This window comes from Nocardioides sp. Z21_20 (genome assembly GCF_059766585.1).
Genome location: NZ_JCBAJX010000018.1, coordinates 1 through 54,823 on the forward strand (window position 1 = coordinate 1; position 54,823 = coordinate 54,823).

The 54,823-nt window shown below is 71.6% G+C and carries 55 protein-coding genes and 4 tRNA genes (1 of these 59 cut by a window edge); 35 read left to right on the plus strand and 24 right to left on the minus strand.

What is annotated here, in order from left to right:
* Positions 1-104 precede the first annotated feature (104 nt).
* The gene (locus AC6EH9_RS18700; protein WP_498425190.1) at positions 105-839 is read right to left on the minus strand and encodes a DUF305 domain-containing protein; all 735 of its coding nucleotides are present in this window, start codon (positions 837-839) and stop codon (positions 105-107) included.
* Between the two features lie 312 nt (positions 840-1,151).
* Between AC6EH9_RS18700 and AC6EH9_RS18705 the strand changes: the two genes are divergently transcribed.
* Positions 1,152-2,531: an LVIVD repeat-containing protein gene (locus AC6EH9_RS18705; protein ID WP_498425191.1), complete on the plus strand. Its 1,380-nt coding sequence runs from the start codon at positions 1,152-1,154 to the stop codon at positions 2,529-2,531.
* 191 nt (positions 2,532-2,722) lie between these two features.
* On the opposite strand, the gene AC6EH9_RS18710 is transcribed toward AC6EH9_RS18705, so the two are convergent.
* A tRNA-Phe gene (locus AC6EH9_RS18710) sits at positions 2,723-2,796 on the minus strand.
* Between the two features lie 120 nt (positions 2,797-2,916).
* Between AC6EH9_RS18710 and AC6EH9_RS18715 the strand changes: the two genes are divergently transcribed.
* The 3 genes from AC6EH9_RS18715 to AC6EH9_RS18725 all read left to right on the plus strand — a co-directional run bounded on the left by AC6EH9_RS18715 (position 2,917) and on the right by AC6EH9_RS18725 (position 3,647).
* A tRNA-Glu gene (locus AC6EH9_RS18715) sits at positions 2,917-2,989 on the plus strand.
* Between the two features lie 106 nt (positions 2,990-3,095).
* Positions 3,096-3,169, plus strand: a tRNA-Asp gene (locus tag AC6EH9_RS18720).
* A gap of 127 nt (positions 3,170-3,296) precedes the next feature.
* On the plus strand, positions 3,297-3,647 hold the full coding sequence (locus AC6EH9_RS18725) for a metallopeptidase family protein (protein ID WP_498425192.1): 351 nt from the start codon (positions 3,297-3,299) through the stop codon (positions 3,645-3,647).
* A 19-nt stretch (positions 3,648-3,666) separates the two neighbouring features.
* Here the strand turns inward: AC6EH9_RS18725 and AC6EH9_RS18730 are convergent, their stop codons facing one another.
* Positions 3,667-4,596, minus strand: a complete 930-nt coding sequence (locus AC6EH9_RS18730) for an ATP-binding protein (protein ID WP_498425193.1) — start codon at positions 4,594-4,596, stop codon at positions 3,667-3,669.
* A 191-nt stretch (positions 4,597-4,787) separates the two neighbouring features.
* Here AC6EH9_RS18730 and AC6EH9_RS18735 point away from each other — a divergent pair, with 191 nt between their 5' ends.
* Positions 4,788-6,287, plus strand: a complete 1,500-nt coding sequence (locus AC6EH9_RS18735; RefSeq protein ID WP_498425194.1) for an NAD(P)/FAD-dependent oxidoreductase — start codon at positions 4,788-4,790, stop codon at positions 6,285-6,287.
* Between the two features lie 9 nt (positions 6,288-6,296).
* On the opposite strand, the gene AC6EH9_RS18740 is transcribed toward AC6EH9_RS18735, so the two are convergent.
* A complete protein-coding gene (locus tag AC6EH9_RS18740; protein ID WP_498425195.1) occupies positions 6,297-6,962 on the minus strand; it encodes a PaaI family thioesterase in 666 nt (221 codons plus the stop codon).
* 150 nt (positions 6,963-7,112) lie between these two features.
* Between AC6EH9_RS18740 and AC6EH9_RS18745 the strand changes: the two genes are divergently transcribed.
* The 6 genes from AC6EH9_RS18745 to AC6EH9_RS18770 all read left to right on the plus strand — a co-directional run bounded on the left by AC6EH9_RS18745 (position 7,113) and on the right by AC6EH9_RS18770 (position 12,994).
* Complete coding sequence (locus tag AC6EH9_RS18745; RefSeq protein ID WP_498425196.1) at positions 7,113-8,489, plus strand: hypothetical protein; 1,377 nt, start codon at positions 7,113-7,115, stop codon at positions 8,487-8,489.
* On the plus strand, positions 8,489-9,076 hold the full coding sequence (locus AC6EH9_RS18750) for a hypothetical protein (RefSeq protein WP_498425197.1): 588 nt from the start codon (positions 8,489-8,491) through the stop codon (positions 9,074-9,076). Before AC6EH9_RS18745 ends, AC6EH9_RS18750 begins: the two co-directional genes overlap by 1 nt.
* Before the next feature lie 228 nt (positions 9,077-9,304).
* Positions 9,305-10,555, plus strand: coding sequence for a quaternary amine ABC transporter ATP-binding protein (locus tag AC6EH9_RS18755; protein WP_498425198.1), 1,251 nt, complete (start codon positions 9,305-9,307; stop codon positions 10,553-10,555).
* On the plus strand, positions 10,555-11,601 hold the full coding sequence (locus AC6EH9_RS18760) for an ABC transporter permease (RefSeq protein ID WP_498425199.1): 1,047 nt from the start codon (positions 10,555-10,557) through the stop codon (positions 11,599-11,601). The genes AC6EH9_RS18755 and AC6EH9_RS18760 overlap by 1 nt, the downstream gene beginning before the upstream one ends.
* Positions 11,602-11,670: 69 nt before the next feature.
* Entirely contained in the window at positions 11,671-12,549 is an 879-nt protein-coding gene (locus AC6EH9_RS18765; protein ID WP_498425200.1) for a glycine betaine ABC transporter substrate-binding protein, read from the plus strand.
* A gap of 112 nt (positions 12,550-12,661) precedes the next feature.
* Entirely contained in the window at positions 12,662-12,994 is a 333-nt protein-coding gene (locus AC6EH9_RS18770) for an STAS domain-containing protein (RefSeq protein ID WP_498425201.1), read from the plus strand.
* Between the two features lie 24 nt (positions 12,995-13,018).
* On the opposite strand, the gene AC6EH9_RS18775 is transcribed toward AC6EH9_RS18770, so the two are convergent.
* Positions 13,019-14,710: a long-chain-fatty-acid--CoA ligase gene (locus tag AC6EH9_RS18775; RefSeq protein ID WP_498425202.1), complete on the minus strand. Its 1,692-nt coding sequence runs from the start codon at positions 14,708-14,710 to the stop codon at positions 13,019-13,021.
* A gap of 277 nt (positions 14,711-14,987) precedes the next feature.
* On the opposite strand from AC6EH9_RS18775, the gene AC6EH9_RS18780 reads away from it, so the two are divergent.
* Both AC6EH9_RS18780 and AC6EH9_RS18785 read left to right on the plus strand, forming a co-directional pair.
* Positions 14,988-15,143: a hypothetical protein gene (locus AC6EH9_RS18780; RefSeq protein WP_498425203.1), complete on the plus strand. Its 156-nt coding sequence runs from the start codon at positions 14,988-14,990 to the stop codon at positions 15,141-15,143.
* Positions 15,144-15,282: 139 nt separating this feature from the next.
* Positions 15,283-15,885 carry a hypothetical protein gene (locus tag AC6EH9_RS18785; protein ID WP_498425204.1) on the plus strand — a complete coding sequence of 201 codons (603 nt, stop codon included), beginning with the start codon at positions 15,283-15,285 and terminating at the stop codon, positions 15,883-15,885.
* A gap of 36 nt (positions 15,886-15,921) precedes the next feature.
* On the opposite strand, the gene AC6EH9_RS18790 is transcribed toward AC6EH9_RS18785, so the two are convergent.
* Positions 15,922-15,997 (minus strand) — tRNA-Lys (locus tag AC6EH9_RS18790).
* Between the two features lie 308 nt (positions 15,998-16,305).
* Here AC6EH9_RS18790 and AC6EH9_RS18795 point away from each other — a divergent pair.
* Both AC6EH9_RS18795 and AC6EH9_RS18800 read left to right on the plus strand, forming a co-directional pair.
* Entirely contained in the window at positions 16,306-16,968 is a 663-nt protein-coding gene (locus AC6EH9_RS18795; protein WP_498425205.1) for a DUF6629 family protein, read from the plus strand.
* 395 nt (positions 16,969-17,363) lie between these two features.
* A complete protein-coding gene (locus AC6EH9_RS18800; protein WP_498425206.1) occupies positions 17,364-19,541 on the plus strand; it encodes an acyltransferase family protein in 2,178 nt (725 codons plus the stop codon).
* A gap of 27 nt (positions 19,542-19,568) precedes the next feature.
* On the opposite strand, the gene AC6EH9_RS18805 is transcribed toward AC6EH9_RS18800, so the two are convergent.
* On the minus strand, positions 19,569-20,069 hold the full coding sequence (locus tag AC6EH9_RS18805; RefSeq protein ID WP_498425207.1) for an FBP domain-containing protein: 501 nt from the start codon (positions 20,067-20,069) through the stop codon (positions 19,569-19,571).
* 52 nt (positions 20,070-20,121) lie between these two features.
* Positions 20,122-20,817, minus strand: a complete 696-nt coding sequence (locus AC6EH9_RS18810) for a hypothetical protein (protein WP_498425208.1) — start codon at positions 20,815-20,817, stop codon at positions 20,122-20,124.
* A gap of 388 nt (positions 20,818-21,205) precedes the next feature.
* On the opposite strand from AC6EH9_RS18810, the gene cspE reads away from it, so the two are divergent.
* The 6 genes from cspE to AC6EH9_RS18840 all read left to right on the plus strand — a co-directional run bounded on the left by cspE (position 21,206) and on the right by AC6EH9_RS18840 (position 24,937).
* Positions 21,206-21,409 carry a transcription antiterminator/RNA stability regulator CspE gene (gene cspE / locus AC6EH9_RS18815; RefSeq protein WP_028636594.1) on the plus strand — a complete coding sequence of 68 codons (204 nt, stop codon included), beginning with the start codon at positions 21,206-21,208 and terminating at the stop codon, positions 21,407-21,409.
* Between the two features lie 204 nt (positions 21,410-21,613).
* Positions 21,614-21,778 carry a hypothetical protein gene (locus AC6EH9_RS18820; protein WP_498425209.1) on the plus strand — a complete coding sequence of 55 codons (165 nt, stop codon included), beginning with the start codon at positions 21,614-21,616 and terminating at the stop codon, positions 21,776-21,778.
* Positions 21,779-21,901: 123 nt separating this feature from the next.
* Complete coding sequence (locus AC6EH9_RS18825; RefSeq protein ID WP_498425210.1) at positions 21,902-22,195, plus strand: metal-sensitive transcriptional regulator; 294 nt, start codon at positions 21,902-21,904, stop codon at positions 22,193-22,195.
* 31 nt (positions 22,196-22,226) lie between these two features.
* Positions 22,227-22,433: a heavy-metal-associated domain-containing protein gene (locus tag AC6EH9_RS18830; protein WP_498425211.1), complete on the plus strand. Its 207-nt coding sequence runs from the start codon at positions 22,227-22,229 to the stop codon at positions 22,431-22,433.
* Between the two features lie 22 nt (positions 22,434-22,455).
* Positions 22,456-22,662: a DUF2613 family protein gene (locus tag AC6EH9_RS18835; protein WP_498425212.1), complete on the plus strand. Its 207-nt coding sequence runs from the start codon at positions 22,456-22,458 to the stop codon at positions 22,660-22,662.
* The gene (locus AC6EH9_RS18840; RefSeq protein ID WP_498425213.1) at positions 22,655-24,937 is read left to right on the plus strand and encodes a heavy metal translocating P-type ATPase; all 2,283 of its coding nucleotides are present in this window, start codon (positions 22,655-22,657) and stop codon (positions 24,935-24,937) included. The genes AC6EH9_RS18835 and AC6EH9_RS18840 overlap by 8 nt, the downstream gene beginning before the upstream one ends.
* A 108-nt stretch (positions 24,938-25,045) precedes the next feature.
* Here AC6EH9_RS18840 and AC6EH9_RS18845 read toward each other — a convergent pair whose 3' ends face one another.
* Complete coding sequence (locus AC6EH9_RS18845) at positions 25,046-26,137, minus strand: hypothetical protein (RefSeq protein WP_498425214.1); 1,092 nt, start codon at positions 26,135-26,137, stop codon at positions 25,046-25,048.
* A gap of 42 nt (positions 26,138-26,179) precedes the next feature.
* Between AC6EH9_RS18845 and AC6EH9_RS18850 the strand changes: the two genes are divergently transcribed.
* The 5 genes from AC6EH9_RS18850 to pstB all read left to right on the plus strand — a co-directional run bounded on the left by AC6EH9_RS18850 (position 26,180) and on the right by pstB (position 31,064).
* Positions 26,180-27,034: an NUDIX hydrolase gene (locus AC6EH9_RS18850; RefSeq protein WP_498425215.1), complete on the plus strand. Its 855-nt coding sequence runs from the start codon at positions 26,180-26,182 to the stop codon at positions 27,032-27,034.
* Between the two features lie 111 nt (positions 27,035-27,145).
* On the plus strand, positions 27,146-28,246 hold the full coding sequence (pstS, locus tag AC6EH9_RS18855; protein WP_498425216.1) for a phosphate ABC transporter substrate-binding protein PstS: 1,101 nt from the start codon (positions 27,146-27,148) through the stop codon (positions 28,244-28,246).
* Positions 28,243-29,175: a phosphate ABC transporter permease subunit PstC gene (gene pstC, locus AC6EH9_RS18860; RefSeq protein ID WP_498425217.1), complete on the plus strand. Its 933-nt coding sequence runs from the start codon at positions 28,243-28,245 to the stop codon at positions 29,173-29,175. The genes pstS and pstC overlap by 4 nt, the downstream gene beginning before the upstream one ends.
* 1 nt (position 29,176) lies before the next feature.
* Positions 29,177-30,253, plus strand: a complete 1,077-nt coding sequence (gene pstA, locus AC6EH9_RS18865) for a phosphate ABC transporter permease PstA (protein WP_498425218.1) — start codon at positions 29,177-29,179, stop codon at positions 30,251-30,253.
* A 31-nt stretch (positions 30,254-30,284) separates the two neighbouring features.
* On the plus strand, positions 30,285-31,064 hold the full coding sequence (gene pstB / locus AC6EH9_RS18870; protein ID WP_498425219.1) for a phosphate ABC transporter ATP-binding protein PstB: 780 nt from the start codon (positions 30,285-30,287) through the stop codon (positions 31,062-31,064).
* A gap of 54 nt (positions 31,065-31,118) precedes the next feature.
* Here pstB and AC6EH9_RS18875 read toward each other — a convergent pair whose 3' ends face one another.
* Entirely contained in the window at positions 31,119-31,586 is a 468-nt protein-coding gene (locus AC6EH9_RS18875; RefSeq protein WP_498425220.1) for a hypothetical protein, read from the minus strand.
* An 82-nt stretch (positions 31,587-31,668) separates the two neighbouring features.
* Here AC6EH9_RS18875 and AC6EH9_RS18880 point away from each other — a divergent pair, with 82 nt between their 5' ends.
* The gene (locus AC6EH9_RS18880) at positions 31,669-32,478 is read left to right on the plus strand and encodes a response regulator (protein WP_498425221.1); all 810 of its coding nucleotides are present in this window, start codon (positions 31,669-31,671) and stop codon (positions 32,476-32,478) included.
* A 65-nt stretch (positions 32,479-32,543) separates the two neighbouring features.
* On the opposite strand, the gene AC6EH9_RS18885 is transcribed toward AC6EH9_RS18880, so the two are convergent.
* From AC6EH9_RS18885 to AC6EH9_RS18925, 9 genes are all read right to left on the minus strand, one after another.
* Positions 32,544-33,194, minus strand: coding sequence for a TasA family protein (locus AC6EH9_RS18885; RefSeq protein ID WP_498425222.1), 651 nt, complete (start codon positions 33,192-33,194; stop codon positions 32,544-32,546).
* Positions 33,195-33,431: 237 nt separating this feature from the next.
* Entirely contained in the window at positions 33,432-34,448 is a 1,017-nt protein-coding gene (locus AC6EH9_RS18890; RefSeq protein WP_498425223.1) for a signal peptidase I, read from the minus strand.
* A gap of 104 nt (positions 34,449-34,552) precedes the next feature.
* The gene (locus AC6EH9_RS18895) at positions 34,553-35,161 is read right to left on the minus strand and encodes a TasA family protein (RefSeq protein WP_498425224.1); all 609 of its coding nucleotides are present in this window, start codon (positions 35,159-35,161) and stop codon (positions 34,553-34,555) included.
* Between the two features lie 314 nt (positions 35,162-35,475).
* A complete protein-coding gene (locus AC6EH9_RS18900) occupies positions 35,476-36,477 on the minus strand; it encodes an inorganic phosphate transporter (protein WP_498425225.1) in 1,002 nt (333 codons plus the stop codon).
* A gap of 3 nt (positions 36,478-36,480) precedes the next feature.
* Positions 36,481-37,098 carry a DUF47 domain-containing protein gene (locus tag AC6EH9_RS18905; RefSeq protein ID WP_498425226.1) on the minus strand — a complete coding sequence of 206 codons (618 nt, stop codon included), beginning with the start codon at positions 37,096-37,098 and terminating at the stop codon, positions 36,481-36,483.
* An 85-nt stretch (positions 37,099-37,183) separates the two neighbouring features.
* Positions 37,184-39,370 (minus strand): RNA degradosome polyphosphate kinase, encoded by a 2,187-nt coding sequence (locus tag AC6EH9_RS18910; protein WP_498425227.1) that lies wholly within the window; start codon positions 39,368-39,370, stop codon positions 37,184-37,186.
* A gap of 125 nt (positions 39,371-39,495) precedes the next feature.
* The gene (locus tag AC6EH9_RS18915; RefSeq protein ID WP_498425228.1) at positions 39,496-40,239 is read right to left on the minus strand and encodes a hypothetical protein; all 744 of its coding nucleotides are present in this window, start codon (positions 40,237-40,239) and stop codon (positions 39,496-39,498) included.
* Between the two features lie 55 nt (positions 40,240-40,294).
* Positions 40,295-42,187: a glycoside hydrolase family 2 protein gene (locus AC6EH9_RS18920; protein ID WP_498425229.1), complete on the minus strand. Its 1,893-nt coding sequence runs from the start codon at positions 42,185-42,187 to the stop codon at positions 40,295-40,297.
* The gene (locus tag AC6EH9_RS18925; protein ID WP_498425230.1) at positions 42,184-43,470 is read right to left on the minus strand and encodes an MFS transporter; all 1,287 of its coding nucleotides are present in this window, start codon (positions 43,468-43,470) and stop codon (positions 42,184-42,186) included. The genes AC6EH9_RS18920 and AC6EH9_RS18925 overlap by 4 nt, the downstream gene beginning before the upstream one ends.
* A gap of 37 nt (positions 43,471-43,507) precedes the next feature.
* Here AC6EH9_RS18925 and AC6EH9_RS18930 point away from each other — a divergent pair, with 37 nt between their 5' ends.
* From AC6EH9_RS18930 to AC6EH9_RS18940, 3 genes are all read left to right on the plus strand, one after another.
* The gene (locus AC6EH9_RS18930) at positions 43,508-44,605 is read left to right on the plus strand and encodes an alpha/beta hydrolase (RefSeq protein ID WP_498425231.1); all 1,098 of its coding nucleotides are present in this window, start codon (positions 43,508-43,510) and stop codon (positions 44,603-44,605) included.
* 47 nt (positions 44,606-44,652) lie between these two features.
* Positions 44,653-45,339, plus strand: a complete 687-nt coding sequence (locus AC6EH9_RS18935; protein WP_498425232.1) for an SGNH/GDSL hydrolase family protein — start codon at positions 44,653-44,655, stop codon at positions 45,337-45,339.
* 349 nt (positions 45,340-45,688) lie between these two features.
* Positions 45,689-47,851 (plus strand): acyltransferase family protein, encoded by a 2,163-nt coding sequence (locus AC6EH9_RS18940; protein WP_498425233.1) that lies wholly within the window; start codon positions 45,689-45,691, stop codon positions 47,849-47,851.
* A gap of 25 nt (positions 47,852-47,876) precedes the next feature.
* Here AC6EH9_RS18940 and mshD read toward each other — a convergent pair whose 3' ends face one another.
* Positions 47,877-48,734, minus strand: coding sequence for a mycothiol synthase (mshD, locus tag AC6EH9_RS18945; protein WP_498425234.1), 858 nt, complete (start codon positions 48,732-48,734; stop codon positions 47,877-47,879).
* Between the two features lie 130 nt (positions 48,735-48,864).
* Here mshD and ygfZ point away from each other — a divergent pair, with 130 nt between their 5' ends.
* Positions 48,865-49,833 (plus strand): CAF17-like 4Fe-4S cluster assembly/insertion protein YgfZ, encoded by a 969-nt coding sequence (ygfZ, locus tag AC6EH9_RS18950; RefSeq protein ID WP_498425254.1) that lies wholly within the window; start codon positions 48,865-48,867, stop codon positions 49,831-49,833.
* A 4-nt stretch (positions 49,834-49,837) separates the two neighbouring features.
* On the opposite strand, the gene AC6EH9_RS18955 is transcribed toward ygfZ, so the two are convergent.
* A complete protein-coding gene (locus tag AC6EH9_RS18955; RefSeq protein WP_498425235.1) occupies positions 49,838-50,257 on the minus strand; it encodes a VanZ family protein in 420 nt (139 codons plus the stop codon).
* A gap of 4 nt (positions 50,258-50,261) precedes the next feature.
* Entirely contained in the window at positions 50,262-51,029 is a 768-nt protein-coding gene (locus AC6EH9_RS18960) for a response regulator transcription factor (RefSeq protein ID WP_498425236.1), read from the minus strand.
* A gap of 77 nt (positions 51,030-51,106) precedes the next feature.
* Between AC6EH9_RS18960 and AC6EH9_RS18965 the strand changes: the two genes are divergently transcribed.
* Positions 51,107-51,409 (plus strand): MoaD/ThiS family protein, encoded by a 303-nt coding sequence (locus AC6EH9_RS18965; protein WP_498425237.1) that lies wholly within the window; start codon positions 51,107-51,109, stop codon positions 51,407-51,409.
* A gap of 80 nt (positions 51,410-51,489) precedes the next feature.
* Here the strand turns inward: AC6EH9_RS18965 and AC6EH9_RS18970 are convergent, their stop codons facing one another.
* A complete protein-coding gene (locus AC6EH9_RS18970) occupies positions 51,490-51,951 on the minus strand; it encodes an Hsp20/alpha crystallin family protein (protein ID WP_498425238.1) in 462 nt (153 codons plus the stop codon).
* 131 nt (positions 51,952-52,082) lie between these two features.
* Here AC6EH9_RS18970 and AC6EH9_RS18975 point away from each other — a divergent pair, with 131 nt between their 5' ends.
* Positions 52,083-52,352, plus strand: a complete 270-nt coding sequence (locus AC6EH9_RS18975) for a MerR family transcriptional regulator (RefSeq protein ID WP_498425239.1) — start codon at positions 52,083-52,085, stop codon at positions 52,350-52,352.
* Between the two features lie 4 nt (positions 52,353-52,356).
* Here the strand turns inward: AC6EH9_RS18975 and AC6EH9_RS18980 are convergent, their stop codons facing one another.
* Positions 52,357-52,992: a collagen-like triple helix repeat-containing protein gene (locus AC6EH9_RS18980; protein WP_498425240.1), complete on the minus strand. Its 636-nt coding sequence runs from the start codon at positions 52,990-52,992 to the stop codon at positions 52,357-52,359.
* Between the two features lie 232 nt (positions 52,993-53,224).
* On the opposite strand from AC6EH9_RS18980, the gene AC6EH9_RS18985 reads away from it, so the two are divergent.
* Positions 53,225-53,716, plus strand: a complete 492-nt coding sequence (locus AC6EH9_RS18985) for a thioredoxin family protein (RefSeq protein ID WP_498425241.1) — start codon at positions 53,225-53,227, stop codon at positions 53,714-53,716.
* A gap of 90 nt (positions 53,717-53,806) precedes the next feature.
* On the plus strand, positions 53,807-54,823 hold the 5' portion of the coding sequence (gene hutU / locus AC6EH9_RS18990; protein WP_498425242.1) for a urocanate hydratase. Its footprint extends 636 nt past the window's final position; 1,017 of the gene's 1,653 nt are visible here — the first part of the coding sequence; the start codon lies at positions 53,807-53,809; its stop codon lies beyond the right edge, outside the window.

A 54,823-nucleotide genomic window follows, 5' to 3' on the forward strand; every position in this document is an offset into this window, starting at 1 on the left:
ATACTGGGCAGACCGTACGAAACCCCGGTGTTGCACTAGGACCTGGAGACCGCCCGAGTTAACTCGTGAAAGCCACACGCCGTGACGCCCCGGAAGCCGCCCCCTCACAACGCCCGCAGCAGCGCCTGCATCCGGTTGATCTCGGCGAGCTGGCCGGCGGAGATGTCGGTGGCGATCTCGCTGATGCGCAGATCGGTGCCGCCGACCGCGACGTCGTCGGTCATCGTCACCGCCCCGCGGTGGTGGGCGATCATCCCGGTGAGGAACAGCCGGTCGAAGCGCTCGCCCTCGGCGTTGCGCAGCGCCCGCAGCTGGGCCTCGGTGAGCATCCCGGGCATGCCCTGGTGCCCGTGCTCGCTGTGGTCGTAGGCCGACCAGTCGTCGGCGGCGCGGGGCACGTTGAGGTTGCGCTCGGTCAGCCACTGCGCCATCACCTGGATCTCGGGCGCCTGGGACGCGCGGATCCGGGCCGCCATCTTCCGGACCCCCTCGCTCGCCGCCCGGGTCTTGGCCAGCCGCGACATCACCAGGGCCTGGGCGTGGTGCGGGATCATCATCTGGGTGAACGCGACGTCGTCGTGGTTCCACTCGCTGGTGCCGGTGGCCTGCACCTCGTCGGGGTCGACGGTGCTGGCCGGCTCACCGGGGCGGCCCGGCTGGAGCACGGTGGCGCTCTCGGTCTGGGTGGCCTTCGGCTGCGCGTCGGCCGGGTCGGAGGCGCTGCACCCCGACCCGACGAGTACGGCGAGCAGAGCGAGGCCGGTGCCGGCCGCTCGCCCCCGCGACCGCGCACCGGCGGAGGCGCGCTGGCGCCCGGGGAATGAGGGAAGTGGGCGCACGGCGTCCTCCTGGGCCGGGGCGACAACCCGAGACGAGTCGCCGACAGCTCTTTACTTTCGATCGTGGGCCACGGTACGACATATTCGGACAACGGCCACCCCTCGCGCCGTGCCTACGAAAGGTCTCGGGACATGTTGGAATTACGCAGGCGATCATCCAGATGGCGAGCATCCACGGCGGCGGCGGCGCTGGCCGGCGCCGTCGCACTCGGGCTCGCGGTCGCGGGCCCGGTCGGCGCCCACGAGGACGGCGCCCACTCGGGTCCCTCGGCCCAGACCGCCTCCCGGGCGGTCGAGAACTGCCCACCGGCCATGAAGCGCAGCCTCAAGCGCGCCGATGACAACTTCGCGCGCGGCTGTCTGCCGGGCGAGGACTTCGGGCGCCTCGACGACAGCGACGCCCAGCTCGACGTCGGGGAGACGGCCGGCAGCCGCAACCTGAAGCTGATCGCCAACCTGCCCAAGACCGGAGCGTTCGCCAGCGAGACGGCGTACAACAGCGACCTGGCGTTCAAGGGGCGCTACGCCTTCGCCGGCAACTACGAGGGCTTCACCGTCTACGACATCTCCAAGCCGCACTCGCCGCGCCAGGTCGTCCAGGTGCACTGCCCGGGCTCGCAGAACGACATCTCGGTGTGGAAGGACCTGCTGGTCCTCAGCGTCGACTCCAGCCGCAACGACGACTCCTGCGCGAGTACGGCGCAGCCGGCGACGCAGAAGGAGTCGTGGGAGGGCGTGCGGGTCTTCGACATCTCCGACCCGGCCGCGCCGGAGTACGTCGCGGCCGTGGAGACCCCGTGCGGCTCGCACACCCACACCCTGGCGCCGAGCAAGAGCGGACGCGACCTCTTCGTCTACGTCTCCTCCTACTCGCCCAACGCGGCGTTCCCCGACTGCCAGCCGCCGCACGACCGGATCGGTGTGGTGAAGGTGCCGGTGAAGTCGCCGGAGCGGGCCTCGCTGGTGGGCACCCCGGTGCTCTTCCCCGACGGCGGCCAGCCGGGCGGCGGCTACTCGAGCCAGACCACGGGTTGCCACGACATCACCGCCTACCCCAGCAAGAACATCGCCGCCGGCGCCTGCATGGGCGACGGCATCCTGCTCGACATCTCCGACCGGGCCAACCCGGTGGTCACCGAGCGGGTCCAGGACACCGAGAACTTCGCGTTCTGGCACTCCGCGACCTTCAACAACCGCGGCAACAAGGTCGTCTTCACCGACGAGCTCGGCGGCGGTGGCGCGGCGACCTGCAACCCGACGGTGGGCAGTGAGCGCGGCGCGAACGGGATCTACGACATCGTCCGCGGCAAGCTCGCCTTCCGCAGCTACTACAAGATGCCGCGCACCCAGTCCAACACCGAGAACTGCGTGGCCCACAACGGCTCGCTGATCCCGGTCAAGGGCCGGGACTACATGGTGCAGGCCTGGTACCAGGGCGGCATCTCGGTCTTCGACTTCACCAACTCCCGGCGCCCGCGGGAGCTGGCCTGGTTCGACCGCGGACCGCTCTCCGACGAGAAGCTGACGCTGGGCGGCTCGTGGTCGGCGTACTGGTACAACGGCCACATCTTCTCCAACGACATCCAGAAGGGCTTCGACGTCCTGGAGCTCAAGGACCGGCGCGTCAAGTCCGCGCGCAGGGTCCGGATGGACGTGTTCAACCCGCAGTCGCAGCCGTCGTACAACGGCTGACGCGACGGCCGGGCGCACGCTGGCCCGGCCGGCGTACTGACCACACGAAACCCCCGCTTCCCACGTGTTCCTTCATGTGGGAAGCGGGGGTTTCCCAAGTTAACTCGGGAAAGCCGAGGCGCGCGGGACCACTGAGACCACGCACAGAACGCCCCCGACCGGAGACCCGGCGGGGGCGTTCTGTGTGCTTGTGGGCAGGGGCGGGGTCGAACCGCCGACCTTCCACTTTTCAGGCGGACGCTCGTACCAACTGAGCTACCTGCCCAAGCGGGGGAAACCTTACATGAGCACCCGGCCCGCGCGGAAACCGCCGCGGTTTGGGGCGTCACTCGGCGTGGCCCTATGCTGAAGCCGCGCTCTGAACGGCTTGCCGGACAGGGTGCAGGCCCCCATCGTCTAGCGGCCTAGGACGTCGCCCTTTCACGGCGGTAGCACGGGTTCGAATCCCGTTGGGGGTGCGCTTGCACAGGGAGTCGGACCTCGATTGGGAGTCCGGCGCGGCGATGGGTTAGAGTTTCGCTCGCTTCGCCAGTGCAAGTCGCTGAGGAGCAAAGCAGCACATATGGCCCCGTAGCGCAGTTGGTTAGCGCGCCGCCCTGTCACGGCGGAGGTCGCGGGTTCGAGTCCCGTCGGGGTCGCAGGGAAGCCGAGAGCGGCTCAGGTTCGCCTGAGCCGCTCTCGCCATTTCCTCCCGCCGCCATTTTCTGGCCGCCGGCACTTCCGACCTCCCGGCACAGCTCCCCAGCCGCCCGGCACAATGGCCGGATGATCGAGATGGATGCCGCCCGCTTCGACGCGCTGGTCGAGGGCGCCCTGGACGACATCCCCGACGAGCTCGCCGTCCTGATCCGCAACGTGGTCGTCCTGGTCGAGGACGACGCGCCCGCCGACGACCCGGACCTCCTCGGGCTGTACGACGGTGTGGCGCTCACCGAGCGCGACAACAGCTACGGGATGACGCTGCCCGACCGGATCTTCGTCTTCCGCCGCCCGCTGTTGGAGATGTGCGAGTCCGAGGAGGAGCTGGTGGAGGAGGTGCGGATCACCGTGGTGCACGAGATCGCCCACCACTTCGGCATCGACGACGCGCGCCTCCACGCCCTGGGCTACGCCTGAGGGCAGCCGGAGCGCTGCGTCACGAGCCGCTGCCGGCCATCTGGGCGCCCTCGTCGGTCCACGGGACGGGCGCCTCGCCCCGGCTCTGGCGCACGAACTCGCCGAGGTACCAGCGCTGGAAGCGCTGCTGGGGCTCCGAGCGGGCCAGCAGCAGCAGTCGCTGGGCGCGGCAGAACGCGTCCGCGAGCTCCAGGAGGTCGAGCATCTGGTTGATCACCGCCGGCGTGGTGGCGGGGACGTTCACGATCAGGTCGAGCGCCTCGGCGCCGGCGCGCAGCGCGCGCTCGATGGCGTCGAGCCCGGTGGAGTCACGGAACTCACGCTCGTAGGTGTCGAAGAGCTCGGAGAGGCTCTTGGCCAGGGGGTAGTCGTCCTGGTGGGCCAGCGAGAGCAGGCGCAGCTCGCGGCGCAGCTCGCGGTAGTGGCGGTGGTAGCCGAGGTAGAGCGGGAGCGGCAGCCCCTGGAAGACGATGGGGATCAGGTCCTCGCGCGGCGAGCCGTCGGCGGAGGGCGTCGGGCGCGTCGCGTCGTACACGACGGCCGGCGGCTCGTCGGCCTGCACCTCGCCCGCCGGGGTGAACCACACCGTCTTGCCGATCGCGTCGATCTCCGCGCCCCAGGCGGTCGAGCACATGGCGACGATGCCGAGCCCCCGGCCCACGGTGAGCAGCTCGTCCTCGTCGTGGTCGCCGGTGGTGAAGTCGGGTGGCTGCGGCGAACCGTCGCTGACCTCGAAGCGGGGATGCTCCCGGGTGCCGCGGACCCGCACGCTGATCGGCCCGGCGCCGTGCAGGACGGCGTTGGTGACGAGCTCGGAGACGGCCAGCTCGGCGCACTCGACGAGGTCGTCGCGGCCCAGCTCCCGGCAGACGTCGACCACCCAGCGACGCGCGTCAGCCACCGAACGCGGGGTCGCTCCGAGCGGGAGCGCCTCCCTGTTCATCGGCATCCGCGAATCTCCGCCACTGTCCAGAACCCACCCTCGACCAGGGCGAAGTCAACCTCAACGAGGCGTCCATACCCGGTTCCCTCGTCCGCGAAACCCCCGCCCCGAGTGTGCTGGGAGGTCGCCGAGGGAAGAAGATGGACACGTCCACTGTTCAACCAACACCCCAACTTTAGACGCAGAGAGGTTCTCCTATGTCCACCCAGCAAGTTCCGGCCGCGAAGCACCAAGTGGTGGTGATCGGGTCCGGATTCGGTGGCCTCTTTGGGACGAAGGCGCTCAAGCGAGCCGACGTCGATGTGACGATGGTGGCGAAGACCACCCACCACCTCTTCCAGCCGCTGCTCTACCAGGTCGCGACCGGCATCCTCTCCGAGGGCGAGATCGCACCCCCGACCCGCGAGATCGTGAGCCGGCAGAAGAACGCCCGGGTGCTCCTCGGCGAGGTCACCGACATCGACCTCGAGCAGCGCCTGGTCACCTCGCAGGTACTGGGCCGCGAGACCGTGCTGAGCTACGACTCGCTGATCGTCGCGGCCGGTGCCACGCAGTCCTACTTCGGCAACGACCACTTCTCCGAGTTCGCCCCCGGCATGAAGAGCATCGACGACGCCCTCGAGCTGCGCGGGCGCATCTTCGGGGCCTTCGAGCTGGCCGAGCTGGGCGCCAACCGCGGCGACAACGTCGACCACCTGCTGACCTTCGTCGTGGTCGGCGCGGGGCCCACCGGCGTGGAGATGGCCGGCCAGATCGCGGAGCTCGCCCACCGCACCCTCAAGCGCGACTTCCGCTCCATCAACACCCGCAGCGCCCGGGTGATCCTGATCGACGCCGCGCCGCAGGTACTGCCGCCGTTCGGGGCGAAGCTGGGCGCCAAGACCAAGCACGAGCTGGAGAAGCTCGGCGTCGAGGTGATGCTCGGCGCGATGGTCACCGACGTCGACGAGCGTGGGCTCGAGGTGAAGTTCAAGGACGGCCGCGTCGAGCGCATCGACGCGGTCACCAAGATCTGGGCCGCCGGCGTCCAGGCCAGCCCGCTGGGCCGCAAGCTCGCCGAGCAGAGCGGCGCCCCGCTCGACCGGGCCGGCCGGATCGGCGTGAACCCCGACCTCACCCTCGCCGGGCACCCCGAGGTCTTCGTGGTCGGCGACATGATCTCCCTCGACAACCTCCCCGGCGTCGCCCAGGTCGCCATCCAGGGCGGCAAGTACGCCGCCAAGGAGATCGACAACCGCCTCTCCGGCAAGGCTCCCCAGGGCCCGTTCCGCTACGCCGACAAGGGCTCGATGGCGATCATCAGCCGCTTCCGGGCGGTGGCGATGGTGGGCAAGCTGCGCCTGACCGGGGTGCTGGCCTGGCTGATGTGGCTGGCCGTGCACCTGGTGTACATCACCGGCTTCAAGAGCCGCTTCACCGCGCTGATGGACTGGGCGGTCTCGTTCATCGGCCGCGGCCGCTCGGAGCGCACCACCACCGAGCAGCAGATCTTCGCGCGCAGCGCCCTGGCCCGGCTCCAGGGCGGCGCCACGTCGCTGGTCTCCGAGCCCGGGGCGTACGACGCGGCGCGCGACGAGGCCGAGCGGCTCAGGCGCGAGGAGCTCGAGGCGCAGGCCGCCGAGCAGGCGCGCCTGACCGACACCGGTGAGCGGGGCACCCCTGCCCAAAGCCGGATGGCGGACAGCAAGCAGGGCTGACCCGGCGGCTCACTCGTACTGCCTGGGCGCCTTGGCCTTCTCCTGGGCCACCAGCTCGCGGGCCCACCGGGGCATGATGAAGAGGCCCTCGGCCTCGACGGTGACGCCCTCGGCGTCGGCGATGTGGCCCTTGACGTAGGTCTTGATGCCCTCGGTGCGGTCGAGCTTCGCCTCGATGTGCAGGTCGCCGAGCGGGGTCCCGCGGCGGTAGCGCACGGACAGGGTGCCGGTCATCCCCGGCGACCCGCCGGCCGCCGCGGCCCCGCCCAGCACCTGGTCGAGGAGCAGCGCGGAGACGCCGCCGTGCACCAGGCCGGGGGGCCCCTCGTAGGCGGCACCGGCCTGGAAGTCCGTCCAGACCCGGCCGTCGTCGTCGGTGTGCAGGTCGAGCGGGATCGCGATCGCGTTGCGCATCCCGATCACCGCGTTGCCGTGGGTGCGCACCGTGCCGTCCTTGGCGACGCGGGCCCCGAACGAGCCGGGGATCTGCTTGGCCCGCAGGCGCGCCACCAGCGCGTCGACCTCACGGCGTACGGCGTCGATCTCGTCGTCGTCGACCTCGGTGCGGATGGTCGCGTCGACGAGCTGGCGCACGCTGTCGGTCAGTGGGGGATAGAGCGCGCGCTCGTGCGCGAGCTCCTCGGGGGTGAGGTTCTCCTCGACGTAGTGGAACATGCGCGAACTCTAGGGGCCGAGGTGCGTGACCTGGGGCACGGGTGGCTCGTTGGGGGCGCGGACGGGAAGGAGACCCCACGCATGGAAACGATCAAGAACCCCCACTCGGGTCAGGCAGCTCGGAGCAGGTCACGTTGGAGGCGCGCCTCGGTGGCCTCGGTGGCTTCCACGGCGGCACTGGGGCTCGTGCTGATGGGGCCCACCTCAGCGATGGCGGCCGGAGACGACGCGGCGCCGCCGCGCGACCCGAGCGGACTGGTGAAGCTCCTCGAGACGCTGACCGCACCGCTCGCACCGGTCCTGGACGGCCTCGCGGACGCCGTTCGAGGACCTGGCGCCACCGCACCGCAAACCACCGCACCCTCCTCCGGCGGCACAGGGTCCCGGACCACCGACGACGGCGACTCGGCCGGCCACGAGAGCCCGGACCCGAGCGGTGACGACCACGCCTCCACGCAGGGCGTCGACGCCGAGCTGGCCGACAACGAGCTCGCCCAGGTCGGCGGCACCGACGCGTCGGTGGGCAACGACAACAGCACCGCGGCCGAGGCCACGGTGCTCGCGCTCGGCGGCCAGACGATCATCGGCGCCGAGGCCGACTCGCGCGGCGCCAAGCAGGCACAGGCGGGCGACCCGCTGGCCCCCATCTGCGACGCCAGCGGCGGCCTCCTGTGCGCGGCCCTTCTCTTCGCGGAGGCCTCCGCCTCCGAGGACGGTCCGGGCTCGCGCGCCTCGAGCAGCATCGGGCTCGCCCGTGCCTGCCTCGGCGGCGACGTGACGCCCGGCGCCGACTGCGACGGTCCGGTGCAGGCCGGGGTCGCGGGCAGCACCAGCGACATCGTCCGCAGCAAGGACGGTCACACGAAGGCCACCGCCTCCACGTCGCTGGCCGACATCTGTCTGCTCCCCGGTGCGGCCGGCGCGGGGTGCGCCCTGGGCCTCGAGGCGCTGAGCACCACCACCACCTCCGACTCGCGGACCGGTAAGAGCACGCGCTTCTCGAAGCTGGTCGGCCTCACTGTGGCCGGCAACGAGGCGCTGACGATCGAGGACCCGATCGGCATCGCGCTGCCCCCCGGCTGCACCAGCCCTGCGCTGCTGTGCGCGTTCCTCAACCAGGGCGAGACCCACGCCGGGGCCGGCACGTCGCGCTCCGCGGTCCAGGAGGCCCTGCACGTGCTGCTGCTCGGCGGCACCGTCGACGCGGTCGTCGGACAGGCCGAGACGAAGGTGCACCGCGGTCCGGTCGACACCGACGGCGGCAACAACGGCGGCGGTGACAACGGCGGCGGCAACAACGGTGGTGGCAACAACAACGGCGGCGGCGGCAACAACGGCGGCGGTGGCGGCGACGACAGCGGTCCCGTCGTCGGCGACCCGCAGGCGGGCGGCTCCATCGACGACGGCGTCCTGCCGAACACCGGCGGGGTCTGGTCCGGGATGCTGAGCCTGGGGCTGCTGGCCCTGGCGCTCGGGTCATTCCTGGTCGCCTGGAGCCGACGCAGCTCCCTGGCGCACGCCGGCTGATGGGAGTCCTCGACCGGCTTCCGGGCACGGGCGCCCGCGGTGTCGTGGTCGCGTCCCTCGTGGGTGCGTTCGCGCTGGTCGCCGCCGGCGTCCTGGCGTGGCTGACCTGGGGACCGCACGACGACACCGAGCCGGTCGCCGGGACCAGCGAGCCCGCCGCGCTGCGCACCGTGACGGCGCGCGGCGGCGGGATCGAGGTGCCGGTTCCCCGCCGGATGAAGGCCACCCGCCCCGGCGAGGCAGTACGCCTCGTCGGGGCCGGGCGGCGCGTGGTGGTCACGGTCGCACCGGCTGCCGGCGGGAAGCCGCGACAGGTGCACGATCAGGTGCTCTCCCAGATCCGGGCGGTCTACCCCCAGGTGCGTCTGGAGGCCAGCGTGCCCAGCGCGCTGGACGAGCGGCCGGGCCTGCGCTCGATCGGCACGGCCACGCGCGAGGACGGCACCACGCTGGTGCTCACCGTCACCACGGCCGGCTCCGGCAAGCGGGCGTGGGCAGTGACCGTCTTCGCGGCACGCGACGTCCGACCGGCCGAGATCAGCCGGTTTGTGGCCCCCGTTCTGGCGGGGATTCGGTTAGGCGGATGAATCGACACGAAACCCCCGGTGTGTGCCGTTCGCATACGAATTCGTTAGGTTGGCTCCGCGGCTGATCCCGAAGACTCGGCTCCGGGAGCGACCAGTCCGTGTGGTGCCATGCACGATCGGGGCCTCTCCGCGCCTCGCCGCGGGGACCACGGAGGTCGAACCAGTCGCCCCAGCGGTGCCGACAGACGGGTCGGCATCCCCGCTCCTGGAGCCTGTGACCACGTGCCGATGATCGAAGCCCATGACGTCTACAAGGTCTTCGGGCGTCGGCCCGAGCGAGCCGTCGAGCGCCTGCGCTCCGGCACCACCCGCGAGGAGCTGCGCGAGCAGGGGCTGACCGCCGCCGTCATCGACGCCACGTTCGACGTGGCTCCCGGTGAGATCTTCGTGGTGATGGGGCTCTCCGGGTCCGGGAAGTCCACGCTGATCCGGATGGCCAACGGGCTGCTGCTGCCCACGGCCGGCAGCTTCCGGGTGGGCGGCCAGGAGCTGTCCACGATGGACGCCCGGCACCTGCGCCGGGTTCGGCGCGAGAAGGTCAGCATGGTCTTCCAGCACTTCGCGCTGCTGCCGCACCGCACGGTGGGGGAGAACGCGGCGTACGGGCTCAAGGTGCAAGGCGTGAACCGGGCCGAGCGGGAGCGGCGCGCCGAGGAGGCACTGGCCCTGGTCGGCCTCGGCGGGTGGGGCGCCTCGATGCCCGGCGAGCTCTCCGGCGGGATGCGTCAGCGCGTCGGCCTGGCGCGGGCGCTGGCCGCCGGCACCGACATCATGCTGATGGACGAGGCCTTCAGCGCGCTCGACCCGCTGATCCGCCGGGAGATGCAGGACCAGCTGGTGGAGCTGCAGCACCGCCTGGACAAGACGATCCTGTTCATCACCCACGACCTCAACGAGGCGATGCGGCTGGGCGACCGGATCGCGATGATGCGCGACGGCCGGATCGTGCAGATCGGCACCGCCGAGGAGATCCTCAACGATCCCGCCAACGACTACGTCGCCCAGTTCGTCCAGGACGTCGACCGGACCCGGGTGCTCACCGCCTCCTCGGTGATGGAGCCCCCGGTGGCCGTCCTCGGCGCCGACCAGGGCCCGCGTGCCGCGCACAAGCTGATGCGCGAGCACCAGACCCCCTCGCTGATGGTCGTCGACCGGGAGCACCACCTGCGCGGCGTGGTGGTGGAGGAGGACGCCGCCCGCGCCGTGGAGGCGAACCGAGACCTCGCGTCCGTGCTGCGCCCGGCGGTCACCGTCGGGCCCGACGTCGCCGTCGCCGACCTGTTCGCGGCGTCGGCCGACAGCCCCGTGGCACTCGCCGTGGTCGACGAGACGGGCCGGCTCTTGGGCGTGATCCCCCGGGTCACGCTGCTGAGCGCGCTGGGCGCCATCGGCGGCGCCGACAGTGCCGGTACGACGGGCGGGGCGCAGGTCGCGCTCGCCGGGACGGCTGCGACGCCGACGATCGAGGAGAGCAAGTGATGGGCGCGGCACCGTTCCTTCCCGCGGAGCAGACGAGCAACCTGCGGGCCGAGACCGTCGAGGCCGGGATCCCGCGGATCAACGTGGGGGACTGGATCGAGAGCGGCTTCGACTGGGTCCGCGAGCACCTCGGTGACTTCTTCGACTCCGTCGCCACCCTGATCGAGGACAGCGTGGACGGGCTGGGCGCGCTGCTCCAGTCGCCCTCGGCGCTGCTGCTCGCGGTGCTGCTGGCGGCGCTGGCCTGGCTGGTGCGCGACTGGAAGCTGGGGCTCACCTCGCTGATCGGGCTCACCCTGATCATCGCGATGGACCAGTGGGACAACGCGATGGAGACGCTGGCGCTGGTGCTGCTGGCCACCGCCGCCGCCCTGCTGATCGGCATCCCGACCGGGGTGGCCGCGGCGCGGTGGGACCGGGTCAGCCGCGTGGTGCGGCCGGTGATGGACCTGATGCAGACGATGCCGGGCATGGTGTGGCTGGTGCCGGCGGTCTCGCTGTTCAGCATCGGGACCGCGCCCGGCCTGGTGACGACGCTGATCTTCGCGCTCCCGCCCGCCGTACGTCTCACCGAGCTCGGCATCCGGCAGGTGGACGCCGAGGTGGTCGAGGCCGGGCATGCCTTCGGGGCCACGCCGCGCGAGATCATGCGCGGGATCCAGCTGCCGCTGGCGCTGCCGACGGTGATGGCCGGGGTCAACCAGGTGATCATGCTCGCGCTGTCGATGGCCGTGATCGCCGGCCTGGTCGGGGCCGGCGGGCTCGGCGGCGTCGTGGTCAGCTCGATCGCCAGCCTCCAGATCGGTCTCGGCTTCGAGGCGGGGCTGTCCGTGGTGGCGCTGGCGATCTACCTCGACCGGCTCACCGCCTCGGTGGGCGCCGGTGGACCCGGCCCCTGGCGCCGACTGCTGTCGGTGCGCCGGGTGCGCCGGCCCGGCCGCGAGACGGGCGCCGACGTGCCCGCCGCCGCTGCGCCCGCCCCCGAGGCGGTCACCACCCCCCAGACTGCGGCGTCGGGGGACGACGCCGCCGCGGCGACCCGGTGACGGGTCGTTGTCAGGAATGACGAGAGGACACGACGAATGACGCGTATGAAGGCATCCAGAGCAGTCGGCATGGCAGCGGGACTGCTGGCCCTCGCCACCACCACGGTGGCGTGCGGCTCGGACGAGAAGGAGAGCGGCGGCTCCGGCGGCTCCGGCGGCGAGACCGTGACGCTGGGCATCATTCCCTCGTGGACCGACGGGCTCAGCACCGCGCACCTGTGGAAGCACGTCCTGGAGGAGGAGGGCTACGAGGTCGAGATCGAGGAGATCTCCGAGGCCGCGCTGCTCTACACCGGGGTGGCCCGCGGTGACATCGACGTCTACCCCTCCGCCTGGCCCCAGGTCACGCACGCGGAGTACATGAAGGAGTACGGCGACGACCTGGAGGACCTGGGCGCCTGGTACGAGGGCGCCAAGCTCACCTTCGCCGTACCGGAGTCGAGTGACCTCACCTCGATCGCCGACCTCAAGGGCAAGGCCGGCGACTACGACGGCAAGATCATCGGCATCGAGCCGGGCGCCGGCCTCACCAAGGTCACCAAGGAGGAGGTCATGCCGACCTACGGCCTCGACGAGGAGTACGAGCTCGTCGAGTCCTCCACGACCGCCATGCTGACCCAGCTGAAGAAGGCGACGGAGAACGACGAGGACATCGTCGTCACGCTCTGGAAGCCGTTCTGGGCGAACTCCGAGTTCCCGGTCAAGGACCTCGAGGACCCCGAGGGCGCGCTGGGTGACGCCGAGACGCTGAACGCGATCGCGACCGCCGGTTTCGGCGAGGAGTTCCCCGAGGTCGCGGAGATGATGGGCAAGCTGAGCCTGGACGACGAGCAGTACGGCTCCCTGGAGAACCTCGTCGTCAACGAGTACGGCGAGGGCAAGGAGGACGAGGCGATCGAGGCCTGGCTCAAGGAGAACCCCGAGTTCCTGGACACCCTGACGGGCTGACCCGATGGTGCCGGTGCGATGACCCGAACGGGCCATCGCACCGGCTGCGACCGTGGCGTACGGTGAGCGCTCGGATCATGCAGCGGTCCGGTGCTCCGACCTAGGGATCCGTATGAGCGTCATCATCTGTCACGAGGCCACGACCCCTCGGGTCACCCTCTCGGTGGACGGCCCCGGTGACCTGGACCTCGCCGCCGCGGTCGACCTGCACTGCGCGGTGCTGCGCCTGTCCCGCGAGACGGTCCGCGAGATCGTCTTCGAGGTCGATCCGGACGCGTTCATGGACTGCTCGGTCCTGCACGTCGTGGACGGCGCCGATCGGCGCTGGCGCGCGGTCGGCGGGTCGGCGCACTTCGGCGCGCTCGGTCCCCGCGGCGAGCGTCTGCTCGCGCTGACGGGGCTCGAGCGGCTCGGTGTCTCGCCCGGCCCTCGCTCCGCAGCCTGAGGGCCGGCGCGCACGCCGAGGCGCTCAGCCGGTGGCGACCATTGCGCCGACCTGGGCGGCCACCTCGCGTCGCAGGACCTTGCCCATCTGGTTGGTCGGCAGCTCCTCGACCGTCACGAACCGCCGCGGCACCTTGTAGCCGGTGAGCTCGCGGTGGGCGTAGGCGCGCAGCTCCTCGGCGTCGATCTCGCGGCCCTCGGCGGCGACGATCGCGGCCACGACCTGCTCGCTGCCGTCCTCGTGGGGCAGCCCCACGACCGCGACGTCGGCGACCGAGTCGTGGTGGCGCAGCACCGCCTCGACCTCGCTGGGGTAGACGTTGAAGCCGCCGGTGATGATCACCTCCTTGATCCGGTCGACCACGGTGATGAAGCCGTCGGGGGCGACCGTGACCACGTCGCCGGTGCGGAACCAGCCGTCGTGGAAGGCCAGCGCCGTCTCCTCGGGCAGGCCGCGGTAGCCGTCGAAGACCTGCGGCCCCTTGACCTGCAGCTCGCCCCGCTCGCCGGGTGCCGCCTCCCGGGTCGGGTCCTCGGGGTCGGCGAGCCGGATGCGTACGTCGGGGAACGGCACGCCGATCGAGCCCGGACGGCGGTCGGTGGTCATCGGGTTGCCGACCACCACCGGCGAGGTCTCGGTCAGCCCGTAGCCCTCCACCAGCAGTCCGCCGGTGGCGGCCTCCCAGCGCTCCACCAGCGCAGCCGGCAGCGGCATCGCCCCGGACAGCGAGTAGCGCACGCCGCGGATGGAGATGCCGCGCTCCTCGGCCGCGTCGACGATGCGGTGGTACAGCGGCGGGACCGCGGGGATGAACGTCGGGACCTCGCGCTTGATGGCGTCCATCATCAGGCCGAGCTCGGGCTTGGGCAGCAGCACCAGCTTGGCGCCCAGGCTGATCCCGAACAGCACGCTGATCGTGATGCCGTAGGCGTGGAACATCGGCAGCGCCACCAGGAACGACTCGCGCCCGGGCTCCAGGCCGGGCACCCAGGCGCGACCCTGGGTGCAGTTCGCGACGAGGTTGCGGTGGCGCAGCGGGACGCCCTTGGGCTGGCCGGTGGTGCCGGAGGTGTAGAGCAGCAGGGCGACGTCGTCCGCGACGGGGCGGGGGTGGGCGTCATCCAGCGCCGGCGCCGACTCCAGCGCGGCGAACGACATCGCCTCGGGGGCCGGGGAGGTGAGCTGGTCGCGGGAGGCGCGGGCCTTGGCGATGGGCAGGCGCAGCGCCAGCCGCTTGGCCAGCGGGAGCTCGGCGGTGAGGTCGACCGCGACGATGTGCTCCACCGCGTCGGTGTCGCGCAGCTCCTCGATCACCGGGACGACCTTGTCCCACACGATCGCGACCTTGGCGCCGTGGTCGGCGAAGGCGGGGCGCAGCTCGGCCGCGGTGTAGAGCGGGTTGTGCTCGACGACGACCGCGCCGAGGCGCAGGACGGCGTGGAACGCGATGACGTTCTGGGGGCAGTTGGGCATCACCAGGGCCACGCTGTCGCCGGCCTGCACGCCGAGGCGCCGCAGCCCCTCGGCCACGCGCCGTACCCGCTCGCCGGCACGGGCGTACGTCGTGGTGCGGCCGAGGAAATCGAAGGCGGGGCGGTCACCGTGCGCGGCCACGGAGCGCTCGAACTGGTCGAGCACGGTCGTGTCGCCGTAGTGCAGGTGAGCAGGGACCCCCGGGCCGTAGGCGCTGATCCAGGTGGGTTCTGCGAGCGTCATGAATCTCCTCGGGACGTACCTACGGAAGCGTAGGTAGTAGCGAATCTACCGCGCCGGCCGGGGCTGGTCTCAGCCGTTCGGGCGGGTCCGTGGGCAGTGTGTCCGACGCCTCACTGGATTGGGTGTCCCGGAGGGGTTTGAGGGTCAAGTTGGGTGTTGCGAGAGCCGTAGGATTCTTCATGCCGCCGCAGTCGTCATGGCCCACCCGGCATTCCCCTCCCGACCCTTTTGACCGCAAAGAGAACAGCCTGTGTACGCCTCGGTGGCCCTGCCCGTCATGCCTCTCCTCGCCCTGATCGTCGTGGCGCTCGCCGTCCTCGTCGTCCCTCTGGTGATCCGCTTCGTCGTCTGGCTGGCCGCCGGCGAGGACACCGCCTCGCTGATGTACGCCCAGCGGTTCGAGGACGACTCGGCGCGACTGAGCCGGGTCTGAGCGCCGCAACTTCTCCCTCCGTGGCGCGGTGAAGCCGCATACTTCACCGGTGAGGACCCGTGCACGGCGTCGACGCCCCCTGCGTACCGCTGTTCTGACGGTGATCCTCGCGGCACTGGTACTGGCCGCGGGTGCTGTCGTGGCTGGCCAGCTCACCGAGGATGAGGCCGCCGGGGATCCGGCCGTGCCCACCACCTTCTCGGCGTACGCGGCGCAGGTCATCGATTCGACCCCCGGGGCCTTCACGTCCGGCCAGGTGGTCGTCGTCCCCGGCGCGGGCGAGCAGCCCGGGCCCGACCAGGCCGGATCGCTGGTCGCGGACCGGGGACAAGCGCTGCTGGCCTGCACCCAGTGGCCCCGGACCCGGGGCTGCACCGTCTCGGTCGGACACCTCGAGGACGGCGGCTTCGTCTACGACTTCGGTGTCGGCACGGACCGCTTCCAGGCGCCCGGCGCCGAGATGGAGGTGTTCCTGATCCCGAGCCACACCCCCACCGGACCGGAGACCCTGGTCCTGGCCGGCGGCGCGACCCCCGCCACGTCTGCCGTCGTGGTCCTGAGCGACGGAACAAAGGTGCCGGCCACGGTGACCCGGGCGGTGGGCAGGCCGACCGGGGCGATCTACTTCGCGCGCACCGCCGGGACACCGGTGCGCGTGGTCGCCCTCGGCGCGAACGGGCGGGTGCTCGAGGACCACGCGATCCGGCCCTGCCCGCCTGGGGACAGCTGCGAGGTGCAGTGACCTGACTGCCGCGGCGCGCAGCGCCGCGGTGGGTGCTGGTAGGCCCCGTGGGACTCGAACCCACAACCAACGGATTAAAAGTCCGCTGCTCTAACCATTGAGCTAGAGGCCCGGGGGGTCTGGGGTTCAGTCCGGAGAAACATCTGGACAATCACGATGTAGTTTCCAGCGTCGCCCGCGCACCCGCCGCCACAGAGTATCGGCACGGTCGAACATGCCCCGAACAGGACCTGGGACTGCTGCGCCACTCAGGAGCGCTCCTGACCGAGGCCCCAGACGCGTGTCCCGACGTGCACGGCGCGTCGAACCGGCCTGACGCGCCGAGCCGGACAGACGAGCAGGGCGATCCAGGCGCGCGTTTCCGGCCTGCCCAGAGGTTTTCTCCGTCGGAAGGGGTACCGCTCGAGCGTGTGCTTCTCGATGAGTGCCGATCTGACCGCCGGGGTGGCCCTGCTCCCCGTCGCGGCGATCTGTCTGCGCGAGGTGCGCACGCCCCGGGAGCTGCCGTTCGCGTCGCTGCCCCTGCTCTTCGCGCTCCACCAGCTGACCGAGGCCCTCGTCTGGCACGGCGCGTCCGACTACGTCTCGGAAGGTGTCCAGCACGCCGCCGCGATGATCTACGTCCTCTTCGCCTTCCCGGTCCTCCCGATCCTGGTGCCGCTCGCGGTGCTGCTGCTCGAGCCTCAGGGACGGCGCCGGCGGGTGGCGCCGTTCGTGGGCCTCGGCGCGGTGGTCGCGGCGTACCTGCTCTGGGCGGTCCTCAACGGCCCGGTCCTCGTCAGGGAGGAGCCGCACGCACTGATCTACGACGTCAACCTGACGTACGGGGTGATGTGGGCCGTGCTCTACATCGTGGCGGTGATCGGCCCGTCGGTGCTGTCGGGCTACCCCTCGATCGTCGTCTTCGGACTGCTCAACCTGGTCGGGCTCACGGTCGTCGCCATCGTCTACGTCCAGGCCTTCGCGTCGCTGTGGTGCGTCTACGCGGCACTGACCTCCGTACTGGTCACCGTGCACATGGTGCTGCGCCGCCGGCTGCCGGACCTCCACCGCCTCGAGGGTCAGGGACTGGCGCGCGCCTGAGGCGGTGGGGATCGCAACCCACGGGTAACTGGAGATTCCCCTTCACCTGGTGCGTGCGATCCTCCAGTTACCTGCGGGTAGGCGGGGCGGTGCGCGACGCCGGACTCGGATCACGGCGCGAGAAGGAGCCGATTGGGCGGTCCCTCGACCGCCCAACCGGGTAGTCCCTGCCGATGTGGTCGTGCCACTGTTTACGGATCACGGTCGCCACACAGGATCGGAACCTGCCGTAGCCCGTCCGCCCCAGGGACGAGGCGAGACCGCGATCATAGAACCCGCCGTCGAAGCCCATGGGCGATGCGCGGACGCGCCGAGGAGTGGATCGCGGTCCGACGGCACCGCGTACGGCGTAAGGTCAGCGGCGCTGCGTGCGGGTATCACGGGGGACTGGATATATGAGGACGTCACTGACTGCTCCGGTTCCCGGCGTACCCGCGCAGCGCACCGAGCCGGTCGGGCACAAGCGCCTCGACATCCAGGGCCTGCGCGCCATCGCGGTGATGGCGGTGGTGATCGACCACGTGGGCGTCTTCCCGCTGCCGGGCGGGTTCGTCGGGGTCGACGTCTTCTTCGTGATCTCGGGCTTCCTGATCACCGGCCACCTGGTCCGCGGACTGGCCCGCGACGGGCGCGTCGGGTTCGCGGAGTTCTACGCCAACCGGATCAGGCGCCTGATGCCCGCCGCCACGGTCGTGCTGCTCTTCTCCGCCGTCGCCACAGTGCTGTTCCTGCCCTCGACCCGGTGGCGTGACATCTCCTGGGACATCGTCGGCTCGGCGTTCTACGTCGAGAACTGGGTCCTGGCCGGCAGGTCGGTCGACTACATGACCCAGGACGTGCTGCCGAGCCCGCTGCAGCACTTCTGGTCGCTGGCCGTGGAGGAGCAGTTCTACATCCTCTGGCCGCTGGTGATCGCGCTCGTGGGGGCGGCGCTCACGCTCGGCGGCCGGGCGGGCCACGGTCGCCGCGTGTACGACGAGCACCCGCGCCGGGTCCAGCTCGCGCTCCTGGTCGGGCTGGCCGTCATCGCCATCCCCTCCCTGGCCTGGTCGGTGCACGCCACCGGCACCGAGCCTGCGCGGGCCTACTTCGTGACCTCCACCCGGTTGTGGGAGCTGGCCGTCGGCGGGTTCGTGGCGATCCTCGCGGTCCACTTCCGCCGCATCCCCGAGGCCGTGGCCGGCGCCGTGATGTGGGCCGGGCTGGCGGGGATCCTCGCCTCGCTGGTCGTCATCGGGCCCCAGACGCCGTTCCCCGGCACCGCCGCGCTGCTGCCCACGCTGTCGACGGCCGCCGTGATCATCGGCGGGTTCCGGGCCGGCCGGGCGGGTCCGGGCGCGCTGCTGAGCCTGTCCCCGGTCCAGCGCGTCGGGGACTGGTCCTACTCGATCTATCTGTGGCACTGGCCGCTGATCATCATCGCGACGGCGCAGCTCAGCGAGATCACGGTGCCGGTCGCGCTGGCGCTGATCGGCCTCTCGCTGCTGGTCGGCTACGCCTCCTTCCGGTGGGTCGAGACCCCCACCAGGAGTCATCGGAGCTGGATGGCCAGCGCGACCGCGATGAAGATGGGTGCCGCGATGATCGCGGTCTCCGCGCTCGCCGGCCTGCTCGTCGTGGGGCTGCCCGCCCGGATGGCCGAGGGAGACGCGGTCGAGGCGCAGCGCCGGGCCATGGAGCAGATCGAGGCCGCGGTGTCGGGGGACCCCGACGCCGAGCGGCTGGGCGCCACCGCTCTGCCCGACGAGCCCGAGGGCGCCCAGGAGGGAGCGCCGCGGGACTCGTTCCCGGTGCTCGTCCCGGACCCCGACTACGCCAAGCGCGACTTCGTGAAGTGCGTCTCCACCCGGATGGGCGACCCCAGTGTCACCTCGTGTCCGTTCCCGACCCCCGGCGCGACGGTCGACATCGCCCTGGTCGGCGACTCGCACGCGGCTCAATGGCTGGACGCCCTGCGTCCGCTCGCCGAGAAGCACGGCTGGAACGTGACGGCGTACATCCACAACATGTGCCCGTTCGCTGCCGGGGAGCTCCTCCGCGGTGGGAAGCGGTATGCGGACTGCATCGAGTGGAACGAGGCCGTGACCGCGAAGCTGCTCGAGCAGGACCTGGCCGCGGTGATCACCTCCAACTTCACCAACAGCGCCGCGGTGGCCGGGGGTGTGGAGGAGATGGCCGCCGCCCACGCCGCCGCCTGGGCGCCGTTCACCGAGCGCAACATCCCTGTGGCCGTGATCCGGGACAGCCCCCGTCCCCGGCCCATCCACGTGGCGGAGTGCGCCGCGATGCACGAGGACTCACTGAGGCAGTGCGCGTTCCCCCGGCAGCGGGGCGCGGAGAAGCAGGGCGTGGCGCAGATGCTCGCTGCCCGGGACGCGGAGGGCGTCACCGCCATCGACCTCAACGACGCGATCTGCCCCACCCCGTGGTGTGCCGCAGCCATCGGCGGGGTGCTGGTCTATCGCGACACCAACCACCTCAGCGGGACCTACGTCCGCACCCTGCAGCCCAGGCTCGAGGAGGCGCTCCTCGCGATCGGCTCGCTCGCGCCGGCAGCCACGCCGACCGGCTGAGCGCGGCTGCCTCGGTGGCCGGGCCGGCTACCCGCGGGGCGCGACCACTCGACGCAGGAAGTCGGCGAGGTTCCCGCGCAGCCGCTCCACCTTCTGGTCGGGGCTGATCGTCTCGACCGGCTGCGCCCGATCGGGACGCTTGAGGCCGCGGGCGTAGAGCGAGCAGGCCAGGTCCGCGCACAGGTAGGTGCCCACCGTGTTGCCCTTACGCCCGGCCGCACCCGGCAGCGGCGCGACCATCAGGGCCATGTCGGTGGTCGAGTGGGTGGTCAGGCAGAAGGCGCACATGTTCTTGCGCCCCGCCCGACCGCCGCCGCTGCCCACCCGCAGCACGAGCCCCACGGTGTCCTCGAGGTACGGGGCGACCAGGTACGCCGAGCCGGGTGCGCGGGGGTCCCGCCAGCCGAGGAAGTCGAGGTCGTCCCAGCGGGTCGTCTCCAGATCCCGGGGCAGGGCCAGGCGCGAGGCCTCGCCCTTGGAGCAGTTCACGAACGAGTGGCGTAGCTGGTCGGCGGTCAGTGCTTCCACGGCGCTCAGCCTGACATGCGCGCTCGGTCCCCCCGCCACCGACGCCTCGGGCCTAGGCCCGACGCTCCTCCACCAAGGTCCGGGCCAGGGCGACCTCGTCGATCCCAGCCAGCGCCGCGGCCTGCAGCAACCGGTCGCGGGCCGTCTTGAGGTCGACGCCCTGGGCGGCCGAGATGATGCCGGTGGCCCGATCGATCAACCCCTGCTCACGCAACCGGCCGGGAGCCCGAGCTGCCTCCAGGCGGGTCCCGAACGGCAGATCCGCGTTGGTGACCGCCCCGGGGGCCCAGGCGCCCAGGGCGTCGGCCAGCGCCTGGGTGCGGTCGAGGAAGGCGTCGTCGGAGGCGCCGTACAGGCTGACGCCGCCGGTCACCACGCCGTTCCTGCGCAGCGGCATGGACAGGGTGCTCGCCACCCCGACGGCGGCGCTCGCCTGGGCGAAGAGGCGCCAGCTCCCCTCGTCCATCAGGCTCGAGCTGTCGCTCTGCGCGGTCTCGCCGTGCTCGATCGCGCGGAGGCCGGGCCCGTCGGTGACGTCCTGGTCGCCGGCGAGGGCAGCGAGCTCCTGGTCGGTGGCGACGAGGGTGAAGGTCAGGCCGTGCTGGAGGTAGCTCAGGCTGAGCCCGATGCAGAACGGAGCGAGCCGGCGCACCTGCGCCGCCGTCGCCCGCAGCCGGGACAGCAGGTCCTCGGCTCCCGCCTGCTCCAGGTCGCGGACCACCGCGCTCGTCTCGGGAATGGGTTCCATCGGGTCCCTTCCTCTGCCGTTCGCGCGTGTCGCAGCGTCCCGGTGCCCAGGTTCGGCGCAGCCATGCCGCGCGCGGTGGGGAGATCCGAGACCCTGGTCACGCTTGCGGTCACCTTCGGGCGCGTCGCGGCACGCGGCTGTCGCAGAACGCTCATCATATTTGGCCAAAAATCCTTGACCTGGATGGTTTGTGGAGGGCCGGTCCTTGGTACTGTCAGTCCTGCAACAGGTGCAAGTTCCAGAACGGCTGACGCCCGCGGAGTTTGTGATCCAACGGCGTTTCTGCTTCGTGGGCCTCAACAACTCACGTAGTCGGAGCGACGTGTCACCGCATCTTTTGTGGGTCTTCGAAGTGAAGGCTCTCGCCCCGACTAAGGAGTATTGAGCAATGGCTCAGGGCACCGTGAAGTGGTTCAACGCCGAAAAGGGTTTCGGCTTCATCGCGCAGGAGGACGGCGGCGACGACGTCTTCGTGCACTACTCGGCGATTCAGTCGCAGGGCTACAAGTCCCTCGACGAGAACCAGAAGGTCGAGTTCGACGTCACCCAGGGCCCCAAGGGTCCCCAGGCGGAGAACGTTCGCGCCATCTGATTGCGGATCGCGCCGGACAGCACCTGTCCGACGACTGACGACGAGGCCTCACCTTCGGGTGGGGCCTCGTTGCCGTTCCGGGCGCCCGCGTCCCCTGTTCGGGGCAAAATCGCGGGTGTCTGGTTTCGTGCGCGCGCGGCGGGGGCATCGTTGTTCCGACGGGGGGCGTCCTCCCTTTTTGACCCTGCCCCCAAGGAGCCTCGCGTGCACGACCAGTTCGACGTCACGCTCGAAGACGGCGTCCTGCTCGGTGAGGTGGAGTTGACCACCAACCTGATCATCGCGGCGAGTGAGGCCGACGGCCCTCTCACGCCCGAGGCGATCGACGACATCCTGGGTGTCGCCCCCGAGCCCGACCCGCCCAGCTGACCCTCCGACGTACCCGACCGACCCGGCAGCAGTGCTCAGGCACCCTGTCGGGTCGCCTGCATTTCGGGCCTCTCCGGGCTGCCCTCCACGTCGATATTTACCCTAGGGGGGTATGGTATTCACATGGCCGATCACCAGCACGGGTACGTCCCCAACAAGGACGACCACCTCAAGCGACTGCGCCGGATCGAGGGCCAGGCCCGCGGCATCCAGCGGATGGTCGAGGAGGAGAAGTACTGCATCGACATCCTCACCCAGATCTCCGCGATGACCCGAGCCCTGCACGCGGTCTCGATCAGCCTGCTCGAGGAGCACATGAACCACTGCGTCGTCGACGCGGCCCGCGCCGGAGACCGCGAGGCGCAGGAGAAGGTCAAGGAGGCCGTCGATGCCATCGCCCGGCTCGTCCGGTCCTGACGCCCGCCCCACCCACCACGAGGAGATCCCGATGAGCCAGTCCAGCACCTACACCGTCACCGGCATGACCTGCGGCCACTGCGTCGCCTCCGTCACCGAGGAGGTCCAGGAGATCCCCGGCGTCGAGTCGGTCGAGGTCGTCCTGGAGAGCGGACAGCTCACGGTCGTCAGCCAGGAGCCGGTCGAGCGCAGCGCCGTGGCGACTGCGGTCGAAGAGGCCGGCTACGCGCTCGCATGAGCGCCTCGCCCCGGCCCGATCGATGAGTACGCCGGTGCGGGTCGCGGCGTTCGTCGCCGGCCTGCTGCTCGCCTTCACCGCCGCCTTCGGGGCCGGGCGGGCGCTCGGGCCGCTCGAGGAGCCCAGCCAGCAGCGCACGCCCCAGCAGCACCAGCCGCAGCAGCACCAGCCGCAGGACCCGCAGCACCAGGACCCGCAGCACCAGCAAGGAAGCGGTCGCGATGACTGAGACCACCACCGGCCCGGGGCCCGACACCGCCCTCGAGCTGGCCATCAGCGGGATGACCTGCGCGTCCTGCGCCAACCGCATCGAACGCAAGCTCAACAAGCTCGAGGGCGTCACCGCCAGCGTCAACTACGCGACCGAGAAGGCGAAGGTCTCCTTCCCGCCCACGGTCACCACCGACCAGCTGCTGGCCACCGTCGAGGCGGCGGGCTACTCGGCGACGTTGCCTCCGCCGCCGCGCGAGGAGCGCTCCGCCGCCGGTGGCGCCCCGGCCGGAGACACCGTCGACGCCGGTGACCTCGAGGTGCTCGCCCTGCGCCAGCGGCTGATCATCTCGGCGCTGCTGAGCGTGCCGGTGATCGCGATGGCGATGGCCCCGCCGCTGCAGTTCACCAACTGGCAGTGGATCTCGCTGACCCTGGCCTCACCGGTCGTCGTCTGGGGCGCCTGGCCGTTCCACCGCGCCGCCTGGACCAACGCCCGCCACGGCAGCTCGACGATGGACACCCTGGTCTCGATCGGCGTCCTGGCGGCGTTCGTCTGGTCGCTGGTGGCGCTGCTGTGGGGCAGCGCCGGTCAGCCCGGGATGACTCATCCGTTCCGGTTCACCGTCGAGCGCGGAGACGGGCTCGCCAACATCTACCTCGAGGTCGCCACCGGGGTCACCACGTTCCTGCTGGCCGGGCGCTACTTCGAGAAGCGCTCCAAGCGTCAGGCGGGAGCCGCGCTGCGCGCCCTGCTCGAGCTGGGGGCGAAGGAGGTCGCCGTCCTGCGCGGAGCGCCCGGCGCGGAGCGTGAGGAGCTGGTCCCCGCCGACCTGCTCGCCGTCGGCGACCGGTTCGTGGTCCGCCCCGGCGAGAAGGTCGCCACCGACGGCGTCGTCGAGTCCGGGACCTCCGCCGTCGACGCCTCGCTGCTCACCGGCGAGCCCGTCCCGGTCGAGGTGGGGCCGGGCGACGCCGTGGTCGGGGCCACGGTCAACGCCGGCGGACGGCTGGTGGTGCGCGCCACCCGCGTCGGCTCCGACACCCAGCTCGCGCAGATGGCGCGCCTGGTCGAGGAGGCGCAGAACGGCAAGACCCAGGTGCAGCGCCTCGCCGACCGGGTCTCCGGCGTCTTCGTCCCGGTGGTGATCACGCTGGCGGTGGTGACCCTCGGCTTCTGGCTCGGCCTCGGCGAGGGCGCGACGGCCGCTTTCACCGCCGCCGTCTCGGTGCTGATCATCGCCTGCCCCTGCGCGCTCGGGCTCGCCACACCGACCGCGCTGATGGTCGGTACCGGCCGCGGCGCCCAGCTGGGCATCCTGATCAAGGGTCCCGAGGTGCTGGAGTCGACGCAGCGCATCGACACCGTGGTGCTCGACAAGACCGGCACCGTGACGACCGGCCGGATGGCGCTGGTCGACACCGTGGCCGCCGCGGGGGAGTCCGTCGCCCAGGTACGCCGTCTCGCGGCCGCCCTGGAGCAGGGCTCCGAGCACCCCGTGGCGCGGGCCGTGGTCGCCGGCGCCCTGGACGCGGGCGACGCGCTCGCGCCCGTCGAGGAGTTCGCCAACGTGGAGGGTCTCGGGGTCCGCGGCACGATCGAGGGTCATGCCGTGCTGGTGGGTCGCCCGCGGCTGCTCGCCGACTGGTCCCAGCCGCTGCCCGAGGACCTCGTCGCCGCCCTGGAGCGTGCCGAGGGCCAGGGCCGGACGGCGGTCGCGGTCGGCTGGGACGGCCGGGCGCGTGGCGTGCTCGTCGTCGCCGACACGATCAAGCCGACCTCCGTCGAGGCGGTCGAGCGCCTGCGCGGCCTGGGTCTGGAGCCGGTGCTGCTCACCGGTGACAACGAGCGCGCGGCCCAGGCGATCGCCGCCGAGGTCGGCATCGAGCGCGTCATCGCCGGGGTGCTGCCGGCCGAGAAGGTCGACGAGGTCAAGCGCCTGCAGAACGAGGGGCGGGTGGTGGCGATGGTCGGGGACGGGGTCAACGACGCCGCCGCGCTGGCCCAGGCCGACCTGGGGCTGGCGATGGGTACCGGCGCCGACGTGGCGATCCAGGCATCCGACCTGACCCTGGTGCGCGGCGACCTGCGAGTCGCCGCGGACGCGGTGCGCCTCGCGCGTCGTACGCTCGCGACGATCAAGGGCAACCTGTTCTGGGCCTTCGCCTACAACGTGGCCGCGATCCCGCTGGCCGCCTCGGGCCTGCTCAACCCGATGCTGGCCGGGGCCGCGATGGCGCTGTCCTCGGTCTTCGTGGTCACCAACAGCCTGCGCCTGCGCCGCTTCAGCTGATCGCGCGCGCTGCGGGGTCGTGTGCCTGAGCACGCGCTGGGGCGCGGCGTGGGGCACACGACCCGGGCGGGCGGGGACCCGGGCTGGAGGGCCCGGGCTGGAGGTGGGTCAGCAGGTGGCGAAGAGCAGGGGGCCGGTGCTGAGGTCGGAGAGCACGTACTCGCCCTCGACCGGGGCCAGGTCGAGGACCACGCTGCGGCCCTCGGCGGTGGCGGAGGTGAGCTCGAAGCGGTCGCTGAAGTCGCCGCCCTGGCCCGGGGCGGGGCCGGTGGCCAAGGTGGCCCGGCTGTCGGCGTCGGAGCGGGCGCGTCCCTCGTCCTCCAGCGCGAGTACGGCGCGGACGGTGTCGTCGGGCTGCACCGACATCGCGAAGGCGGTGAGCGGGTGCACGCCACCGGCCGCCGTGACCAGCTCCGCGCCCTGGCCCTGGTCGGTCTCGTCGGCCTGAGACATCGCCAGCGAGCGGCAGGCCTGATCACCGGTGTAGACGACGGCCGAGAGCGGCTCGCCCGAGGGGCCGACGGCATCGTCGACGTCCTTCATCCCGGCCCCGTCGCCGCCCACGGCGTCCAGCGCCCGCTCGAGGTACGTCGCGGTGTCGGAGGTCAGCACCAACCGCTCGTCCTCGAGCAGCGCGACGTGCTGCAGCTCGGGGGTGAGCGTCCCGCCGATCCGCGCGACCACCTCGGGGCCACCGCCCCACACGCCGTCGTCGTTCTTGGGGGCGGCGTAGCCCAGCGACTCCAGGTTCTCGCCGAGCTCGTCGAAGTCGGTCGCCTCGGGCAGCCGCATCGTCACCAGCGCGCCGTCCGCGGACTGGCTGAACGCCTCCCACTCCACGGTGGCGGGGGAGAAGCCGAACTCCTCCTGCATGGTCACCGCCGAGGCCACCAGCGCGGTGCTGGAGGTCAGGTCGCGCTCGAAGCCACGGTCGAGGAACCGCTGGGTCTGCTCGGCGTCGAGGGGCGGCGCGTCCACGCCCAGCTCCTCGCGCACCGCCTGCCAGTCGGTCCAGGCCAGGCGCAGCGTCCCCGTCGGGGCCATCGCCACCGCGCGCTCCAGCTCGGTGCGCTGCGACTCGCGCCACCACCCCCAGGCGACCAGGGCGCCCCCGACGAGGGCGAGGACGGCCACCACGGCGACGGCCGCCAGCGTCGTGCGCCGGGTCATCCGGGAACGGACGGCACGGAGTGCGCGCACGGGTTGCTCCTGTCGTTGCGAGAGTGGTGTGAGACTAGCGCCATGAGCCTGGAGATCGTCTCGGCCGGAGCGGTGGTCACGCGCAGGGGCCGCGAGGTGCTGCTCGTGCATCGGCCGCGCTACGACGACTGGTCCTTCCCCAAGGGCCACGTCGACCCGGGGGAGCACGCCACCACCGCGGCGGTGCGCGAGGTGCTCGAGGAGACCGGCCTGGGCGTCCGGCTCGGGCCCCCGCTGAGCGACCAGCACTACCCGGTCGGCGGGCGGCCGAAGACCGTGCACTACTGGGTCGGCCGGGTGGTGGGCGACGACGACGTGAGCGGCTACACCGCGAACGACGAGATCGACCGGGTCGCGTGGTTGGACCACGACGCCGCGCTGCAGCGGCTGACCTACGGCTACGACCGCGACACGCTGCGTGAGTCGGTGCCGCTGCGCAAGCGCTCCTACCCGCTGGTCGTGCTGCGCCACGGCAAGGCGTTCCCCCGCAAGCAGTGGACCGGCGACGACCGGCGCCGCCCGCTCGCCGAGGCCGGCGCGCACCAGGCCTGTGCCGTCGTCCCCATCCTGGAGGCCTACGGCGTCGAGCGGGTGGTCACCTCGAGCAGCACCCGGTGCGTGCAGACGGTCGAGCCCTACCTGCGCGCCCACGGCCTGGTGCCCGCGGCGTACGACGGGCTCAGCGAGGAGGGCGCCACCGCCCAGAGCGTCGCCGGCGCGGTCGCGGAGCTGCTGGTGGCCGACGACGCGTCCGTGCTGTGCACCCATCGCCCGGTCCTGCCGGCGGTGTGGGAGGCGCTCGGGTTGCCCGCGGCGCAGCTCGAGCCCGGGGCCATGCTGGTCGCCCACCACCGCCACGACCGGGTGGTCGCCACCGAGGTGCACCAGGTGGAGTGAACCGAATGCTCCGCCATGTTCACCCCTCGTTCACCCGCGTCACCGGGTCCGGACACCTGGCCTGTCTACCGTCCTGAGCGTCAGCAGTCTCGACGTTCTCAGGAGTAGTAAGTGACGATCACTTCGTTCCGCCGGGCCGTGGTGCCCGGACTCGCCGCCCTGGCCCTGGCCGTGTCCGGCTGCAGCGCGTCCAACGAGGGCGGCTCCGCCGAGGCGGACGACGCGCCGAGCCTGTCGGGCACCCTCAGCGGCGGCGGCGCGAGCTCGCAGGAGGCGGCGCAGGGGGTGTGGCGCGCCGGGTTCCAGGAGGCCAACCCCGACGCGACCGTCAACTACGACCCGATCGGCTCCGGCGGCGGCCGTGAGCAGTTCGTCTCCGGCGGCCTGCCGTTCGCCGGCTCCGACTCCTACCTCGACGACGACGAGGGCGAACTCGCCGCAGCCAAGGAGCAGTGTGGCAGCGACCCGATCGAGATCCCGAACTACGTGAGCCCGATCGCCGTCATCCACAACGTCGAGGGCGTCGACGAGCTGAACCTGGACGCGGCGACCATCGCCGGCATCTTCGCCGGCACCATCACCCGCTGGGACGACCCGGCGATCACCGCGACCAACCCCGGCGTCGACCTCCCTGCCGAGGCGATCACCGCGGTGCACCGCTCCGACGAGTCCGGCACCACGGAGAACTTCACCCACTACCTCGCGACGGTGTCGCCCGAGGTCTGGACGTACGGCGAGGTCGGCGACTGGCCGATCGAGCAGGGCGAGGGCGCCAGCGGCACCTCGGGGGTGGTCTCCGCGGTGTCGCGCGGCACCAACAGCATCGGCTACGCCGACGCCAGCCAGGCCGGCGAGCTGGGCACCGTCCAGGTCCAGGTCGGTGACGAGTTCGTCGGCCCGACCGCCGAGGCTGCGGCCAAGATCCTCGAGGTCTCGCCGCGGGTGAAGGGCCGCGCGGAGGTGGACATGGCCTTCGACCTCGACTACGACACCGACGCGGCCGGCGCCTACCCGATCGTGCTGACGTCGTACCTGCTGGCCTGCCAGACCTACGCCGACCCGGCCACCGCCGAGCTGGTCAAGGGCTACCTCGGCTACGTCGTCAGCGACGAGGGCCAGCAGGCCGCAGCCGAGAGCGCCGGCTCCGCTCCGCTGTCCGCGGCGCTGGCCGAGGAGGCCCGCGGCATCGTCGAGGCGATCAGCGTCACGTGATCGACACCGAGCCACCTCCTGCCGCGGCGCCCTCGCGCCGCGGTGACACCGTCTTCGCCGGGCTGACCAGCGCGGCGGCGTTCCTGATCCTCGCCGCGCTGACCGGTGTCGCGCTGTTCCTGCTGCTCGAGGGGATGCCGGCGGTGACCGCCACCGACGCGCAGCTCGGCGCGGACAACCTGCTCCTCTACGTCTGGCCGCTGCTGTACGGCACCCTGCTGGCGGCGGCGCTGGCGATGCTGATCGCGGCTCCGCTGTCGATCGGGCTGGCGCTGGTCATCTCGCACTACGCGCCGCGCCGGCTGGCCCGGCCGATCGGCTACCTGGTCGACCTGCTCGCCGCGGTGCCGTCGGTGGTCTACGGGCTGTGGGGCATCGAGTTCTTCGGGGCCCACCTGGTGGGGGTCTACGGCTGGCTCCACGAGCGGCTGGGCTTCCTGCCGTTCTTCGAGGGGCCGCCCTCGACGACCGGCAAGACCATCCTCACCGCCGCGATGGTGCTGGCGATCATGGCGATGCCGATCATCACCGCCATCTGCCGCGAGGTGTTCGCGCAGACCCCGCGGCTGCACCAGGAGGCCGCCCTGGCCCTGGGCGCCACCCGCTGGGAGATGATCCGGCTGACCGTCTTCCCCTACTCCCGCTCCGGGGTGATCTCCGCGATCATGCTCGGGCTCGGACGCGCGCTGGGCGAGACGATGGCCGTCGCCATGGTGCTCTCGGCCACGGGCGTGGTCACGGTCAACCTGATCTCCTCGGTCAACCCCTCGACCATCGCCGCCAACATCGCGCTGCAGTTCCCCGAGGCATCGGGGATGAAGGTCAACGTGCTGATCTTCAGCGGGCTGGTGCTGTTCCTGGTCACCTTCGTCGTCAACTTCACCGGCCGCTGGATCGGCTCGCGCGGCCAGCTCACAGGAGGTCGCTGAGATGAGCGTCGTCGCCACCGAGCCGGACGCCGTCCCGCGCGCCCCGGTCTCCCTGGTCCAACCGCAGCTGCCCCGCTCCGCGCCGCTGCTGGTCGCCGTACCGGCGCTGGCGTCCGCCGGGCTGGTCGCGCTCCTCCTCGGCTGGGGTCTGGTCGGGACGCTGTTCCTGGCGGCCGGCCTCCAGATCACGGCGCTGCCGATCTGGTCGCGCGCCGTGGAGGGGCGCCGCCGGGCCGCCGACCGGTTGGCGACCAGCCTGATCTGGTCCGCCTTCGCGCTCGCGATGCTCCCGCTGGTGACGCTGCTCTGGCAGGTCGTCTCGCGCGGCGTGCCCGCGCTGTCCGCGGAGTTCTTCACCGCCTCGATGCGCAGCGTGGTCGGTGAGGGCGGCGGCATCTACCACGCGATCATGGGCACCCTGATCATCACCGGGTGGGCCGCGCTGATCTCGGTGCCGGTCGGGGTGCTGGCCGCGGTCTACCTGGTGGAGTACGGCGCGGGCAGCCGCCCGGCGCGCCTGGTCACGTTCCTGGTGGACGTGATGACCGGGATCCCCTCGATCGTGGCGGGACTGTTCGCCTACGCGCTGTTCGCGCTGATCTTCGGGCCGGGCGTCCGGATGGGCATCGGCGGCGCCGTCGCGCTGTCGGTGCTGATGGTCCCGATCGTGGTGCGCGCCACCGAGGAGATGCTCAAGCTGGTGCCCGACGAGCTGCGCGAGGCCTCGCTCGCGCTGGGTGTGCCGAAGTGGCGCACGATCACCAAGGTGGTGCTGCCGACCGCGATGGGCGGCATCGTCACCGGCGTGATGCTGGCCGTGGCGCGGGTCGCCGGCGAGACCGCGCCGCTGCTGATCATCGCAGGGAAGACCGACTCGCTGAACCTCGACGCCTTCCACGAGCGGATGGCGACGCTGCCCGTCTTCATCTACTACTCCTACATGCAGCCCGGGATCCCGCCCGAGTTCGGCCGCGAGCGTGCCTGGGGTGCGGCGCTGGTGCTCATCGCGATCGTGATGGGCCTGAACCTGCTCGCCCGCCTCATCGGCTCGCGCTTCGCGCCCAAGTCCGGCCGCTGACCCCCGACCCACCGAAAGCGAACCCCACGACATGGCCAAGAGCATCGACGTCAGCGACCTCGACATCTACTACGGCGACTTCCTCGCGGTGCAGGGGGTGAACATGACCATCCCCGCCCGTTCCGTGACGGCCTTCATCGGCCCGTCCGGGTGCGGCAAGTCGACCTTCCTGCGCTCGCTGAACCGGATGCACGAGGTGATCCCCGGCGCGCGGGTCGAGGGGAAGGTCGTCGTGGACGGCCAGTCCCTCTACGACCCCGGCGTCGACCCGGTCGCCGTACGCCGCCAGATCGGGATGGTCTTCCAGCGGCCCAACCCGTTCCCGACCATGTCGATCTACGAGAACGTGCTGGCCGGCAACCGACTCAACGCCCGGCGGATGAAGAAGTCCGAGGCGGACACCATCGTGGAGCGCTCGCTGCGCGGGGCCAACCTCTGGCTCGAGGTCCGCGACCGCCTCGACAAGCCCGGCGGCGGGCTCTCGGGAGGCCAGCAGCAGCGGCTGTGCATCGCCCGGGCCATCGCGGTCGAGCCGCAGGTGCTGCTGATGGACGAGCCCTGCTCGGCGCTCGACCCGATCTCGACGTCCGCGGTGGAGGACCTCATCCACGAGCTGAAGAGCGACTACACGATCGTGATCGTCACCCACAACATGCAGCAGGCGGCCCGGGTCTCCGACGACACCGGCTTCTTCAACCTCAAGGCCACCGGCCGGCCGGGGCAGCTGGTGGAGTTCAACCCGACGAAGAAGGTGTTCTCCAACCCCGAGCACCCGTCGACCGAGGCGTACATCTCCGGGCGGTTCGGCTGAGGGCTGAGGAGCCACAGCCCTCAGCCGCGGAGTCAGCGCGAGTGCGCCCGGTACTCAGAAGCTGCCGTCGCGATCCATGACGCGGCAGGTGATGTCGCGTGAGGTCCACTCCGGGCCGGTCCAGCGACCCAGGAGGGGCTGCGCCACCACCCGCCAGATGGTGCCGATCTTGTTGTCAGGGTCGATTGTTTCCGCGAAAGAGACGGTTCGGCTCGCGGCGGTCTTGGTCGCCACGGGCGTCGTGCCGCGGTAGAGCGTGTAGCGGAACGTTGTACCCACCGGGTACGTGCCAGTGACAGTGACATTGAGATCGATCCCCTCGTGCACCTTCCAGCCCACCAGGGGCCAGCGACAGTAGTAGTCGCCGGTGCCGCTGGGGGTCGCCAGCGACGCAGTCCCGACCGCCTGCGAGACCGTGGCCCGGCCGGTGAACTTCGCCGAGGCGAGCTCCGGGACGACGAGCAGGCAGAACACGGCCAGCGCGAGACAGACCCCGCGGCGGACAGTGTCGAAGCGGCTCATGAGACAAGTGTCGCTTGGAGAGTTCAAGCGATTCGGCACGCAACCTCAAGAAACCAGCAAGATCAATGGCATCATCAGGGTCATGGGAACAGGGGGGACGGAGCAGCGCCGCGCGGTCGTCATCGAGGACGATGCCGACATTGCCGCTCTCGTGGAGTTCGCGCTGATCTCCCAGGGTTTCGAGGTGACCACCGTCAGTGACGGGCTCAGGGGCGTGGAGACGGTGCGTGAGCTCGACCCCGACCTGATCACCCTCGACGTGGGCCTGCCGGGGATCGACGGCGTGGAGGCCTGTCGGCGCATCCGCACCATCACGGACGCCTACATCATCATGGTCACCGCGCTCAGCGACGAGATCGACCGCCTGATCGGGCTGGAGACCGGCGCCGACGACTACCTCGCCAAGCCGTTCAGCGTCCGCGAGCTCAAGGCCCGGGTCAACGCGATGTTCCGTCGGCCCCGGCGCGGGCCGGGTTCGCCGTTCGCGACCGTGGAGCCACCGGTCCCGGCATCGGCCGCGCTGCCCGCAGTGGCGGAGGCCGCCCGGCCGGCGGTCGTGGTCAGCGAGCGGATCCCCGAGGGCCACGAGGTGCTGCGCCACGGCCTGCTCACCCTCGACGTGGACGGCCACCGGGCCATGTGCGGGGACCAGGAGGTGGCGCTGACCCCCACCGAGTTCGGGCTGCTGGCGACGCTGATGCGCTCCCCGGCGCGGGTGTGGTCGCGCGAGGCCCTGCTGCGTGAGGTCTGGGGCGATGTGTGGACCAGCGAGACACACCTGGTCGAGGTACACATGGGCAACCTGCGCCGCAAGCTGGGCGAGGGGCGGGGCACGTCCCGCTTCGTGCGCACGGTGCGCGGCGTCGGCTACCGCATGGAGACCGTGGGCTGACCCGCGACGTACGACGAGCCCGCCCTCGAGGAGGGCGGGCTCGTCTGTGGTTCCGGTGGGACCGGTCAGAGGTTCGTGCCGGTGCGCTGGTGGGCGACGAAGTCGAAGCTCAGGTTGGCGGCCGCGTTCTGAAGCTTGTTGTCCGCGACGTCGTTGCCGGTGCTCAGGAAGGTGAACGTCACGCCGAGGTTCAGCTGACGGCTGGAGCCGTTGAGGCTCGCCTCGAGCATGGTGCCGGGGAGGGTGATCCCCTTGAAGACATCCTGGTCCTTGAGGATCTCGGTGACGGTCCCGGGGGCTGCCGTCGTGCCGCACCGCAGGGTCTTGTTCTCGAGCACCCACGGGACGCTGCAGGTCCGGACGCTGGCCTGCAGCTGCTTGACCAGGTCCGCGCCGGCGCCCTTGGTCGAGGTGGCCGTGGTCTTGATGTCGAGCGAGCCGAACTTCTCGTCGTCGGCGCCCCGGGCCAGGTTGACCTTGCGCTGGAACGAGTCGCCGGGAACCATCCCGCCGATGGCGCCCAGGTTCTCGGTCCCCTCCTCGACGCCGTTCATGCTGAGCGTGATCGTGCCGGAGTCGACGGCCTGGGCCGCGGTCGTGGTGGACGTGAACGCACCGAAGGTGCCCAGTCCGGCAACGCTGATCGCGCCACCGACGAGCACGGTGGAGGCGAGGATCTTGATGGTGGTGGCCTTGGAGGTGGCGGTCTTCAGCATCGGACTTATTCCTTCTGGTGGGGACCAACCGCGGGTGGGTCGGTCGTTCTGTTATGACCAGAACTCTGCTCCATGCACCTCAAGTCCGGCTGCGGCTGCTGTGCAGGAAACCCTCAAGGAAGCTGCAAGGAGCCCGCGCCCAGCCTCAACGCCGCCCAGCCGGCGTGCCCGAATAGGCGAGGACCGGGCCAGCGTGGTGCGTGCTGGCCCGGTCCGGGTGCGGATCGAGGGGGCGGATCAGGCGCTCTGGTGATCCGCGAGGTACGTCGCGAGGGCCTCGTCGGCGCGGGCCACGGCCTGGGGCAGCTCCTCGGCGATGGCACGTGCCGCGGTCACGTCCTGGCGGCGGACGTTGAGCTCGATGACCTCGGCCAGGCCCTGCAGCTCGCGGGTGCCGACGGTGCTCGAGGAGACCTTCAGGCTGAGCGAGGCCTCGAGGGCTCCGTCCAGGTCGTCGGCGGCCAGGGCGGCCGTGATCCGGTCCAGCCGCTGGGGGAGCATCTCCTGGTAGCGGTGGGCGAAGACCGCGACGAACTCCTCGTCGTCGACGTCGATGGCCAGGCGCTGCAGCGCGGCGTCGTCCAGGGTGTTGGGGTGGAGGGGCACCGCAGCGGACACGTCGTTCTCCTCGTCGTCCGCCTTCGCAGGCTTCCAGATCAGGATGAGGCCCAGGAGGATCAGGGCGCCCAGGGCTCCCCAGAACACCACGTCCTGGACGATGGGGGTGCGCAGTGCGCGGATGACCTTGCCGAGACCGGGCACGACGTACTCCGTCTTCCAGACGACGTCGTCTTGGAGGATCGCGGTCCACGGGTCGACGCCGTTGTTGGCGTCGCCCTTGGTCTTGATCGCGATGCGTCCGTCCTTCTTCTCGATCACCTTCGTGACCCGGTGGGTCTCGATCCGGTGGTCCTCGACGGGGATGTGGTAGGTGACCACGTCCCCGACCTCGACGGTCTCCGCGGCGTGCGGCACCGAGATGACGACGTCGCCGGGGTTGATCATCGGCGCCATGCTGCCGGTCAGCATGGTGATCGTGCGGTACCCGAACAGGTGCGGGCCGACGGCGAGACCGAGGAAGGTGATCAGGCAGGCGACGAGCAGCAGGTTGATCGTCAGCTTGCCCAGCTTGCGCAGGACCGACCCGAGGGTCGACCCGAGGGTCGACCCCGTGGACCGGGCGGGGGCGGCGCGGTGCGAGGGGGTGGTCACCACGTGGCCGCGGGTGCCGGGGAACTGGAGGACGTTGGTCATCTCGGGCTCCTTCTCAGTTCCGGTGGTCGGCGGGCGGGCTGGTGGCGGGTTGGATCAAGCAGGAGGGGCCGTCCACCCCCCACGGGGGACGGTCCCTACCGGGATCAGAGGTTGGTGGCGGCGCGCTGCGTGCCGTCGAACGTGAAGTTCACGGTGTCGCTCTTGTCCTGGAAGGCGTTGTCGGCCTCGCCCGGCAGCGTCATCGTCACGCGGAGGTGGGCGGTCTTGCCGGTGCCGTTGAGGGCCTGGGTGACGCCGGTCAGCGCACGGTTGGCGCCGATGACCGAACCGGTCAGCGCCGAGGTGGAGCCGGTGCAGGTGAGCTGCTTGGTGGCGGCGTTGAGCACCCACGCAGAGGTGCAGAGGTCGACGCTGAGCGTCATGCTGTGGGCGTTGCCGGTGGTGAGGATGGTGCCGTTCGACGTCGTGGTCAGCGTGACGCCGCCGAAGGTCTCGCTGCCGGTGCGGGTCAGCGTCACCGCGCGCTGGATGCTGTCACCGGGGACCATGCCGGTCGCCGCGATTCCGAGGCCCTGGGGGCCAGGCTTGGTGAGGTCCATCGTCACGGTGCCGGAGCTGACGGCCTGGTTGGCGGTGGTGGTGGAGGTGAACGCACCGAAGGTGCCCAGTCCGGCGACGCTGGCGGCTCCACCGACGAGGACGACCGAGGCGAGGATCTTGGCGGTGGTGGCCTTGGAGGCTGCGAGCTTCATGACTGGGTTCCTTTGCTTGGGTGACCAGCTTGTGTGCCGGTCGTTCTCGGTGTGAGCACTACTCTGCTCCGCCGATCTCAAGCGATCCGGTGGTTGTCCCTCACGAAATCCTCAAGGTAGATGCAAGGTCCGGGGGCCTTGGTGCTCGAGGGCGACCGTTCGGAAGGAAAACGCAGGGCGGATCCGCCGCTGCCACGCTCAGCGCCCCGTTCGGGGGCTCGCGTTTTCCTTCTGAACGGTCGCTGCTGCCCTCACGACGACGAAACGCCCAGCGCTCCACTCGGGAGCACTGGGCGTTTCGCCGACGAGCAGGGTCAGATGACCTCGAGGAAGAAGTGCGTGACGTAGTACGCGCCCGCAGCCACCGCGCCGGCGGCCGGGAAGGTCAGCACCCACGCGGTCAGGATCGACTTGGCCACGCCCCAGCGCACGGCGGAGAGCCGCTTGGTCGCGCCGACGCCCATCACCGCGGAGGTGATGGTGTGGGTGGTGGAGATCGGCGCCTCGAAGACGTAGGCCGTGGAGTAGAGGACCGACGCCGCGACACCCTCGGCGGCGAAGCCGCGCGGCGGGTCGAGGTGGATGATGCGGCGCCCGAGGGTGCGCATGATCCGCCAGCCGCCCGACCAGGTGCCCAGCGAGATCGCGGCGGCGGCCGCCATGATCACCCAGATCGGCAGGGGGTCACCGGGGTTGACGTACTCGCCGGTGAGCAGCGCCAGGAAGATGACGCCCATCGTCTTCTGGGCGTCCTGGAGGCCGTGGCCCAGCGCCATCGCCGCCGCGGAGGCGGTCTGCGCGAGCCGGAACCCGCGGCTCACCCGGTGCGGGTTCACCTTGCGGAACAGCCACATGATCGCCAGCATCGCGGCGAAGCCGAGCGTGAAGGCGACGACCGGCGACAGGATCATCGGGACGACGACCTTGTCGATGACCTTCGTCCAGTGCACGTAGGTGCCGGCCGCGAGCGCCGAGCCGACCAGGCCGCCGATCAGGGCGTGCGAGGACGACGACGGCAGCCCGTAGTACCAGGTGATCATGTTCCAGGTGATGGCGCCGATCAGGCCGGCCATCACGATCACCAGGCCATGGGTGCCGGTAGGCGGTGTGATGACCTCACTGACGGTCTGCGCGACCTTCTGCCCGAGGAATGCGCCGATGAAGTTCATCACCGCAGCCATCGCGAGTGCGACGCGGGGAGTGAGCGCCCGCGTCGACACCGAGGTGGCGATCGCGTTGGCGGCATCGTGGAAACCGTTGGTGTAGTCGAAGACGAGGGCAACGACGACAACCGCGATGATGATCGCGAGCTCCACCGGTCAGGACTCCTTGACGGCGATCTGCTCCACCGTGTTGGCCACCGTCTCGAAGCAGTCGATGGCCGACTCGAGCGACTCGACGATGTCCTTGAGCTTGAGCACCTCGAGCGACTTGAAGTCCCCCGAGAACAGGCGCGCCAGCGTGCGACGGTGCGTCTTGTCGCCGGTGTTCTCGAGGCGGTTGATCTCGATCCAGTACTCCTCGAGACCCTTCATCGCCTGCAGGCGCGGCATGGACTCCGCGGTCAGCTCGGCGCAGCGCTGGAGTACCTCGACGAGCGTCGAGAACTCCGGCATCAACTCCTGGACCTCGTAGAGGAGGATCAGGTCGACCGCCTCGTCCATCTCGTCCATGACGTCGTCGAGGCCCGAGGCGAGCGCGTAGATGTCCTCGCGGTCGAACGGCGTCACGAACGTGGTGTTGACCCGGCGGATGATGGCGTGCGTCGTCTCGTCGGCGGCGTGCTCGGCGTCGCGCATGCGGCGCGCGACGTCCTCTCGGTCGACACCGTCGCCGAGCATCTCGGCAAGCAAGCCGGCTCCGGTGACGAGGTGTTGTGCGGACTCGGTGAACAGGTCATAGAAGGACCCGTCGACCGGACGAAAACGAAAACCCACGTCGAACTCCTGATGAGGAGGATCTGAACGTCGATCATGCTAGGGGGTCCGCAGTCAGCCCACGCAACTCAGGGTCGTGTGACGCTCAACCCCTTCTGCGGCGCTGGCGCCGGATGAGCTCGTCCTGAAGGTGACAGCGGCCCTCGTTGCGCTGCCACGCGCCGGCGCTGTCGAGCAGCCACGCGTCGGTGCCGTCGTCGAAGGCCAGGTCCAGCATCTCGCCGAGGTGGGCCACATTGCGCTGGTCGGGGACCCGCACCAGGACCTCGACGCGACGGTCCAGGTTGCGGTGCATCATGTCGGCCGAGCCGATCCACGCCATCGGGTCCCCGCCGTTCTCGAAGTAGAAGACCCGGCTGTGCTCCAGGAAGCGGCCCAGGATCGAGCGGACCTCGATGTTCTCCGAGAGTCCGGGTACGCCGGGGCGCAGCGCGCAGATGCCGCGGACCAGGAGCTGGACGCACACCCCCTCCTGGGAGGCGAGGTAAAGCGCGTCGATGACCTTCTCGTCGACCACCGAGTTCGCCTTGAGCCGGATCCGCGAGGGCCGGCCCTCGCGGTGGTGGACGATCGCCTCGTGGATCTGGCGGACCAGGCCCGCGCGCACCGAGTCCGGGGCGACCAGGAGCTCGGCGTACTCGGCGTTGCGGGAGTAGCCGCTGAGGTTGTTGAAGAGGTGGGCGACGTCCTCGCCGATCGCCTCGTCGGCGGTGAGCAGGCCGAGGTCCTCGTAGAGCCGGGCGGTCTTGGGGTTGTAGTTGCCGGTGCCGATGTGGGTGTAGCGCCGGATGCCGTCGGGCTCGTCGCGCACCACCATCGACAGCTTGCAGTGGGTCTTGAGCCCGACCAGGCCGTAGACGACGTGGCAGCCGGCGTGCTCGAGCTTGCGGGCCCAGCGGATGTTGGCCTGCTCGTCGAAGCGCGCCTTGATCTCGACGATCACCAGCACCTGCTTGCCGGCCTCGGCGGCGTCGACCAGGGCGTCGATGATCGGCGAGTCGCCCGAGGTGCGGTAGAGCGTCTGCTTGATCGCCAGCACGTGCGGGTCGGCGGCGGCCTGCTCGACGAAGCGCTGCACCGACGTCGCGAACGAGTCGTAGGGGTGGTGCAGCAGGATGTCGCGGCGCCGGGTCGCCTTGAAGACGTCGACGGGGGAGGCCGACTCCACCTCGGCGAGCAGCGGGTGCGTGGTGGGCACGAAGGCGTCGTACTTGAGGTCCTCGCGGGGCAGGTCGGCGATGTCGTGGAGCCCCCGCAGGTCGAGCGGGCCGGCCAGGCGGTAGACCTCGTCGCGCTGCACGCCGAGCTCGGTGATCAACAGGTGCAGCACCGACGCGTCGATGTCGTCCTCGACCTCCAGGCGCACCGGGGGACCGAACTTGCGGCGCAGCAGCTCCTTCTCCAGGGCGGCCAGCAGGTTCTCGGCGTCGTCCTCCTCGACCTCCAGATCCTCGTTGCGGGTGACCCGGAAGCTGTGCACCTGGAGCACCTCCATGCCGGGGAAGAGCCGCCTGAGGTGCTCGCGGATGACGTCCTCGAGCGGCACGAAGCGCTGGTTGCCCACGGAGATGAACCGGTCGAAGATCGGCGGCACCTTGACCCGGGCGAAGTGCTCCTTGCCGGTCTCGGGGTTGCGCACCACCACCGCCAGGTTGAGCGAGAGCCCGGAGATGTAGGGGAACGGGTGCGCGGGGTCGACGGCGAGCGGGGTGAGGACCGGGAAGATCCGCTCCTTGAAGAGCTTCTTGCAGTCCTTCTGCTCCTCGCGGGTCAGGTCGGCCCAGCGGACCAGCTCGATGCCGTGCTCCTGGAGCGCGGGGATGATCTTCTCGCGGAACAGCAGGGCGTGGCGCCGGCTCAGGTCGGCGGTGATCGCGGAGATGCGGCGCAGCACCTCGCGCGGCAGCAGCCCGCTGGCCGCGCGGACCGCGACACCGGCGGCGATCCGGCGCTTGAGGCCGGCGACGCGGACCATGAAGAACTCGTCGAGGTTGCTGGCGAAGATGGCCAGGAACCGGACCCGCTCGAGCAGCGGCAGCGAGTCGTCCTCGGCGAGCTCGAGGACCCGCTCGTTGAAGTGCAGCCACGACACCTCGCGGTCGAGGAACCGGTCGTGGAACTGCTCCAGCGACGCCAGCTCCTCCGGGCCGGGGACGTACGGCGGCTCGATGTCGAAGGGGTCGGGCTCGATCCCGGCTGCGCTGTAGTCGGTCGCCCCCTCGTCGAGCAGCCCACCGACGTGGGCGGGGAGGGCGTTGGTGTCGCGGCTCATTCTTCGAGTGTGGCACCGCCGGGCGAAGAAGAAACCCGCCCGAGCAGGCACAAACTCACACTCCCACCCCGCCGAGTCGGCGTGAACTCGCGTTCGGAGGGCGTCGAGTCGGCGTGAGCTCGCGGTCAGCTGCGTCTCGGGATGAGGTACGACGCGAGGACGAGCGCGAGGGCGGCGAGGAGCACGGGCATCAGCGGGCCCACGATGTCGGCCTGCAAGGAGAGGGCGGCGGTGGCGGCGGCGTCGAGGTACGCGTTGTCGACGCTGCGCAGGAGATGAGGGAGCAGCAGGTAGCCCAGCACGGTGAGCACGACGGTGCCGACCAGCGCGAAACCGATGGAACGGGCGGCCTGACGCTTGGACGGAGCGCACAGGAAGCCCAGCACGAACGACGCGAGCGCGACGAGGACGGCGGCGTTGAAGGTCCACTCCCCGACGTCGCGCGCGTCGGCGTACTGAGCGTTCAGCTCGGGCGGCAGCGCGACGTACCGCTCGGTGTCGAGGGTGCGCAGTCGTTCGGCGAGCCCGTCTCGGCCGTTGCTCTCCAGCTGGCCGGCCAGGGAGGTCGTCAGCGGCTCGAGATCGAGGCGGCCGTCGGCGTCGATGCGGACCTGCTCGGCGGCGTCGCGGACCCGCTCGTCGCCGGCGACGGCGGTGATCCGTTCACGCTGCTGGGCGGTGAGCGGGCCGGTGTGGCGCTCGATGGCGGAGATCACCTGGTCGTCGAGCTCCTGGGTCTCCAGCGCGGCGACCAGCAGCGTCCCGGGGCGGTCGGGGTCCAGCACGGTCTGGTTGGCGACATGGGCGGCGAGCGCGATGGTGCCGGCGAACGCGCCGAGGGCGATCAGCAGCCCGGAGAGGAAACGCATGGGGGACAGGGTGCCAGTCGAGTTCACGCCGACTCGGCGCCGCTCGAGCGCGAGTTCACGCCGACTCGGCGTCCGGGGGGTGCGAGGTCGCGGCGGGTGGGTGCTGGAGGGGGGTTAGGGCTGGGCGGGTTGTTTGTTCGTCCAGCTTGAGGATCTCGCGGTCGTAGGTGAGGAGGCCGTTGATCTCGTCCTCTACGTCGCTGAGCTGGGTGTAGACGGTGGCGGAGAGGCCGACGGGCACGGTGGGGGCCAGTTGGCGGCGGTGCAGCGAGGTGAAGACGCGGGCGAGTGCCTTCGTGGAGCGGAACCGGCGGTAGCCGAACGTCTTCGCGCCCCAGGTGTGCCCCGCCACGGCCAGCCCGTAGCCGCCGTACTCGGAGAGCACCAGCGCGCGCGGCTCGAGCCGGTGGCGCACCATCGGCGGGATCCGGAAGCGCCGGAAGTACACGTGCAGGCTGAGCAGGTGCCCGCCGTCCTGGTCGTGCCAGCCGCTGGCGTGGTCGACGCTGCGGGTCGGGTCGAGCTCGGCGACCTCGGCGGCGATCCGGGCGGCGTCGAACTGCCCCCATCCCTCGTTGAACGGCACCCATACCGCCAGCGAGGTCACGTTGCGCAGGTGCTCGACGGTCGCGCGCGCCTCCCTCTCGTACGACGCGCGCCCCTCGGCGTCCTCGCGGCCGAAGCGCCGGTGCCTGCGCGGCCCGGTGTCGCGCATTCGCACCCCCGGCGCGACCGCAGGCAGCGTGACCACGGCCGGGCGGTAGCGGCCGCCGCCGTTGACCATGTCCTGCCAGACGATCATCCCGAGCCGGTCGCAATGCGCGTACCAGCGCAGCGGCTCGATCTTGATGTGCTTGCGCAGCATCGTGAAGCCCAGGCGCTTCATGGTCTCGATGTCGAAGACCATCGCCTCGTCCGACGGCGCGGTGCACAGCCCGTCGGGCCAGTACCCCTGGTCGAGCACGCCGGCCTGGAAGTAGGGCCGCCCGTTGAGCAGCAGCCGCGGGGTCCCGGTGTCGTCCAGCGCGACGCCGAAGGAGCGCATCCCCTGATAGGAGGTGACCCGGTCCTCGCCGAGGCGCACCCGCACGTCGTAGAGGAACGGGTCCTCGGGGCTCCACAGCCGCGGGTCGGGCACCGGCAGCGAGACCGGCGAGCCGACCGGGGCGGTGGCGCGCGCGACGACCTCGCCGTCCGCGAGCACCTCGACCTCGGCAGCCAGACCACCAGCGAGATCACCAGCGGGCTCGGCGTCGCCGCCGTCCCCGCCCGCGTGCACGGTCACCTCGAGCGAGGAGGTGGCCAGGTCGGGCACCAGCACCAGCCGCTCGACGTACGTCGCGGGGACGACCTCGAGCCAGACGGTCTGCCAGATGCCGGAGAAGGGGGAGTACCAGATGCCGCCGCGCTTGGTGCGCTGCTTGCCGCGGGAGCGGTGCCCGGCGTCGGTCTCGTCCTGGACCGCGACCCGCAGCTCCACACCGCCCGCCACACCGTCCGCCCCCGCGAACGAGCCGGTCACGTCCAGGGTGAACGGCAGGTAGCCGCCGTCGTGCCCGCCCACCTCGACTGAGTCCAGGAAGACCCGGCAGACCTGGTCGACGGCCCCGAAGTGCAGCAGCACCCGCTCGCCGGGCTCGGGCGCCAGCTCCGCCGGCAGCGTGACCACGCGGCGGTACCAGAGCGTCTCGTCGGCGCCGAGCGTCCGGCCGACGCCGGACAGCGGCGCCTCGGGGGAGAACGGCACCACGATCTCCCCGTCGTACGACGCGGGCCCGGGGCCGCCCAGGGCGGCGGGGCCGGCGCCGGGCACGATCGCGTGGTCCCAGCGCCCGTTCAGATTGAGCCAGCGCTCCCGCACCAGCTGCGGGCGCGGGTACTCCGGCAGCGGCCGGTCGGCGTCCAGCTCGCGCCCCCACCGCGTCATCATCGGAGCAGTCGCGCTCACGCCGCCACCTCCGCGCGCTCGGCCACGGGCAGCCGGCGCAGGAACCAGGTCGGCACCCAGACCAGCGCGAGCACGGCCAGCGCGGCCAGGAAGATGCCGGGCGTCGGCACCTGCTTGGTGACGCCGAGGTCGGTGTAGGTGCGCCCCGACCCGCTGATCACGGCCGCGCCGAGGAACGGGCCGATCGCCATCGGCGCCAGCACCGCGAAGATCATCCGCAGCCCCTGCACCTGCCCGGCCCGCTCCGGTGGGGTGGCGTCGCGGACGAGGGCGCCGACGGTGGCGACGAGCAGCATCATGCCGCTCATCATGACGAGTCCCGCCCCGATCACCGGCCAGGTCCCCCGGGCCAGGTACATCAGCACCAGGCCGACGCCGTACACGCCGGCGGCGGGGAGCAGCGCGTTCAGCTTGCCGACCCGGTCGATCAGCCGTCCGCCGAGCACGCTGGCGAGGGTGGCGCCGACGAGCACGACCGCGAGCACCAGCGCGTAGCCCTCGATCAGCAGCGTCTTCTGCAGGTAGATGATCAGGAACGGCAGGTAGACCTGGGTGGCGACGCCCCACACCGCCCAGACCGCCAGCGCCAGGTAGAGCGCCGGGTTGGCCCGCGCGGCGGCCGGGCGCAGGCTGTGCAGCACCGAGCGCAGGTAGCCGTCCGGCGAGCGGGTCAGCGTCGGCGCGTCGCGCACGGTGAACCAGGCGACGATCCCGGCGAGCACGACCAGCCCGCCGATCAGCGCGAAGAACAGCTCCCACCGCCCGGCCCGGGTCAGCGAGTCGAAGCCGCCGAAGACGATCAGCATCGCGACCAGCGCGAGCGGTGCCAGCGCCGCCTCGACGCGACCGCGCACGGCCGGGGTGGTGATGTCGGTGACCCAGGCCTGGTACGACGCGTCGTTGGCGCCGGCGCCCAGGAACGACATCACGCAGTCCACGACGATGACGGCGGCCACGGCCAGCGCCACCGCGTCGCCGACCGGCGCCCACGCGGCGACCGCGTCGGCGCTGAGGAACCCGAACGCGGCGGTGGTGAGCCCCCAGGCGACGTACCCGCCGGCGATGAACGCCCGCCGCGAGCCGACCCGGTCCGACCAGGCGCCGACCAGCAGCGTGGCCAGCGTCGCGGTGAGCGCGCTCGCCGCCACCAGCACCGCGATCACGGTGGGGTCGTCGGTGATCGTCTCGTACACGAAGACGTTGAGGTACATGTTCTCGACCGTCCACGCCAGCTGCCCCACGAGGCCGAGGGCGACGACGAGGGTCCAGGTGCGCGAAGTCACAGCACGCGACCCTAGCGGCGCCGGTAGGTTCGCGCCCATGACACGGGGAGAGCGGTCGACGGGGCGGATCAGGACGCGGGCCAAGGCAGGGGCGAGGCGGGTCCACGCCGGCGCCGAGCGGGCGCTGTTCACCGCGGCGATGAACCTGCCCGAGCGGGTGCAGCGGCGGCTGGCCGGCAAGCCGGTGCTCCGCGACGGTCAGCTGCTGGCGGTGGACACCCAGCTGATGCTGCGCCTGCAGCGGGTGGCCCGGATCCCGGCCGTGGAGACGCTCCCGGTCCGCGACGGCCGCGCCGGCATCCTGCACCAGAGCGGCCTGGCCGGCGGCCGGCAGCCGATCGGGCGCACCGAGGAGGTCACCGTCGCCGGGCTGGCGGCGCGCCTCTACGTGCCGACCGCGCTCGCCGGCGGCAAACGGCGCGGCGGGCCGAAGCGGCCGCTGCTGGTCTTCTTCCACGGCGGTGGCTGGATCTTCGGGGACCTGGACTCCCACGACGCCGCCTGCCGATTCCTGGCCGAGGAGTCGGGGGTGCGGGTGCTCTCCGTCGACTACCGGCTGGCCCCCGAGGACCCCTTCCCGGCCGCCTTCGAGGACTGCCTGGCGGCGTACCGCTGGGTGGTGGCGCACGCCGACGACCTGGACGTGGACCGGATCGCCGTCGGTGGTGACTCCGCGGGCGGCTGCCTGTCCGCGACGGTCGCGCTCAGCGCCGCGGCCGAGGGGCTGCCGCTGGCGTTCCAGCTGCTGATCTACCCCGCCACCGACGCGCGCGGCGGCACGGCGAGCCGGCAGATGTTCCGCGAGGGGTTCTTCCTCACCGAGGTGTTCATGGACCTGGCGATGGCCCATTACCTGCCCGACGCCGCCACGCACACCGACTGGCGCGCCTCCCCGCTGCTGGCCGAGATCCCCGCCGGGCTGGCCCCGGCGTACGTCGCCACGGCCGGCTTCGACCCGCTGCGCGACGAGGGCGAGGCCTACGCCCGCAAGCTCGCCGACGCCGGGGTGGAGGTGGAGCTGGAGCGCTTCGGCGACCAGATCCACGGGTTCCTCAACGTGGTCGGCGCGGGGCGGACCTCGCGCGCCGCGGTGCAGCAGATCGCCGGGCGGCTGCGGGCGGCTCTTCACCCCTGAGCCGCGGTGCTCGGCATAATGCGGAGCACGAGGGGGTGGGGTTTCTCGTGAGGATCTTCCGGACCCGGCGCCGGGCGGGCGCCGCCGCCGCCGCGGTGGTCCTGCTCGTCGTGGGCGCCGTCGCGGCCGTGCAGGCCACCCACGACGTCGAGCTCAGCCGGCACGGCGTCGACACGGTGTTCATGGGCGACTCGATCACCCAGGGCGGCACCGACACCTTCGAGTCCGTGCCCTCCGAGCGCTCCTGGGTGCGCTACGTGGTGACCGACGACCGCACGCCGTGGCGCTTCGCCGCCAACGTCGCCGTCTCCGGTCAGACGCTGGTGCAGATGGAGGAGCGCTTCGACCGCGACGTGCTCGCCCGCGAGCCCCGCGCCGTGGTGATCTCCGGCGGCACCAACGACGTCCGCAGGGACGTGGACCTGCACGACTCCCTCGACGCGCTGCGCGCGATGGTGGAGCGCGCGCAGGCCGACGGTCTCAAGGTGTGGATCGTCGCGCCGCCGGCGGTGGTGCTGCCCGGCGGCGAGCCGGTGGCCCCGATGGTGGTGGCGCAGGCGCTGCTGGCCGCCGAGCTCGACGTGCCGTTCCTGATGGCGACCCGCGAGGCGGTCGCCGAGGACGCCTGGCGCGACGGGCTCTCCCAGGACGGCATCCATCCCACCCGGCAGGGCGCGGAGGCGATCGCCCGCGCGGTGCTCGACCAGGTGGCGCAGCGTGAGCTGAGCAGGTGAGCGGGCCCCGGTCCGGCTCAGCGGTTCCCGTGGAACGGGCCGTGCTGCGGGCAGACGGCGCCGGTGTTCATGCACGTCGCGCACGTGCGCCCCGCCGGGGGCGTGCCCCGACACTCCGGACACACCTCGAGCTCCTGGAAGCATTTGCGGCAATCCATTGCCACCCCGCCCTTCATCCGCTGCCGAAGCGGCTGGCCACTGGCCCCGCCTCGCGCCCGACCGGCTCCCCCCGAGGAGTCAGCCGCGGTCCCAGTGTGCTGCTTCCGACGCGCGCTGACATTTTCTTTGGGCGTTCCGTGGTTCTCCCGTCGGCCGCGCGTGTCACTTGCACATGGCAGGCTTACCGCCGATGCTGCCCCGCGACCCGTCCCCGAGCCCCCCGCCGTCCCGTCCGGGCGGCCCCGATCGGCGCGCCGACATCCAGGGGCTGCGGGCCCTGGCCGTGCTGCTGGTGATCGCCCACCACCTGACCGGGCGCCCGGCGGGCGGCTTCGTCGGGGTGGACGTCTTCTTCGTGATCTCGGGGTTCCTGATCACCGGGCTGCTGCTGCGCGAGGCCGGCGGCTCCGGGGTCTCGCTGCGCGGGTTCTACGTGCGCCGGGCGCGGCGGATCCTGCCGGCCGCCTCGCTGGTGCTCGCGGTGACCGTGCTGGCCTCGGTGGTACTGCTGGTCGCCGACCGGGCCGAGCGGGTGGCCGGCGACGCGCTGTGGGCGGCGGGGTTCGCCGCCAACTGGCACTTCGCCGAGGTCGGCACCGACTACTTCGCCTCGTCGCTGCCCGACTCGCCGTTGCGCCACTACTGGTCGCTGGCGGTCGAGGAGCAGTTCTACCTCGTCTGGCCGCTGCTGGTGATCGCCGCGCTGGCGCTGGCCGGTCGTCTCGCCCGGGCCGGGCGGGGCTGGCTGACGCCGGCGCGTGCGGTCGGCGCGGTCGCGCTGGCGGTGGTCGCCGCGTCGTTCGGCTGGGCGCTGTACCAGTCGCACACCGACCCGACGATCGCGTACTTCTCCACGCTGACCCGCGGCTGGGAGCTGGGCGTCGGCGCCCTCCTCGCGGTCGGGGCCGGGCGGCTGACCGGGCTGGGCGCCGGGGCGCGCACCACCCTCGCGCTGACCGGTCTGGCCGGCCTGGCCGTCTCCGCGGTCGCGGTCACCGGCGAGTCCGCGTTCCCGGCGCCCGCGGGGGCGCTGCCGGTGCTGGCCGCCGCGCTGCTGATCGCGGCCGGCACCGGCCCCTCCGGCCCCGACTCCGGCTCGCCGCGCGCGGACCGGCTCGGCGCCACCTGGGTGCTGCGGCAGCGGCCGCTCACCTACCTCGGCGATCTCTCCTTCTCCCTGTACCTGTGGCACTGGCCGGTGATCGTGCTGCTGCCGGCGCTGCTCCCGGCGGACCTGCCCGCCGACGGCTGGGGCCAGCGGATGGCCGCCCTCGGCGTCACCCTGGCCGCGTCGGTCGCGTCGTACCACCTGGTGGAGCGGCCGTTCCTGCGCCGCGACCCGGCGGCGGTGCGGCGTACGGCGCGGCACCGGCTGCAGGGCGCCGCGCTGGGGGCGATCGCCGCCGCGACGGCCTGCGCGGTGGCCCTCCTGCTGGTGCCGTCGACCGCGCCGCCCACCCCCACGGCGGCCCCCGGCCTGCCGCTCACGGTCGACGCCGACGGCGGCCCGCCGCCGCTGTCGGAGCTCACCGACGGGCTGCGCGAGGCGCTGGCCGCCGAGCGGTTCCCCGAGCTCACCCCGGCGCTGGGCGACTACGAGGCCGGCATCACCCCGGAGATGGAGCCGCCGGCGGGCTGCCTGAACCCCCCCGTGCTGGGCACCCCCACCGACTGCCTGTACGGCGCGGAGTCGGCGCCGCGGACGGCGGTCGTGGTGGGCGACTCGGTGGCGGTGTCGTGGGTGCCTGCGGTGCGCGAGGCGCTGGAGTCGCAGGGCTACCGCATCCACGCGGTCGGGGTCTCGAACTGCCCGGTCGCCGACGTGGAGATCGTCACCGACGTGGCGCTGGACCCGGCGCACCCGTGCGGGCAGCAGCACGACGCCGTCTATGCGCAGGTGGCCGCGCTGGACCCGGACCTGGTGATCGCCTCCGACACCGAGCTCGGCATCCTCCGGCTGGCCAGCGGCGCCAGCGGGCAGCAGGCGGTCAGCGAGTGGGAGCGCGGGATGCGGCGCGCCCTCAAGGAGCTGGGCCGCGGCGGCGCGGAGGTCGTGGTGCTGGCCCCCAACCCGGCCGGCACCGCGCCCGCAGACTGCGTGACGCTGAAGAGCACGCCACGCGACTGCGAGACGGGGATCTCCGATCAGTGGCTGTGGAAGCAGGCCGCGGAGATGGCCGCGGCGCGGGCCACCGGGGCGCGCTACGTCGACACCCGGCCGTGGTTCTGCGTGCAGGACCGCTGCCCGATCTTCAGCCTCGGGATGACCGTGCGCTTCGACATGCTGCACATCACCGGCGCCTACATGCGCGTGCTCGGCCCCTGGCTGCGCGCCGAGCTGATCGGCACCTGAGACCGGCGCACCGGCGCCCGGGGCGTCAGCGGCGGTACATCACGTGGGTGTCCGCGGCGGCGTGGGTGAACCCGAGCCCCTGGTAGACCGCGATCGCGGGCGCGTTGTCGGACTCGACGTAGAGGATCACCTCGGCCACCCCCTGCTGCGCGAGGTGGCGCAGGCCGGCCAGGGTGAGCAGCTTGCCCAGGCCGCGCCCCTGGGCCGCGGGGTCGATCCCCACGACGTACACCTCGCCGACCAGCGGCTCCTCGCCGGTGCGCGGGTGCACCTTGGTCCAGTGGAAGCCGAGCATCCGGGGGCCGTCCATCGCCACCAGCAGCCCGGCCGGGTCGAACCACTCCTCGCTCATCCGGGCGGCGAGGTTGGCCGCGTCCATCGCGCCCTGCTCGGGGTGGGCGGCGAACGCGGCCGCGTTCACGCGCAGCAGCTCGGCCTGGTCGCCGGGCAGGTAGGCGCGCACGGTGACGCCGGCCGGCGGCGTCGGCTCGGGCAGGTCGAGGGCGGCGGGGCGGCGCATCACCCACAGGTCGCGCACCCGCGCGAAGCCGTACGCCGCGGCCAGCGCCCGCGCGCCGGGGTGGTCGGCGTGCGACCAGGCGCGCAGCGTCTCGCCCTCGGAGACCGCGAGCACCTCCTCGAGCAACCCGCGGCCGAGCCCCTGCCCGCGCACCTCGGGGCGGACCACCAGGCTCAGCTCGCCGTCGATCAGCAGCGCGAACCCGTCCTCGGCCAGCCACCACCCGATCTCGTGGGCCGGGCGGTGGTGCAGCGCCAGCCAGGTGCCCTCGTCGAGCGGGGTGGCGCCGTCGGCGCGGGTGGCGTCGGCGGCGATCGCGCCGAGCCGGACGAGGACGTCGGACTCGAGGGTGTCGTGCTCCATGGCGCAACCCTAGAAGGAGCGTGTTGGCGGCGCGTGGTGGACTGGAGTCGTGAGCACCGAGCACCCCGCCCCACCCGCCGTGACCCCGCCCGCCGAGACCCCCGCGACCAGCCCGCGTCCACCCAGCCCGCTGCTGTCGCTGCCGGGCGCGGTGGCCGGCGACGGCATCGACGCCCCGGTCGCGGCGCACTACGGCTCGTTCAACACCGAGCAGCGCTCGCTGGCCGCCGGTGAGGGCTTCGTGGACCTCTCGCACCGCGACGTGCTGCGCCTGACCGGCCCGGACCGGCTGACCTGGCTGCACTCGCTGAGCACGCAGTTCCTCACCGACCTGCAGCCGGGGGTGTGGACCGCTGCGCTGATCCTGAGCCCGAACGGGCACGTCGAGCACGCCTTCTACGGCGTCGACGACGGCACGTCGTTCACCGCGCACACCGAGCCGGGCCAGGGGCGGCCGCTGATCGCGTTCCTGGAGCGGATGAAGTTCATGATGCGCGTCGAGATCGCCGACGTCACCGACGAGCTGGCCGTCACCTGGCGTCCCGCCTCGGCCGACCCGGCCGCGCAGCCGAGTGCCGACCCCTCCTCCTTCTACGCACACCACAGCCTGATCCCCCGCTCCCAGCTCGAGACGTACGCCGCCGCGGCCGGCCCGGCGTGCGGGATGTGGGCCTTCGAGGCGCTGCGCATCGAGCACGGCGAGCCCCGCCTGGGCATCGACACCGACCACCGCACGATCCCCAACGAGGTCGGCTGGATCGGCAGCGCGGTGCACCTGGACAAGGGCTGCTACCGCGGTCAGGAGACGGTGGCCCGGGTGCACACCCTGGGTCGGCCGCCGCGCCGGCTGACGCTGCTGCACCTGGACGGCACCGAGAACCGGCTGCCCGCGCCGGGCGCCGAGCTGCGGCTGGGGGAGAAGGTGGTCGGGTTCGTCGGCTCGTCGGCGCGCCACCACGAGCTCGGCCCGATCGCGCTGGCGCTGGTCAAGCGCAACGTGTCGCTCGACGAGACGCTGCTCGCGGACGGGATCGTGGCCAGCCAGGAGGTCCTGGTCGACCCCGAGGTCGGGCTGCACGTGCGCCCCAAGCTGGGCTGAGCGCTCAGTCCGAGGTGGCGCGCGAGCGCAGCCAGGCCGTCGCCAGCGCCCCGATCCCGGCGCCGAGGGTGTTGGCCACCACGTCGCTGAACGTCGCCGAGCGGCCGCCGAGGAACAGCCCCTGGGCCAGCTCCACCGAGCAGGACAGCACGAACCCGTAGGCGACCCAGTCGCGCCAGTCCGAGCGGGGCAGGAAGTAGGAGCCGAGCACCGCGAGCGGCACCAGCATCACCACGTTGAGGCCGAACTCCACCCGCCCCCCGGAGGCGAGGGTGGCCGGGACCCCCAGCCGCTGCAGCACGTCGGCGACGCCCGCGACGGTGGAGCTCGGCACCTGCGCGGAGGGGTGGAACAGGATGAACAGCAGCGCAGCGCCGTAGAGCGCCGACACGAGCGTGACGGCCCGGCGGTCCCAGGTCAGCACGCGGTCAGCTGTCGACCTTCTCCGACGCCGTCTCCGGTGCGGGGTCCGCGGGCGCGGCGGCCGGGACGGCGGGCGGCGTCTCGGTCTTCTCCTTGCTGGGCAGCACGAAGCGGTAGCCGACGTTGCGCACGGTGCCGATCAGCGTCTCGTGCTCGGGGCCGAGCTTGGCGCGCAGCCGGCGCACGTGGACGTCGACGGTGCGGGTGCCGCCGAAGTAGTCGTAGCCCCAGACCTCCTGGAGCAGCTGCTGGCGGCTGAAGACGCGCCCGGGGTGCTGGGCCAGGAACTTCAGGAGCTCGAACTCCTTGAAGGTCAGGTCGAGGGGCCGTCCCCCGAGCTTGGCGGTGTAGGTGGCGTCGTCGACGACCACCTCGCCGGTGCGGATCACGTGGGACTCGGGGTCGTCGGCGACGCGCTGGGCGGCGAGTCGGCCGATGGCGAGCTTGATCCGGGCCTCGAGCTCGGCGGGCCCGCAGGTGCCGAGGACGACGTCGTCCATGCCCCAGTCGGCGGTGGCCACCGACAGGCCGCCCTCGGTGAGGATCAGGATGACGGGCGCGTCGGAGCCGGTGGTGCGGATCAGCCGGCACAGGTCGCGGGCATGGGCCAGCTCCTGGCGGCCATCGACGAGGAGCAGGTCCGCGTCGGGTGCCTCGAGCAGGGCGCTGCCCTCGGCGGGCAGGACCTTGACGGTGTGGGCCAGCAGGGAGAGCCCGGGCAGGACCTCGACTGACGGCTGAAGGGCGCTGGTGAGTAACAGCAGATTGCTCAAGCTGACTCCTCCCGGTTGACGAGGACCGGTCTGCGCCGTTGCATGCGTGCCTCGGGGGTTGGGAGAGAATACCGAGCATGAGCCAAGAAACGGGGCAGTCACACCGAATTGAGACGGACGTCATCCTGGTCCGCTACTGGGCCGGCGCCAAGGCGGCGGCCGGAGTGGACCACGACGAGATCCCCGTCGAGGCGGCGATCACGCTCAGCGACCTGATGGCGCGAGCGGTGCGGCTGCACCCCGGCACCCGTCTGGGAGACGTGGTGCAGATCTGCTCGGTGCTGATCGGTGACCGCCCTGCCTCGGCCGAGGACCCCGACCAGGTGATGGTCGCCCCGGGGGCCACGGTGGAGTTCCTGCCGCCCTTCGCCGGCGGCTGAGCCGTCCGGCGAGGAGCCTCTGAGTACGACGGAGCCGCCCGGCCCACGTGCGTAACGGGGCTCGGGCGGCTCGCCGGCGATCAGGACTGGACGGAGCCGGTGATGGCCTCGTGCTTGTCGGACTCGCTCAGCTCCGCGTCGGGGCCGGGGTGCGAGATCTGGATCTTGCGCGGCTTCGCGCGCTCGGCGACCGGCACCAGCAGGCGCAGCACGCCGGCGTCGTAGGACGCCTCGATGCGCTCGAGGTCGAGGTTGTCGCCGAGGACGAGCTGGCGGCTGAACGCGCCGCGCGGGCGCTCGCTGGCGAGCATCTCCCAGTCCCCGTTGCGGCCCACGCGCTCGGCGCGGACGGTCAGCACGTTGCGCTCGACGTCGAGGTCGATGCTCTCGGGGGAGACGCCGGGCAGGTCGAACTCGATGACGAAGCGGTCGCCCTCACGCCAGGCGTCCATCGCCATGACGGCCGGCCGGTTGGTGGTGCCCAACATCTGCTGGGTGAGGCGGTCGAGGTCGCGGAACGGGTCGGCAGTGCGGAGCAACATGTCATCCTCCCTGTCTTCGGATCACGGATCACTTGTCTTCTGGGTCACCGCCGATCTGTAATCGGCGATACAGGTTTCTTATAACCCAAGGAGTAGCCTGGAATCAAGACCCCAAACCCGAGGAGTTGCGGATGCCGGAGGAGACGCGTGGAGTCTTCGCGATCTCGGTCGCGGCCGAGATGGTCTCGATGCAGGTGCAGAACCTGCGCGTCTACGAGCGCCGCGGTCTCCTCGAGCCGGCCCGTACGCCGGGCGGCACCCGCCTCTACAGTCGCGCCGACGTCCGGCGGCTGCACCGGATCCGCGAGCTGCTCGACGAGGGCCTGAACCTCGCCGGCATCGCCCGGGTGCTGGCGCTGGAGGACGAGGTGCGGCGGCTGCGGGCGGGGCTCAAGGAGTAGCGTTTCAGCGCGCCGTGGCGCAGGTGGCCCAGGCCTGAACGCTTCCAGTGCTGCTGCCATCGTTGATGGCGGTCACGGTGTATCCACCGTTCGTGGGGCGCGATGTCATCACGTGGAGACCGCCGACAGCGCCCTGCAGTTCATAGCCGCCACCCAAAGCCACGGTCCCTAGGGGGCAAGCGGCGGTCACCTGGGCGAAGCGATCCTGCGGGAGCGTGCCCAAGGTGGCAACGGATGACGTGGCGAGAGAGTAGTTGGAGACGCCGTTCAGCCCATCGGTGCCGCGAGCACCCTGGACTCCAGCAGGACCTTGAGGCCCTGGAACGCCAGCCGGTCCCTGACGGCCTGGTTCGCCCTGCTGCCCGGTTGCCCCGGCGGGCCCAGCAGCGCCGGCGGGCCCGGCAGCGCCGGCGGGCCCTGGACGCCCGACCTTGTTTCGCGTCGCGGCGTTGAGGTCCTTCAGGTCGAGCCCGCCATCCTTCACGTCTCTCGACTGAATGGTGTTGTCCTTGATCTGCTTCGAGCTGATCAGGTTCGCTGCTGTCGCGCCTCCGACACCGCCTAGTGTTACCAGGATGAGCGCCGACGACACGACCGCGATGGCAGGGGTCATCTTCTTGGAGCGTAGTTCGAACTTCACTAGGTCCCCCATGTCTAATGCATCCGCGCTTTGCGGCTGCGTCAGTGGTGTAACGGGTGGCCACCCCCAAGGTGACGAGTCGAGCTGAATTGGCTGAGCAACTCCAGCAAATGGGTGCATCGCCGGCGTTGAGATTGGCAGGACGGTCGTCGGCGTGCCCGCCAAGCCGCTCCAGAGCGATGACGTTGGCCGGGGGCGGAATGTCACTCCCCGTCGACGCGTTGAGGCCCAGGTGAACACCGGAGCCTGGGTCCTCATCGCCGCGGTCGTCCTGGCTGTCGGGTTCGGCCTCTACCGCGCGGCCACCGACGGGCGCTTCCGCGGCACCCACCGCGTCCGCGCGACGGAGGACCAGCCGTCCGCCGAGACCACCGAGGAGATCCCCACGCCCGCCGAGCAGCAGGACCTCAACGTCCTCGCCCACACCGACATCGCCCACGAGCTCGGGGAGCGCGCCACGCTGCTGCAGTTCTCCTCGGCGTTCTGCGCCCCGTGCCGGGTCACCCGTCGCACGCTCGCCGAGGTGGCCGAGCTCGTCCCGGGCGTGACGCACGTCGAGGTCGATGCCGAGCATCATCTCGACCTGGTCCGCCGGCTCGGCATCCTGCGCACGCCGACGACGCTGATCCTCGACGAGCACGGCCAGGAGATCACCCGCGCCGCCGGGGCGCCGCGCAAGGACGCGGTGCTGTCCACGCTGGCCAACACGCTCAACCAGGACTGACCCCGCATCACCTCTGGCGCGCGGCGCCGCCGGGGGAGTGAGATGGGGCCGGGCGCCCGCGACCGCCGTGGCGGCCACCAGGAGGCCGCGATGCAGGGATCCCGTCCGGTCCGCGCCCCACGCGGCACCACCCTCACCGCCCGGAGCTGGCAGACCGAGGCACCGCTGCGGATGCTGATGAACAACCTCGACCCCGAGGTGGCCGAGCGCCCCGACGACCTGGTCGTGTACGGCGGGACCGGCCGCGCCGCCCGGGACTGGGCCAGCTTCGACGCGCTGGTCCGCACCCTCACCACCCTCGAGGGCGACGAGACGATGCTCGTGCAGTCGGGCCGCCCGGTCGGCGTGCTGCGCACCCACGAGTGGGCGCCGCGGGTGATCCTCGCTAACTCCAACCTGGTCGGCGACTGGGCCACCTGGCCGGAGTTCCGCCGCCTGGAGCAGCTCGGCCTGACCATGTACGGCCAGATGACCGCCGGGTCGTGGATCTACATCGGCACCCAGGGGATCGTGCAGGGCACCTACGAGACCTTCGCCGCGGTGGCCGACAAGCGCTTCGGGGGCACCTTGGCCGGCACCCTCACGCTGACCGGCGGCTGCGGCGGGATGGGTGGCGCGCAACCGCTCGCGGTCACCATGAACGACGGTGTCTGCCTCGTCGTCGACGTGGACCCGGCCCGGCTCGCGCGCCGGGTCCGCGACCGCTACCTCGCCGAGGTCGCCGGCGACCTCGACGACGCCGTGACGAAGGCGCTGGCCGCCAAGCGGGAGCGCCGGGCGCACTCCATCGGGTTGGTCGGCAACTGTGCGGAGGTCTTCCCCGAGCTGCTGCGCCGCGGGGTGGAGGTCGACGTCGTCACCGACCAGACCTCCGCGCACGACCCGCTCTCCTACCTGCCGCTCGGCGTCGGCCTCGAGGACTGGAGCCAGCGCGCCGCCGCGGACCCGGCCGACTTCACCGTCCGCGCCCGGCAGGCGATGGCCTGTCACGTGGAGGCGATGGTGGGCTTCCTGGACGCGGGCGCCGAGGTCTTCGACTACGGCAACTCGCTGCGCAGCGAGGCACAGCTCGGCGGCTTCGAGCGGGCCTTCGACTTCCCCGGCTTC

Excerpts from the sequence above, each read along its gene's own strand:
- AC6EH9_RS18705 (WP_498425191.1), top strand. The coding sequence starts at position 1,152 with ATGAAGCGCAGCCTCAAGCGCGCCGATGACAACTTCGCGCGCGGCTGT.
- AC6EH9_RS18725 (WP_498425192.1), top strand. The coding sequence starts at position 3,297 with ATGATCGAGATGGATGCCGCCCGCTTCGACGCGCTGGTCGAGGGCGCC.
- AC6EH9_RS18730 (WP_498425193.1), bottom strand. The coding sequence starts at position 4,596 with ATGCCGATGAACAGGGAGGCGCTCCCGCTCGGAGCGACCCCGCGTTCG.
- AC6EH9_RS18735 (WP_498425194.1), top strand. The coding sequence starts at position 4,788 with ATGTCCACCCAGCAAGTTCCGGCCGCGAAGCACCAAGTGGTGGTGATC.
- AC6EH9_RS18740 (WP_498425195.1), bottom strand. The coding sequence starts at position 6,962 with ATGTTCCACTACGTCGAGGAGAACCTCACCCCCGAGGAGCTCGCGCAC.
- AC6EH9_RS18750 (WP_498425197.1), top strand. The coding sequence starts at position 8,489 with ATGGGAGTCCTCGACCGGCTTCCGGGCACGGGCGCCCGCGGTGTCGTG.
- AC6EH9_RS18755 (WP_498425198.1), top strand. The coding sequence starts at position 9,305 with ATGATCGAAGCCCATGACGTCTACAAGGTCTTCGGGCGTCGGCCCGAG.
- AC6EH9_RS18760 (WP_498425199.1), top strand. The coding sequence starts at position 10,555 with ATGGGCGCGGCACCGTTCCTTCCCGCGGAGCAGACGAGCAACCTGCGG.
- AC6EH9_RS18765 (WP_498425200.1), top strand. The coding sequence starts at position 11,671 with ATGGCAGCGGGACTGCTGGCCCTCGCCACCACCACGGTGGCGTGCGGC.
- AC6EH9_RS18770 (WP_498425201.1), top strand. The coding sequence starts at position 12,662 with ATGAGCGTCATCATCTGTCACGAGGCCACGACCCCTCGGGTCACCCTC.
- AC6EH9_RS18775 (WP_498425202.1), bottom strand. The coding sequence starts at position 14,710 with ATGACGCTCGCAGAACCCACCTGGATCAGCGCCTACGGCCCGGGGGTC.
- AC6EH9_RS18780 (WP_498425203.1), top strand. The coding sequence starts at position 14,988 with ATGCCTCTCCTCGCCCTGATCGTCGTGGCGCTCGCCGTCCTCGTCGTC.
- AC6EH9_RS18795 (WP_498425205.1), top strand. The coding sequence starts at position 16,306 with ATGAGTGCCGATCTGACCGCCGGGGTGGCCCTGCTCCCCGTCGCGGCG.
- AC6EH9_RS18800 (WP_498425206.1), top strand. The coding sequence starts at position 17,364 with ATGAGGACGTCACTGACTGCTCCGGTTCCCGGCGTACCCGCGCAGCGC.
- AC6EH9_RS18810 (WP_498425208.1), bottom strand. The coding sequence starts at position 20,817 with ATGGAACCCATTCCCGAGACGAGCGCGGTGGTCCGCGACCTGGAGCAG.
- cspE (WP_028636594.1), top strand. The coding sequence starts at position 21,206 with ATGGCTCAGGGCACCGTGAAGTGGTTCAACGCCGAAAAGGGTTTCGGC.
- AC6EH9_RS18825 (WP_498425210.1), top strand. The coding sequence starts at position 21,902 with ATGGCCGATCACCAGCACGGGTACGTCCCCAACAAGGACGACCACCTC.
- AC6EH9_RS18830 (WP_498425211.1), top strand. The coding sequence starts at position 22,227 with ATGAGCCAGTCCAGCACCTACACCGTCACCGGCATGACCTGCGGCCAC.
- AC6EH9_RS18835 (WP_498425212.1), top strand. The coding sequence starts at position 22,456 with ATGAGTACGCCGGTGCGGGTCGCGGCGTTCGTCGCCGGCCTGCTGCTC.
- AC6EH9_RS18840 (WP_498425213.1), top strand. The coding sequence starts at position 22,655 with ATGACTGAGACCACCACCGGCCCGGGGCCCGACACCGCCCTCGAGCTG.
- AC6EH9_RS18850 (WP_498425215.1), top strand. The coding sequence starts at position 26,180 with ATGAGCCTGGAGATCGTCTCGGCCGGAGCGGTGGTCACGCGCAGGGGC.
- pstA (WP_498425218.1), top strand. The coding sequence starts at position 29,177 with ATGAGCGTCGTCGCCACCGAGCCGGACGCCGTCCCGCGCGCCCCGGTC.
- pstB (WP_498425219.1), top strand. The coding sequence starts at position 30,285 with ATGGCCAAGAGCATCGACGTCAGCGACCTCGACATCTACTACGGCGAC.
- AC6EH9_RS18875 (WP_498425220.1), bottom strand. The coding sequence starts at position 31,586 with ATGAGCCGCTTCGACACTGTCCGCCGCGGGGTCTGTCTCGCGCTGGCC.
- AC6EH9_RS18880 (WP_498425221.1), top strand. The coding sequence starts at position 31,669 with ATGGGAACAGGGGGGACGGAGCAGCGCCGCGCGGTCGTCATCGAGGAC.
- AC6EH9_RS18885 (WP_498425222.1), bottom strand. The coding sequence starts at position 33,194 with ATGCTGAAGACCGCCACCTCCAAGGCCACCACCATCAAGATCCTCGCC.
- AC6EH9_RS18890 (WP_498425223.1), bottom strand. The coding sequence starts at position 34,448 with ATGACCAACGTCCTCCAGTTCCCCGGCACCCGCGGCCACGTGGTGACC.
- AC6EH9_RS18895 (WP_498425224.1), bottom strand. The coding sequence starts at position 35,161 with ATGAAGCTCGCAGCCTCCAAGGCCACCACCGCCAAGATCCTCGCCTCG.
- AC6EH9_RS18910 (WP_498425227.1), bottom strand. The coding sequence starts at position 39,370 with ATGAGCCGCGACACCAACGCCCTCCCCGCCCACGTCGGTGGGCTGCTC.
- AC6EH9_RS18915 (WP_498425228.1), bottom strand. The coding sequence starts at position 40,239 with ATGCGTTTCCTCTCCGGGCTGCTGATCGCCCTCGGCGCGTTCGCCGGC.
- AC6EH9_RS18930 (WP_498425231.1), top strand. The coding sequence starts at position 43,508 with ATGACACGGGGAGAGCGGTCGACGGGGCGGATCAGGACGCGGGCCAAG.
- AC6EH9_RS18940 (WP_498425233.1), top strand. The coding sequence starts at position 45,689 with ATGCTGCCCCGCGACCCGTCCCCGAGCCCCCCGCCGTCCCGTCCGGGC.
- mshD (WP_498425234.1), bottom strand. The coding sequence starts at position 48,734 with ATGGAGCACGACACCCTCGAGTCCGACGTCCTCGTCCGGCTCGGCGCG.
- AC6EH9_RS18965 (WP_498425237.1), top strand. The coding sequence starts at position 51,107 with ATGAGCCAAGAAACGGGGCAGTCACACCGAATTGAGACGGACGTCATC.
- AC6EH9_RS18970 (WP_498425238.1), bottom strand. The coding sequence starts at position 51,951 with ATGTTGCTCCGCACTGCCGACCCGTTCCGCGACCTCGACCGCCTCACC.
- AC6EH9_RS18975 (WP_498425239.1), top strand. The coding sequence starts at position 52,083 with ATGCCGGAGGAGACGCGTGGAGTCTTCGCGATCTCGGTCGCGGCCGAG.